Below are 42424 nucleotides of genomic sequence, written 5' to 3' on the forward strand. Positions count from 1 at the left end.
AGCTCGGTATGAACAGGCGGGCGGAATATTACACTGAGCTTTCATAGCTAATACCAAACTGCACCGGAGTGAAAATGCCATCTCAGTCAACGACATCAATCATTTCAGCTCTGACTGCTCACCCCAAACTCATCCTCACATGCCACCAGTAGCTCAAATCCTCCCTGTTCACCCCAGTGGCTAAGACGTTGATAAACGGTATCAACGGCGTCTTTGACTGGCTGCATCATTGGCGCGTAGAACGCGACAATCGCGGGTTGAATGCCCACGAAGGTGATGTCAGGAACATCTTCGCGTAGCTGCTCGATCAAATAGCTCAGCGGTAGGTTATGCGTGGTGACGATAAAGAGTTCTGCGATGTCTTTCTCATCAATGATACGGATTTCACCCGGCTCTAAGCCCATTTCGGTGGCGTCAACGATAATCAGACGCTCGGGTTTCATCTCACGAATGGCATGAGAATAGCTTTCTGGAGACGTGCCACCGTCGATAACTGCCCAGCCTTCTACTGGGTGAGCGGTCACTTTCTCAGCCAGTAGGGGACCGGCACCGTCGTCCCCCATCATGCTATTGCCCACGCATAGCAGCAGGTTTTTTACGGGTTGGATGTTCTCTTGCAAGGAATTAGCCATCGCGTCTTTTCACCATCAGATAGATTGCGGGTTCATTTTCGATCATCTGCAATGCAGCGATCAGTGCATCCGTCCATGCCTGTTCTTGCTCATTCATCTGCGGGCGTGCTTTGTCTAAGGCGCAGGCCAGCATATGCGTGTGGGTACTATCAATGCAGATTTCACCATAGCGAGGCAGCCCTTCCAGTTTGCGGCGCGCAGTACTCTCTTCCGGCAGCTTGGCAACCCACGCCCGATAACCGCTCAGTGGGCACTCCAAACAGGTTTTTAAGCAGTCGATCACACCAAGGTGATGACCAATCGCGAGACTGTAATAAATCACTTCCTTCGCTTCCTGGGGAGTTCTGTCCTCATCTTCCTTTTTCTGCACGAATTTCCGGCTAAGGGAATAGAACACAACCATTGGATCTTGCTCATGATAAGGCTGGTTACGGGCGTGGTCGCTCATTAGACGTTGCCCCCTCGTGCTGCGTCATGACACACCGCTTGTAAGCGGGAGATAATCTCGGTTAAGCGAGGATCGTTTTCATGTGCTAAGAATTGCGCCACGCGCGCTTCCACAGTCAGATCGTTTTGTTGAGCGAGCAGATCCATGAATTTATCCGCGATCTGACGACCGTAACGATAGCCAGACATACGACGAGCTTCGCGGTCGATCATCACACGCAGCTGTTGTGGGATCGCTGGATGTAAAATAGTCGCCTGTTCATCTTCACTCTGCTGGTGGTGTTCGCCCTTCAGCTTTTGATCCAACAAACCTAACGCCATCGCAAAACCGTAGATAGTCGCGGCTGGTGTTGGCGGGCATCCAGGGATATAGACGTCAACCGGAACAATTTTGTCGGTGCCGCCCCAAACGCAGTATAGATCGTGGAAGATACCGCCGCTGCAGCCGCAGGCTCCATAAGAGATCACGATCTTTGGATCGGGCGCAGATTCATAGGCGCGGATCGCAGGAATGCGCATGGAACGGGTAACCGCACCCGTAAACAGCAAGATATCTGCATGGCGTGGTGATGGAACGACCTTAATCCCGAAGCGTTCAGTGTCAAACAGCGGAGTGAGCGCCGAGAAAATCTCGATTTCACAGCCGTTACAGCCACCGCAGTCAACGCGGTAAACATACGCTGAACGACGAATGTCTTTTAATAACGTGCTTTTGAGCTTGGCAATCTGCTCATCTACGGTAATCGGAACGGGCAAACCGTTGGCGTCGCGTGGGCCAATAATGGGTGAATTATTGACGGGCTGTTGCGTGATAATCTGGCTCATTGTGCCGCCTCCTGAGTCAGGTGACGTCCCAGCGTAATGCGTGCTGAGTGGGTAATATTGTGTTTACGTTTGCAGTTCGGACAGGTTTCAAACTGTGGGCGGCGCTCTTCGGCCTGCTCCTCGGTCAGATTTCCTGCCTGCACCAGCAGGGCCATGGCGTAATCGATCTCTTTCTGTGCTGCGTACGGTGCACCGCATTCAACACAGTTGCACACCTTGAATTCAGCGGTTTGGAGCAGATCGTTTTTGTTCCATACGGCTAGCTCAAACTCAGGTGTCAGCTTGATTGCGGCGGTTGGGCAGACCTCTTCACAGCGCGCACAGAAAATGCAGCGGCCCAGATGAAGTGACCAAGTGCGCGTCCCTTCACGTGCGTTGGTTTCCATCGTTAACGCGTTGGCAGGGCAGGCGGCGGTGCAGGCACCACAAGCGATGCACTGCTCTGGATTATATTCAGGCTTGCCGCGAAAGTTCGGATCAACCTGCATGGGTTTGGCCGGATAAGCCACCGTGGCATCACGATGCTTAAAGGCCGTTTTTAATAATTTCAGCATGACGTTTCTCCTGACCTTACTTCAGCGGTGAGTCTTTACGTTCCAGACCATAACGCTCGATTTCTTTGTACGGTACGGTAACGGACTTGCGCTTACGCACGTCTACCAGCGTTACGCGGTCAGTACAGGAGTAGCAAGGATCGAGGCTACCAATGATCAGCGGCGCATCGGATACGGTGTTACCACGCAGCATGTAACGCAGCGTTGGCCAGTTAGAGTAAGTGGCCGCACGGCAGCGCCAGCGATACAGTTTCTGGTTGTCACCGGTCATTGACCAATGGATATCGTCACCGCGCGGTGCTTCGGAGAAGCCCAACGCAAAGCGGTTAGGGATATAGGTGAAACCTTCTACCGACAGCGGGCCGCCCGGCAGGTTATCCAGACCAAAGTCGATCATGTTCAACGCGGTGAAGACTTCGTTTACGCGAACTTTCACACGGGAGATGACGTCGCAGCCGGTTTCGGTGTGAATTTCCATTGGCAGCAGGTCGTAGCCTGCAAATGGGTGATCGACTCGGGTATCACGGGCGTGTCCGCTTGCACGAATCATGGGGCCGACGTTACTGAAATCGCGAGCAATCTGTGGATCCAGACGACCCACGCCAACGGTACGCTGTTCCATATTTGGCGTGCTAAATAGGATATCGACTAGCGTTTTCACTTCAGCGCGCATTTCGGCAGCAAGAATGCGGGTTTTGATCATGTCGTCTTTCAACAGATCGCGACGAATTCCGCCGATCAGATTCAGACCGTAGGTTTTACGCGCACCGGTCAGGATTTCCGCCATCTTCATCGATTTTTCACGTACGCGGAAGAACTGCATGAAACCGGAATCAAAGCCGACAAAGTGGCACGATAAGCCGAGGTTTAGCAGATGACTGTGTAGACGTTCTACTTCGAGCAGAATTGAGCGAATAGCCTGCGCACGTTCTGGCACCTGAATGCCCATCGCATTTTCTACCGAGGTGGTATACGCAGTGCTGTGTGCAAACCCACAGATGCCACACACACGGTCAGACAAGAAGGTCACTTCGTTGTAGCCCATGCGCGTTTCGGCCAGTTTTTCCATACCACGATGCACATAGAACAGACGATAATCGGCATCAACGATATCTTCACCATCAACGAACAGGCGGAAGTGCCCTGGTTCATCAGAGGTGATATGTAGCGGGCCAATAGGAACAATTTTTCCGCTTTTGCTTTCATTGATAAATGGATAGGTTTCAACGTCAGTGGTTGGTGCTGGGCGCTGGCGATAATCCATTGAATCTTTACGCAGCGGATAAAGTTCATCCGGCCAATCATCTGGCAGAACCAGACGGCGTTCGTCGGGTAAACCCACGGGAATGAGGCCATACATATCACGAACTTCGCGCTCGCCCCAGACCGCAGCGGGCACGCGTGGAGTGACGGATGGGAACTCAAGCGTTCTCTCATCGACCAGTGCTTTTACCGTGATCCAGCATTTGGTGCCGGTTTCCATGGATAGAACGTAGTAAACCGCATAGCTACCGCACAGCGGGCGCTCGTCGTTGCCGAACAGAACGGATAACCAGCCACCCTGCTTGTAATACAGAAACTCGACAACTTCCGGCAACATATTGGTTTTAATGGTGATGGTTGCCTGAGTATCGGTCTGCCAGCTTTCGTCCAGAATCGCTGTGGGAAACTGCTGACGCAGTTCCTGAATGTAATGTTGACCTGTTTTTTGCTGATTCATGAGCCGCGATGCCCCGTAAGCTGAGAGGATGAAACTAAAAATAAGTGAGTCAGAAATGCTGTCATGCCCGGCCTCACGCAATTAACCAAGATAAGAATGCCGCCGCAGCCAAGCCAAAACCGGCCCATGTGGTGTACGACGTTTTTAGGAAACGTAAACGGGCAACGCTGTTTTCGAACAGCGCAATCAGAGCGATACCGACCAGCAGCTTGATAATTGCTGCGACAATGGCTAGAACCAGAGCGCCTGCGCTGAAGGTGGTCATTTGCCCCCAAGGAACAAATACGCCGATAAACAGTTGTAAAACCACCAGCTGTTTCAGGCTGATACCTAGTTTTAATACTGCAAACGCCGAGCCGGAGTATTCCGTTAGTGGGCCTTCCTGAAGTTCCTGTTCTGCTTCTGCCATATCAAACGGGAGTTTGCCCATTTCGATAAAGGTGGCGAATGCGCAGGCCAGCAGCGCTAGCACCAAGGCCAGAGAAGAATTCACATCCCACTCCAGTACGTGAAAACTCATCACACCAAGGTTGGTTGACCCCGCCAGCAGAGCCGTGACCCACAGACCAAGCATTAGGATTGGTTCTACCAGAATACCTAGCATGGATTCACGACTCGCGCCGATTCCAGTAAAAGTGCTGCCGGTGTCTAAACCTGCAATCGCAAAGAAGAAACGTGCAACGGCAAACAGATATACAACGGTGATTAAATCGCCGATAGGGGCTAGCGGGCTGATAACTGTCACCACCGGTAGCGCGGTGGCGATAGTTAACATCGTGCCGACCATGACATACGGCATCATCTGGAAAAATACGCCAGAGGCTGCCGGTGAAATATTCTGGCGTTTGAACAGTTTAAAAATGTCGCGATAGTCCTGAAAAATATCAGGCCCTTTACGGCTGTGTATTTTGGCTCGCAGCACGCGGGAAATACCGCTAAACAGCGGAGCCAGTGCTAACAGGACTAATGCCTGAATCAGGGCTAGCACAAGGATGGAAAGCGAACTCATATCATTCTCCTCAGGCGAAAATCGCCACTAACAGCAGGGCGAGCTCAATCACCGCTAACGCGGGATAAATGCGCATAGCGCCTTCGCGTAGCAGGCCACCTAACAGCGGTGCCGGATTGAAAACCTGACGTAGACGATAAACAGGGGCGAACATCACACGCAGTGGCTGAGCAAAGCCCGTGGCGGTGACGACCATTCCTGCTTCATGTCCATAACCACAGGCCCATGCATCTCCATGACGACGACGTGGCAGGCGTGCATTTTTGTACATACCCACCAGCAGCATAGGAATAATGGGGAAGGCCAGAAGTAGAATGGCAATCATCGGAGTGGACAGCAGGGTGGTGTTAGCCGTGCCAGAAATCATTACGGCACCCTGAGTCATCTGATGTGGATCGAGCATTAAACCGAGCGATCCCGCCGCGATTTTCAGCATGTAAGGCAGCACCCACGGAGCTCCAATACCGAAGGCCAAACAGCCAATGGCTAACAACACCGGAGAGAACAGCATAGATGCCGGAGCGCAGCCTGCGTTAGCTGCACCTTCGCTGCGAGGGGCTCCGAGGAACGTCACACCGAAGATTTTCGCCACGCACATCACGGCCAGTGCGCCGGTAATCGCCAGAACGACCATCACCAAAGGAGCAATGATACGCATGCTCAAGATTGAGGAGTGGCTGAGAGAGAACAGAGTTTGGTAGGTAAACCACTCACTGACAAAGCCGTTAAGCGGTGGCAACGCCGCCATCGACATCAGGCCAATCAGCATGGCGGTTGCTGTTAGCGGCATACGGCGTGCAACGCCACCCAATTTTTCAATATCTTTCGCACCGGTACTGCGGATCACTGCACCTGCGCCAAGGAATAACACGCCTTTAAATAAGGTGTGGTTAACCAAATGGAACAGTCCAGCCATTAAACCGAGCACGGCAAGCGTAGGTTTACCCAGCGCCAGCCCAAGCACACAGGCAGAAAGTCCCAGCAGAATGATGCCGATATTTTCCACGGTGTGATAAGCCAGAAGGCGCTTGATATCGTGCTCCATCAGGGCATATAAACCACCGATAAAGGCCGTGAGTGCACCGATAATCATCAGCGCTGCGCCCCACCACAGCTGTGGCATTCCTAGCCAGTCAATGCTGAGTTTCAGCAACCCAAACAGACCCACTTTTAACATTACTGAAGAGACGAGCGTGGCGGCATGGCTTGGTGCGCTGGAGTGAACCTGTGGGATCCAGCCGTGTAATGGAACCAAACCGGAAACAATACCGAAGCCGAGTAAACCGAGCACAAATACCAATGAGGCTAAGCCACGGCTGAGCGTGGCAAGGTGAAATTCGCTCAGCGCCAACGTGCCGCTATGGCGATACAGGATCCAGAACGCGGCGATGATAAATACGGTGCCCAAGCGTGACATCAGCCAATAAAGGCTGGCAGCCTTACGTGCTTTTGCATCTTGTGCTTGCCATACTAGCAGCGCGGTGAACAGGGTCATCAACTCCAGAAGCGCTACAAACATCACGGCGTTATCGGTGAGGACTAACAGGCTGATGGCAGCGCTGAGCATGTTCATCAAACAGCCAATCAGCGCCGCTTTCTTCGGTGCATAACTTTTCAGATAGCTAAAAGCATAAATAGCACACAGCAGGCTGATAACGGAGGTCAGTAACAGCATTAGGCTGTTCAGCGTGTTAAATAGCACTTGTGTGTGATTAAACAGATTTGCGCTAACGATCTCAGGAGTAAAAGTAAGGCCTTGGCACGCGCTCCATGTGCCCGCTGCGCCAGCAACGAATGCGCCTAACGCGGCAACGCGAGCGCCGAGCCAGCCGGAACCGGTTGACCCTAATACCAGCGATAGCAGGGCGGAGATCAAATAAATACTGAGAGCGAAGCTCAATAATTCAACGGTATTCATTGTGCGTCGGACCCCTCTGCGAATGAACTAAACATCATCAAATCGGCATCCATGGCGTCCATTGCATTTTGACGTTTGGCGGCGCTGGCCAGAGCCAACTGGTTATCATCAACCAACATGATGGCGTGAGTTGGGCAGGCACGGACGCATGCGGGTCCTTGTTCGCTGAACTGACATAAATCGCATTTCACGGCGATGCTGCGGATACCGGGATACCAATCTAGGAATGGGCTAATGCCACGTTTGTTGGGCGGTGCAGGTAGTGCCATCGGCGTGTTGCTGTTGGCAGGAATATGCAGGGGCTTACTGCCGTTCATGGTGATAGCACCAAATGGGCAGGCAATGCCGCACAGTTTGCAGCTCACGCACAGGCTTTCGTTAAGCTGAATGGAATCGTTGGTATGGGTAATCGCATTGACCGGGCAAACCTGTGCGCACGGCGCGTCTTCACACTGGTGACACATAACAGGCACGGAATCTCGGCTGTTTTTGACCACCACCAGACGCGGCTCAGTTTGCAGGCCGTACATCTTGTGCTCTTCAGAGCAAGCGGCCATACAGGTGTTGCACCCGATACATAATCGGGGATCCGCAATAACAAAGCGGTTCATGTTCAGTCCTCTGGTTCAGACTACAAAAGTTAAATTCCCCTCTGTTAAGCACAAAACGTGCCAGTAGGTGTAAAATGGTAAATAATTGTTTATTTACAGTGGGTTGTTTGTCTTTTTGAATGGCATTTTTGGGTGTCGGAAGTGTGTTGTTGTCGACACTTGAGGGCGGGTTCGACATTAGTGTCGAAGGACTCTTCCCATGACGAAATGTCATGGAACTCGATGAGAAAGATATTCAGTCGAGAGAAATGATGATAATTCAAGGAAATGCCATGAGGATTATCATCATTAATGTGTATGGTTGAATTGTATTTCTGTCAGATATGGTACTGTTATTCTTTAAATACTAATGCGATCGGTAATGGATGGCGTAGGCGTCTTTTTAATTTGGCGAAGAAGCCTTGTGAGTCTTGCTTGCTGTAAAATGGTTTTGCTTCATGAATAAGGCTAGCTAATTTATTAAAGTGAGGGCTGTTATCTGCGGTGAAGAAAATAAGTTCTATATTCAAGGGCAGCAAGGACATGTAATTCTTTTTAATTTCAGCAAAGTGTTTGCGAGTGCGTTCTTTATCACCGCAATCCAATAGCATCAGTAATGTGAAGTTATCAAGACCTGATGTAGACTCCGTGACATTTGCAAGCGCTAAACGACAGGTATATATCTCTTTTTGACCACTACAATATAGATAAAGCTGGCGGCAAAAGGCTAGTGGCATATCAAGCACTGTTATGGCTTTTTGTGGCTGATTTGATTCGATTTTTTCGTTTTTTGCTTCAGCCGCGATAATCAGGCTCATTATTTGTCCATGCTCAAGGATTGCGTAGTTATCACTATTTTCCGTAACGACCAGTGCAAAACGCTCCATCGTTGCAAGCTTTAGAATAACGAAACCATTAATAGCTATCCACTGTGTTGTATCACTACTTTCTTGTATGGCGGGAAGACATTCGGGTTGTGTATTTTCATCTACAGATAAATAACTGTATATTATGTTATCGCCCGTTTCTGGCAATGTGTGATAGACGGCTGAAAATTCAGACTTACCGTCACTCCTCGGTTTATGCTCGCCAAGTATCCAGAATGTTTGGTCGCAAAATGATTGGAAAATATTATAACAATGCTCACTTAAATCTTCATTTTCATTAAGTTGAGCGATAGCATTAATTTGGGTGATTATCGGGAAACCCATAGTGAATTTTTCATCCTTGATATTAAATTCTGTTGTTAACATTTTAAATAATACAGCAGATAATATTAAGGTGAACAGTATTATTATTTATCTCCTGATTACAGATTCCCTCACTTTCAACTCTCCGACAAACGGCTCTACGGGTTCTACAATTTCGCCACTGCTTAACCGCAGCGCTTGGGTAATTGCCGTAGAGATCATCTTATCGATAGGCAAGTAAACCGTGGAAAGTGATGGTTGTAGATATTCGGCGCTAGGTTCATCGTCGAAGCCAAATAGTGATACATCCTCGGGTACGCGTTTTCCGGCCTGATGCAGGGCGCGAAGTGCGCCAATCGCCATATCGTCGTTGCAGGCAAAAAGGGCAGTGAAAGGGTGCTGACGAGCAAGTAGTTCGCAGCAGGCACGGTATCCACCTGCAACGGTGCTATCACCGAGTGTAACTAGCGTATCGTGATAGGTTATCTGATTTTGTTCCAGAGCATCTTTATAACCCGCTAAGCGAGACTGCGCGGTTGGCGTATTAATAGGCGCCGTAATGCAGGCTATTTGGCGATGGCCGTTTGCAATGAGGTAATTAACCACTTCGCTTGCGGCTTGCTGCTGCTCGAAGAAGACGCAGCGATCGCGAGCCTGAGGTAAATCTCGATTAATCACCATGAGAGCGTGATGTTGGCTGATCAACTGCATCAGCGCGGGTTCTTCCATAAAGCGCGTATAGAGGATGATCGCGTCACAGCGGCGGTCAATAAGCAGGTGTACGGCTTCAAGTTCGCCTTCAGGTGTATCGTGACCATCAGTCACAATCATATGTTTCCCGCTTGCTTCTATCAGCTGCGCGGCTTGTCGAAGCAAACGGCCAAAATATGGACCATCAAAATTTGATACAACTAAACCAATGGTATTGGAGGTTTGATTCGCCAATGCCTGCGCTAACAGGTTGGGGCGATAGCCTAACTCCTCTACGGCTTTATATACCGCTATGCGCGTGCTTTCTTTGACCTGACCCGTGCCGTTTAATACTCGAGAAACGGTGGCCTTGGACACGCCAGCACGCAGCGATACATCCAGCATGGTTATCATCAATATCTTCCCTACTTTATGCGTAAAAATGCGAGATTATCACACCAACCGTGGCGTAGAGACCGAATGTCGACAGACGAGCGTCGGGCTGAACATATTGGTTGTTTCAGGTAGAGGCAACTGTTTGGATAAGGCCAGTGCCAACTCTGCGGCCTGAGTCGCCATTGCCACGACGGGGTAACGAATGGTGGTTAAACGAGGTCGCAGATAACGCGAAATTAAAACGTCATCGAATCCGATCAGTGAAATTTTTCCAGGGACATCAATGCTGTTATCGCTTAGTACCGACAGCGCGCCTGCGGCCATGGGATCGTTATAACAGGTGACCGCAGTGAGCGTTTTACCGTGGCCGAGCAGTTCGGTCATCGCCTGCTCACCGCCGATTTCATCAGGCGAACCATAGGCAATCAGCTTGTCGTCCACGGGAATACCGTGTTCGTGCAGTGCGTCTAAATAGCCTTGCAGACGATCGTGCGCATCCGAAATGGGGTGGTTAGAACAGATACAGGCAATGTGTTTATGTCCTTGTTGAATCAGATGGCGGGTGGCCAACCACGCGCCGTAGCGGTCATCAAGCGCTACGCACCGAGTTTCAAATCCCGGCAGTGTGCGGTTAATCAGTACCATGCCCGGTATTTGTTTCATCAGATGTGCCAGTTCTTCATCTGGGATCATTTTGGAGTGAACCACCAGCGCCGCGCAACGATGGCGAATTAATTGTTCGATAGCCTGACGTTCTTTATCGATGTTGTGATAGCCATTGCCGATCAGTAGAAAATTTTCGGTTGCATAAGCAACCTGTTCAACGGCCTTAACCATGGCACCAAAAAATGGATCGGAAACGTCTGACACAATTAAGCCAATTGTTTCAGTCGATTGCTGGGCTAATGCCCGCGCATTGGCGTTTGGGTGATACTGTAACTGCTCCATGGCAGACATCACGGCGGCGCGTGAGCTGTCGCTTGCTTTTGGCGAGTTATTGATAACGCGAGAAACCGTGGCGACGGAGACTCCCGCGAGCCTAGCAACATCCTTTATGGTAGCCATGGGATTATCCAAAAATACAGTGAAGGGAAAGCGTTTACACGCCAGTGTTGCGGAAAAGCCCCGATGCTGCAAGCCCCGCCGCGTATCGGTTTTTAGCGATATGTCGCAGAACCGTAGAAATCACACCGCTAGTTACATTTTGCGCACGAATGTTGCGATTAGCCGCTGGCGACAGATGGAACAGCGTTTTAATCTAAACATCCCAGAGGTATTGATTGGTGAGATTTCAGTACATTTGTTACTGAAGCCAATAAATTACACCGACCTACGCGGATGCGTAGGTTTTTTTTTGTTTCCCCTTCGTCATTGAAACTGCGGCTGTGCTAGCTCATCGGGATTCACTCATTTGCTGCCTTGCCTGCTTCCCATTCGCCTGATTTATTTCTTAGCGGTGATTTTCCTTAAGGTGTTTCGCGTTTGAAAGCTAATTTACATATCGTTTCATTTGGAATGGTTATCTTGCGATTAATGCGTAGTGCAGGGCCTGAATGTCTTCTACATTAACCGTCCCAGAGGTATTGATTGGTGAATTTTTCAGTACATTTGTGACTGAACCAAGAAATTACACCGACCTACGCGGATGCGTAGGTTTTTTTTTGCCTCAAATTCTGCTGCAGTTTAAGTATCGCTTAAATCTTAAAAGTCGATTAATTCCCACCGACGACCTGAAAAAACATCAGCACTCTAGTATGCTCTGTCGAATTGTATTTGACGCTAGCGTATAGCCTTTTGAACATAGGGAGATGTGCATGATTTTTCGCTTTTTCAGCGCTCTATTCCGCTTTTTATTCCGTATAAAAGTCACTGGACTGGAGCATTCTTTCAAACACGACAAGCTGCTGATCACCCCAAATCACGTGTCTTTTTTAGATGGCGTGTTGATGGCGCTTTATTTGCCGGTGCGTCCCGTGTTTGCCGTCTATAGTTCTATTGCTGATAGCCGCTATATGCGCTTTATCAGTAAATATGTCGATATTGTTGCACTTGATCCGACAAAGCCGATGGCGATTAAACATCTGATTCGTATGGTCGAGCAGGGGCGTCCAGTGGTGATTTTCCCTGAGGGGCGTATTACCGTGACCGGCTCAATGATGAAAATCTATGACGGTGCCGCGTTTGTTGCTGCACGTTCTGGTGCAGCGATTATTCCTGTTCGTATTGAAGGGGCTGAGTTTACGCCTTTTGGACGTTTGCGCGGACTGTTTAAGGTGCGCTGGTTCCCACAGATCAGCATCAATATTTTACCGCCAACACATTTAGCCATGCCTGAGGCGCCGCGCGCGCGCGAACGTCGGGTTTTAGCTGGTGAGCGCTTACACGACATCATGATGAGTGCGCGTATGGATTCTCAGCCGCGTCACACGCTTTATCAGGCGTACCTCGCTGCAATGACGCGCTACGGTGCCTCAAAACCTATTATTGAAGACATCGCCTTTAAGGAAGATAGCTATCGTACGTTGCTGAAAAAGTCATTGGGTGTCAGTCGTATTCTGGAGCGTTTTACGAGGCCAGGCGAACACGTTGGGATGTTGTTGCCCAATGCCACGATAACCGCTGCGGCGATTATTGGCGCAACGCTCCGTAATCGCGTTCCAGCGTTGCTGAATTATACGGCGGGCGTTAACGGTGTGAAAAACGCCATGTTGGCCGCCAATATCAAAACCATCGTGACTTCACGTCAGTTCTTGGAGAAGGGCAAATTGACCCATTTGCCAGAGCAGGTCGTCGAGGCTAACTGGGTTTATTTGGAAGACCTGAAAGACACGGTAACGCGTGATGATAAAATTTGGATTATCAAACACCTGATGTGTCCAGCAAAAGCGATGTTACCGCAAAAGCCTGATGATGCCGCGCTGATTCTGTTTACCTCTGGTTCAGAGGGGTATCCTAAAGGTGTCGTGCATTCTCACGCCAGCTTGCTGGCAAACGTGGAACAAATCCGTACGGTGGCGGATTTTACTCCGGCTGACCGGTTTATGTCTGCTTTGCCGCTGTTCCATGCCTTTGGCTTGACCGTTGGCCTATTAACGCCATTGATGACGGGCAGCCGTGTATTCTTGTATCCAAGCCCACTGCATTATCGTGTAGTACCAGAACTGGTCTACGATCGTAATTGTACCGTGTTGTTTGGCACTTCAACCTTTTTGGGAAACTACGCACGTTTTGCTCACCCATATGATTTTGCTCGTTTGCGCTATGTGGTGGCCGGTGCAGAAAAGCTATCCCCAAATACGGCTCAGATTTGGCAGGATAAATTTGGCATCCGAATTCTTGAAGGATATGGCGTGACCGAGTGCGCCCCCGTGGTGGCGATTAACGTGCCTATGTCAACCAAGGTCGGCAGTGTTGGCCGGATTTTACCGTCGATGGAAGCACGTTTGATTAAGGTGACCGGGATTGAGCAGGGTGGTCGTTTACAGCTGCGCGGGCCGAATATTATGAAAGGTTATCTGCGGGTTGAGAATCCAGGGGTACTGGAAATGCCTCAGGCTGAAAATGCCGACGGTGTGATGGAAGCGGGATGGTATGACACGGGTGATATCGTGACGCTAGATGATAATGGCTATTGCGTTATTCGGGGTCGCGTTAAGCGTTTTGCTAAACTGGCTGGAGAAATGGTGTCTCTTGAAAGTGTGGAACAACTGGCGCTGAAGATTTCTCCGGATCATGAACACGCGGCGTCTTCGCGTAGCGACAGCAGTAAAGGGGAAGCGTTGGTACTGTTTACTACCGATCCTGAGCTAAGTCGTGATCGCCTGCTAAAACAGGCGCGTGAAAGCGGAGTACCGGAGCTTGCCGTACCTCGCGATATTCGTTTCTTGAAGTCACTGCCGTTGCTGGGTAGCGGAAAGATCGATTTTGTCACTCTGCGCCAACTGGCTGAAAACAAAGAAACTGCCGACGGAGAAACCGTATGACAGATGCAGTGCATTCAAATGGGCCGTTATTAAACCGCAGCATGAAGGCGGTGATTCTGGCTCAGTTTTTTTCCGCATTTGGCGATAACGCGTTGTTGTTTGCCACCCTCGCGGTGATTAAACAACAACTCTATCCTGACTGGAGCCAACCGGTTTTGCAGATGGCGTTTGTGGCAACTTATATTGTGCTCGCGCCGTTTGTCGGACAGTTTGCCGATAGTTTTTCAAAGGGCCGAGTGATGATGGTCGCCAACTCGCTGAAACTGTTGGGGGCGCTGGCAATCTGTTTTGGTTTTAATCCTTTCTTGGGGTATGCCTTGGTGGGGATCGGTGCGGCGGCTTACTCGCCGGCTAAGTACGGGATCCTCGGTGAGATCACCAGTGGCGATCAGCTAGTAAAAGCTAATGGCTTGATGGAGGCCTCCACGATCGTGGCGATCCTCATTGGGTCTGTGGCGGGTGGCATGATGGCTGACTTGAACGTGATTGCGGCATTAGCCCTCTGTGTGCTGGTGTATGGGGCAGCGGTTGTGGCTAACGGGTTCATTCCGAAATTGAATCCTGCACATCCTACTCGCTCATGGAACCCGGTTCGCATGGTGTCTATTTTTGGCGATGCATGTCGTGTGCTTTGGAGCAATCAGGAAGCGCGTTTCTCGCTGATCGGTACGAGTCTGTTTTGGGGCGCAGGTGTTACGTTGCGTTTCCTGCTGGTGCTGTGGGTGCCTGTGGTTCTGAACATTACGGATAACACCACGCCAACTCTGCTGAATGCGATGGTGGCCGTGGGGATTGTTATCGGCGCGGGTGCGGCGGCAAAACTGGTGACGTTAACGACGGTTAAACGTTGTTTACCGGCGGGCGTCTTAATCGGCGTTGTCGTAGCTTGGTTTGCTATGCAAAGTAGCCCATCGCTTTCCTATGTGCTTTTAGTGCTGGTAGGCGTTTGCGGCGGATTTTTTGTGGTGCCGCTTAATGCGTTACTGCAAGAAAGGGGTAAACACACCGTTGGTGCAGGTAATGCTATTGCCGTGCAGAATCTCGGTGAAAATACCGCGATGCTGTTGATGCTAGGACTCTATTCGTTGGTAGTCAAAATCGGCGTGCCTGTAGTGGGTATTGGCGTGGGGTTTGGCGTAGTATTTGCTTTGGCCATTGTCGGTGTGTGGGGATGGGATGTTGTGCGCAGGAAGCGCAGCGCTTAAACCTTATTCGTTTCCCCTCCCAATATCGGGAGGGGACTTATCTTAGCTTTTACGGCGCAGGATAAGTGAAGCGGCTATGGATCTCTTCAATCGCCTTCAGCACTTCTTCATCTAGCACCAGACTTCTGCTTTCGATATTACTTTTCAACTGTTCAAGCGTTGTTGCACCAAGCAACGTGCTGGATACAAACGGCTGTTGGCGCACGAAAGCTAGCGCCATTTGTGCCGGATCTAAAGCGTGTTTTTTCGCTAACTGAACATACTCCGCGACCGCCGCTTCGGTTTGTTTGCTGGTATAGCGCGTAAAGCGGCTAAACAGGGTGTTGCGCGCGGTTGCGGGCTTTGCTCCGTTCAGATATTTACCGCTCAAAGTGCCAAAGCCTAAACAGGAATAGGCCAGCAGTTCCACCCCTTCATACTGGCTAATTTCAGCCAGACCTACTTCAAAGCTGCGGTTGAGCAAACTGTAGGGATTCTGAATCGAAACAATGCGCGGTAAATCGTGTTTCTCTGCCAGTTGGAGATAGCGCATCACGCCCCAAGGCGTTTCGTTGGAAACGCCGATGTAACGAATTTTTCCTGCACGAACCTGTTCTGATAGCGCTTCCAGCGTTTCTAAAATAGTGACCACTGGTTTTTGCTCGGTATAACGATAGCCCAACTGACCAAAACAGTTAGTCGGCCGCTGTGGCCAGTGAAGCTGATAGAGATCGATATAGTCGGTATTAAGCCGTTTTAAGCTGTCGTCCAATGCGGCTCGGATATTTTTGCGATCGAGAGCCTGATCGGGACGGATCCCGCTGTCATTGTTGCGGACTGGCCCGGTGATTTTTGTGGCGAGAACGATTTTCTCGCGATTGCCGCGTTTGGCTAACCAACTGCCAATGTAAGACTCGGTAAGCCCTTGAGTTTCAGGACGTGGTGGCACAGGATACATTTCGGCGGTATCAATCAGATTAATCCCGCTGGTGATGGCTAAATCGAGTTGCGCGTGGGCATCAGCTTCGCTGTTTTGTTCCCCGAACGTCATGGTTCCTAAACCCAGTTCGCTAACTTCCAGCGAGCTGTGCGGAATGCGGTGATATTGCATAGCTGAGTATCCTTTAATTAGAACGTATAATTAGAACGTATTCTTGTACTCTTCATCCTTCATGCTGTCTCTGCGTTGGCTGTACTCGCTCATCCCAGTCATGCACTCATGTACGCTTCTGGGGATTTGCTCGCTTGCCGTCTTGATGCAACTTGAATGATTTTGCATATAGAGGATGGAACGTCACCCTCATTTTATTTCTGCTACGACTTTACCAAGATTACGCTGATTTTTGCTTGCGCTGAACTGTCATATTTCTAGAACAACTTTGTCACAAAATCGTCACTAAGGCTTCTTATACTTCCTGCAAGTTTGAAGTGAATTTTTATCCCCTAAATAGCTGAAGTTACGTTAAGTCTGCAGCGAGCAGAGCGAAAGCTGGCGCACCTTCAACGATGGCGGGAATAAATAGAGTATTTATTTACAAGGAGATAGTGAAGTGGCCTCTAAGAAAATTTTCCCGTTGTCTTTGGTTAGTCTAATGATGTTGATTCCTCCGTCCCATGCGGCGAATCCTCCGATTGCTGATTTATCGGCGCGTGCCGCTCAGGGAGATATCACCCAGTTTGGTGGCGCTCGCCGTATGACTCAGGATCAAACCACCGCGCTGATCGCTTCGCTTAGTAATAAAACGGCCAAGAATGTGATTTTGCTTATCGGCGACGGTATGGGGGATTCTGAAATTACCTCTGCGCGTAACTATGCCGAAGGCGCTGGTGGACAATTCAAGGGCATAGATGCTTTGCCGCTGACGGGGCAATATACGCATTATTCTCTGGATAAGAAGACGCATAAACCGGACTATGTCACGGATTCTGCCGCGTCAGCCACCGCGTGGAGCACTGGCGTGAAGACCTATAACGGTGCGTTAGCCGTAGATGTTAATGGCAAATCCCATCGCACTTTGTTGGAAATTGCCAAAGCGGCGGGTAAAGCAACAGGTAACGTTTCTACGGCTGAATTGCAGGATGCAACACCGGCTGCGCAGGCATCACATGTGACTTTGCGTAAGTGTTATGGACCCAGTAAAACGTTGGAACTGTGCCCAGGCAATGCGCTTGAGAACGGCGGCGAGGGCTCTATCACCGAGCAGTTATTAAAGACACGTGCTGATGTTACGCTGGGCGGCGGTGCTAAAACGTTCTCTGAAACGGCAAATGCGGGTGATTGGAAAGGTAAAACCCTGATGCAGCAGGCCGAAGGGTCCGGTTATCAAGTGGTGACGGATTTGGACGGCCTGAATAAAATCAGTGTCGCAAACCAACAAAAACCGGTGTTAGGGCTGTTTGCTGAGGGGAATATGCCGGTGCGTTGGCAGGGGCCTAAAGCCACTTATCACGGTAATCTGGACAATCCACCGGTGAGCTGTACCGTCAATCCAGAGCGTAGCGCGTCGACTCCCACGCTGGCACAGATGACAGAAAAAGCGATCTCACTATTGGAGAAGAATAAAAACGGTTTCTTCTTGCAGGTAGAAGGCGCATCCATTGATAAACAGGATCATGCTGCCAACCCCTGTGGCCAATTTGGCGAAACGGTCGATTTAGATGAGGCGGTGCAAAAGGCGTTGGATTTTGCACGTAAAGACGGCAATACGTTAGTGATCGTTACCGCTGACCATGCGCATTCCAGCCAAATTATTGCACCGGAGAGCAAAGCGCCGGGATTGACTCAGGTACTCACCACTAAAGATGGTGCCGTCATGGCAATTAGCTATGGCAACTCCGAAGAAGAATCACAAGAGCACACCGGGTCACAGCTTCGCATTGCAGCCTATGGCCCTCATGCGGGCAATGTCGTCGGGCTAACGGATCAAACCGATTTGTTCTTCACCATGCGTGATGCGATGGCGCTGAAGTGATGGTGTTACCGCTGATAGAGCTAATGTGATAAGTGTTTGTCCATATGAGACAAAAAACCAGATGCTATATGCATCTGGTTTTTTTATGTATAGACCCTACCTAAAATAGATAGGCGTTTTTATAAAGTAACGCTGAGGTATTTATTCATTGCATGATATGTTTTAGCTCTTAGTATTTCCTAAATAGTGTTTGTATTCAGAATTATCACATGAAAGAAAATAGCCCAGTAGATGGAAAAGCCTATATTGAGGGTGACGTAGAAGAACATCTCCGGTTTTATCGGCTATGTGGAATTATGGCTGCAGCAACCGCCGTATTTATTACCTTGCTAATGGTGTTGCTTTTCCCAGAAAGCATGTATGAAAAATCCTATCGTATTGCCTGCATTGTGTTTGGCCCCGTCACGTTAGTTTTAATCCTTGGAATGTTTAAATATCCAGTGGCCTGTAGCTGGATATTATTTGTCACTTTTCATTCTATGTTGTTGTACGCCTTTTTTGATGGAACAACCTTTAACCTCGTTATTGCTACGTTGTTTTCCTTATTCTTTTTATTAGGCGCGGTCGCGATGACGCAATTTTCTTTCGGGGCAGCACGACCGTTTTGGTTGGCGCAAAGAGGTTGGAAACCGATAACGTCACTCTGTCTGCTGTCGGTATTGGTGACGCTTATCAGCAGCGGCTATGCCCTGCGCTGGATAGAGTTGAAAAAAGAAGATCCTTTGCAGTGGATTGAGTATCGGCGCGAAATGTTAAATCGTTATGTGAATGCAACGCCGCAAGACGATCTTCAAGACAGCACGTTTAAATTACGCCGCGTTAGACTCGAAGGAAAAACGCTGGTGTTTGTTTTTCGCGTATTGCCTCAACAAGACCAGATCGTTGAAGTGGCGTTAGCTGAACATACGAAAGAACATTTTGCATCTCATTGTCGTGAGAAAGGGATACGTGAGTACAACATGAAGGTCATGTACGTTTATCACGTGGGGCAGTTAGAGCATATCTTTGTGATGGATAAAAAAGATTGCGATAAGACCTGAATCGTCGATAGCAAAAAGGAGAACCGAGGTTCTCCTTTTCAATTTTAGATAATGACTGAGATATTATTCGTTGGTTTTCTCTTTCTTGCTACGCAGTAGGTTCAGGGCTTCTACCGTCATAGAGAAGAACATCGCAAAGTAGATATAACCTTTCGGCACATGTATGCCAAAACTTTCTAAGATCAGCGTAAAGCCAACTAGGATGAGGAACGACAGCGCCAGCATTTTGACCGATGGATGACGTGCGACAAACTCACCAATCGGGCGCGCCGCAAACATCATGACCCCAACCGCAATCACCACGGCCGCCATCATAATAAACAGATGGTCAGATAGACCAACGGCGGTGATGACCGAATCCAGACTGAAGATAATATCCAGCAGCATAATTTGGACAATGGCGCCCAAAAATGAGTGTACGTTGCTGGTCATATCTTCACCACCGCCTTCGATGGTTTCGTGGATCTCTTTTATTGCCTTGTAAATAAGGAACAGCCCACCGAGCAATAAGATGAGATCGCGGGTAGAAACTGGGTGATCAAGCAGGGTAAATAACGGATGAGTCAGACGAATTACCCAAGCAATAGAAGCCAATAGGCATAAACGCATTCCCATCGCTGCTAACAAACCGATTCGACGGGCTTTATTCTGTTGAGCTTTAGGAAGTTTAGCGACAACCAGAGACAAGAAAATGATGTTATCAATGCCGAGAACAATTTCTAGAATAGTCAGCGTTCCTAGGGCTAACCAGGCATTGGGATCCACAATCCATTCAAACATGACGAAATACTACCTAAATAAACGTTAAACAAGGATTATACGCCTTCTTGAGACTTCAGGGAGCCTTAGGACGTACTGAAATTCATTGCGAGCGGTCAGAATCAGAGTAAAAAGTGCCGTGCGAGAAGGGCTGCGGTGAAGTTTTTCTTCAGGTAAAAACCACGGGGTAAGGTGTGAATCGGTTCACCATGCTCGCCAGTGGCTTCGGTTAGCGCGCGGCTATTTGCCGCCTTTGGACGAATTTGCAGCACTTCGCCGTGGCGAGCGGTAATACGCTCAACTTTCCCCAGTACGATCATATCCATCAATTCTTCCCAATCGCGTTTAAGTTGCTCGTCTTCTTCTGCACTGGGTGTCCAGAGTAGGGGGCTACCGACTCGGCGCTGCTCTAATGGGATTTGGCGCTCGCCTTCAACGGGTATCCACAACACACGTTGGAGTTTATGGCGTACGTGGCTGGACTCCCAAGTAATGCCGCTATTTCCCGTCAAGGGGGCGACACACACGAAAGTGGTTTCTAGCGGCTTTCCGCTTCTATCAATAGGGATGGTTTTTAACTCTACGCCGATTTCAGGGAAATCCTGCTCAGGTTTGCTGCCTGCGCTGGCGCCAAGGTAAAGCTCCAGCAACATGCCGACCCAACCTTTGTCGCGTTTGAGATCCCGTGGAATAGCCACGGCGGCCTTAGACGCCAATTCACCCAGAGTATAACCGGCCAATGACTGGGCTCGATTTAACAGTTGTTGCACATTTTCGGGAGCGGCGGTTGGTAGTTGAGGCGTTGTCATCATTGAAGTTTCATGCGTTTTGTACAGAACTCACTGTGTGGTTAAAAAACACACAGCTCGCTGTGGGTAAATATCGACGCGGAGTGAATAACGTCGAGCCAGAAATAATACCATGATTCATAAAAGAAAATATCTCAAAAATAGTTTTTACGGCAATTTCTAAAATTTGTTGTGCAAGACTAGACACCGACAATGAACAGGATGTTACACCTATTTATCCACAGATTTTTGGGATAACCCATTTATTTACCGATCACTGGTTTGATTTACAGGCTTGACGTAGGGGTTTTTTTGGGAAATTGACGCCTCAGTGTGCAAGTTTTGAGAATAAGCTGTGGATAAAATCGCCATTGGACGATCTTTAAACAAGCTAAGATCCAAAGCGTGCATAGATCACATTTCTACGCATCAGTGATAGGATTATCTATGTCTATTTGACTGATATATAAGATTAATGTCAGGATGTGTAAAGTCGGTGTTTTAGAGCTATCCAAAGGTTTACACCCTTTCCCCTGAAGTTCTACACAAATATATCCACAGAAAAAGTGAATAAAAACGACTTTGGGCACCGGGTAATGTTTATAACTATGGTTGAATCTGTGAGTTATCCCAATGTTATCCGTTTTTTACCCGATTTCATGCGGTGGTTTACCGCCACTGGGGAGTGTGAAACAATCACTCTATCTTGCGAATTTGCTATTGAGGTAGTCCAGTGATCGATGATGATGGCTACCGCCCAAACGTGGGTATCGTAATCTGTAATCGGCAGGGGCAAGTTCTTTGGGCCCGTCGCTTTGGTCAGAATTCTTGGCAGTTTCCTCAAGGGGGAATCAATCCCGGAGAAACCGCCGAGCAGGCGATGTACCGCGAACTGTTTGAGGAAGTGGGGTTGGGGCGAAAAGATGTCAAAATTCTTGCATCAACCCGCAACTGGTTACGCTATAAATTACCTAAACGTTTGGTGCGTTGGGATACGAAGCCGGTATGTATCGGCCAGAAGCAGCGTTGGTTTTTGTTACAGCTCATGTGCAATGAGTCTGAAATCAACATGCAACGGAGTAGTACGCCTGAATTTGACGGCTGGCGCTGGGTCAGTTTTTGGTATCCGGTGCGTCAGGTTGTCTCATTTAAACGCGATGTATATCGTCGGGTGATGAAAGAATTCTCACCTGTGGTCATGCCATTGCAGGAAGTGACCCCGCCAACGGCGCGGACTTCTCCTGCTTATCGCCGTAAAAGAGGTTAAGTGGCTTTAATCATGCTCACGCGTTTGCGGGAAATAGTAGAGAAGGTGGCTGCGGCCGCAAGCTTAACTGACGCACTGGAAGTGCTCGTTAACGAAACCTGTCAGGCAATGGACACTGAAGTGTGTTCCATTTATTTGGCTGACAACGATCGTCAATGCTATTACCTGATGGCGACACGCGGTTTGAAAAAACCGCGTGGGCGTGTGGTTACGCTGGCTTTCGACGAAGGAATTGTCGGGCTAGTTGGGCGTTTGGCTGAGCCGATTAACTTGGCTGATGCGCCGAGCCATCCAAGTTTCAAATATGTGCCAAAGGTAAAAGAAGAGCGCTACCGTGCTTTTCTTGGTGTACCTATTATTTATCGCCGCCAACTGTTGGGCGTTCTTGCCGTGCAGCAGCGTGAATCTCGTCAGTTCAATGAAACTGAAGAGTCATTCTTAGTGACGCTCGCAACGCAGTTAGCAGGGATCCTCTCGCAGGCACAGCTTAACGGCCTGTTTGGGCGCCTACGGCAAAATAGGATCCGAGCGATCGCCGCATCGCCGGGGATCGCCGTCGGTGAAGGGTGGATGGATGTTAGTCAGCCGTCACTCGAGCAGGTTTTTCAAGCCTCTACGCTAGATAGCGCAAGTGAACGTGAGCGTATGACGCAGGCGTTGGAAGATGCCGCCGCCGAGTTTCGCCGCTTCAGCAAACGTTTTACGGCAAATTCCCAGAAAGATAGCGCAGCGATTTTCGATCTTTACTCTCACCTGATCAACGACGCTAGACTGAAACGTGAGTTGATGAATGAGATCGATGCCGGATCCGTTGCCGAGTGGGCCGTGAAGCAGGTCATCGAGCGTTTTGCTGAACAGTTCGCCAATCTACAAGATCCTTATATGCGCGAGCGAGCGAGCGATCTGCGTGCGCTGGGGCAACGTCTGCTCTTCCATCTCGATGATAATGCTACGGGCATCAACCAATGGCCTGAGCGCTTCATCTTGGTTGCTGATGAACTCACGGCCACTATTTTGGCCGAGGTTCCTCAAGAACGTATGCTGGGCGTCGTAGTGCGTGACGGTGCGGCCAACTCGCATGCGGCAATTTTAGTGCGCGCGATGGGCGTACCTACGGTAATGGGGGCCGATATTCAGCCGACGTTGCTGCATGAGCGTCAGCTGATTGTCGATGGTTACCGCGGCGAAGTGTTAGTCGCTCCCGATCCTGTGTTGGTACATGAATATCAGCGCTTGGTGAATGAAGAGATTGTGCTAAGCAAGATGGCGGAAGACGACGCCGAAAAACCAGCCCAATTGAAAAGTGGTGAACGTGTACAGGTGATGCTTAATGCGGGCCTCAGCGCCGAGCATGAACAGCGGCAAGATAGCCGAGTGGATGGCGTTGGGCTGTACCGCACTGAAATTCCGTTTATGTTGCAAAGCGGTTTCCCTTCTGAAGAAGAGCAGGTGGCTCAGTATCAGGGAATGCTGCAGATCAATCCAAATAAGCCAGTCACGCTGCGAACGTTGGATATTGGTGCCGATAAGCAATTACCTTATATGCCGATTAGCGAAGAGAACCCAAGTCTTGGCTGGCGTGGTATTCGGATCACGCTCGATCAACCTGAGATCTTCTTGGTTCAGGTTCGAGCCATGTTGCGAGCCAATGCGGCAAGCGGCAACTTAAATATTCTTCTGCCGATGGTGACCAGCCTGAGCGAAGTGGATGAGGCGAAACGACTGATTGAACGCGCAGGGCGGGAAGTTGAAGAGATGATTGGCTATGCACTGCCCAAGCCGCGCATTGGCGTAATGCTGGAAGTGCCGTCGCTGATTTTTCTACTGCCATTTTTGGCTGAGCGCGTGGATTTCATTTCCGTTGGGACGAACGATTTAACGCAGTACCTGTTAGCGGTCGATCGGAATAACACCCGCGTCGCTTCACTCTATGACAGCTTACATCCCGCAATGTTGCGCGTATTGCAGCAGGTGGTTCAGGAGTGTGATCGCTTGAATCTACCGATTAGCGTATGTGGGGAAATGGCGGGAGATCCGATGGGAGCGCTATTGCTGGTGGGGATGGGATATCGCAATCTCAGCATGAACGGCCATAGCGTTCCACGTATTAAATACCTGCTGCGAACTATTGAGCTCGAAGATGCAAGCTTCCTAGCTCAGCGTGTATTGGAAAGCCAAATGTCGACGGAAGTTCGTCATCTCACCGCCGCCTTTATGGAGCGCCGTGGGCTTGGCGGCTTAATTCGTGGTGGTTTGTAATTTTTTTGTTTTGTTTTCCATCTCTTGATAATGATTAATCCTAAACTATTCACAATAAAGAGGTCTTGTTATCCGCATTTACTAAAGAGAAACCTGTATTACGCAGTAATTTTCCCTCTAGTGTGGAGTCTCGCTAAAAGTTGTGGGATGATTGTGCGGTTTTTCAGGGGGCGTGAATGGGTAAATTAACGCTATTATTATTGATACTGTTAGGCTGGTTGCAATATTCATTGTGGATTGGCAAAAACGGTATCCATGATTATGTGCGCGTAAAAGAAGATGTTGCGGCTCAGCAAGCTAATAATGGCAAGCTGAAATCTCGCAACGATCAGCTATTTGCTGAAATTGATGATCTAAATGGTGGGCAAGAAGCCATTGAGGAACGCGCACGTAACGAACTTGGTATGATAAAACCTGGCGAAACATTCTATCGTCTGGTGCCTGATCAGTCGAAACGCAATGGTGGTACGACTCAGTCTTCGCCAATGCCTTCGTCCTCATCGTCTACAGCACGAAATTAGCCCCCGTCAGTAGTATCTGCCAATGGTGCCTGTCAGCGATAACGTTGAGCCTGATTTAATGCATATGCGTTTCATGACACTGGCTTAAACAGTTCGAATCCTAATATTAATAACTACAAGCCAAAATGTATGAGTGCTCCTGACGAATCACCACTCTTTCCTGTCGTCGCCGTTGTGCCAGCCGCGGGTGTTGGCAGCCGGATGCGCTCGACCTGCCCAAAGCAATATTTGTCTATCGATAGTAAAACGATCCTCGAACATTCGGTGGCGGCGTTATTACGTCATGCCGATGTTGAGCGGGTGGTTGTATCCATAAGTCCTGATGACGGCTATTTCTACAATTTACCGCTGGCAAAAGATCCGCGTGTGCAGGTGGTATACGGCGGTGCGCAGCGTGCAGATTCGGTTTTTGCTGGTCTAAAAGCGGCGACAGATGCGCATTGGGTGTTAGTGCATGACGCCGCCCGCCCCTGTTTGCATCAAGACGATCTCAGCAATTTGCTGGCCCTGCGCCACACATCTAAAGTTGGTGGGATCCTCGCAGCCCCCGTTCGCGATACCATGAAACGAGCGGAAGCGGGGATCAACAGTATTGCGCATACGGTCGATCGCGAAGCGCTATGGCATGCGTTGACTCCCCAGTTCTTTCCTCGTGAGTTGCTGATGATGTGTCTGGAACGTGCGCTTAATGAAGGCGCTAACGTGACGGATGAGGCATCAGCGTTGGAGTATTGCGGCTATCATCCCCTGTTGGTGTCTGGCCGTTCTGATAATATCAAGGTCACAAGGCCTGAAGATTTTGCGTTAGCTCAGTTTTATCTGTCGCAGCGCACGTAGTCTTTTCTGCGTTGATATGTACCTCTTTGTTTTACTCTTTTTCGTTTTAACACAGCCTCCAAAGGAGAATGCTTGATGAGAATTGGCCACGGTTTTGATGTTCATAAATTTGGTGGCGAAGGCCCTCTGATCATTGGCGGCGTGCGTATTCCTTACGAGTTTGGTTTGCTTGCGCATTCAGACGGTGACGTGGCGCTCCATGCCGCAACCGATGCGTTGTTAGGAGCCGCTGCGCTGGGCGATATTGGCAAACTGTTCCCCGATACCGATCCCGCGTTTAAAGGTGCTGACAGTCGTGCGTTGCTACGCGAAGCTTATCGTCTCATCCGCGCCAAGGGATACCGCTTAGGTAACCTCGATATCACTATTATCGCTCAGGCACCGAAGATGGCTCCGCATATTCCTCAAATGCGCGTTAACTTAGCCGAAGATCTCGAGTGTCATATGGATGATGTTAACGTCAAAGCGACGACAACAGAGAAATTAGGCTTCACCGGTCGTGGCGAAGGTATTGCCTGCGAAGCGGTTGCATTGTTGATTAAGGAGTAACGCGTGGATTTTGATGCACTCCATTATCTGCATGGGCGTCCTCAGGGCACCGGTGTTCTTAAGGCTTTCCCTGAGGATTTCTTCGTCTCTGAAGATTTGGGGTTTGAACCGGATGGCGAAGGCGAACATCTCCTAGTGCGTATTCGCAAGGAAGGCTGCAATACACAGTTCGTTGCCGATAACCTCGCACGTTTCGCAAAAATTCCCCAACGTTCGGTCAGCTACGCGGGATTAAAAGACCGTCATGCGGTAACCGAACAGTGGTTTTGTCTGCATCTGCCAGGGAAAGAGTCACCCGATCTCAGCCAGTTTATTTTGGAAGGTTGCCAAGTGGTTCGCAGCGCGCGCCATTTGCGTAAACTGCGAATTGGTACGTTGAAAGGCAACACTTTCCGCTTGGTACTACGCCATATCACTGACCGTGACGACGTTGAGCAGCGCTTACAGGCGATTGCGACAGAAGGCGCGCCAAACTATTTCGGTGCTCAACGTTTTGGCCGTGGCGGAAATAACCTGATTCAGGCGGCCAAGTGGTCGCGTGGCGAAATTCAGGTCAGAGAGCGAGCCAAACGCAGTTTCTATCTTTCTGCTGCACGTAGCGCTATGTTCAATCAAATAACGAATATGCGTTTGGCGCAGGGCTTGCAGCGTCAGGTGATGCTGGGTGATGCCATGCAGCTAACCGGTCGCGGCAGTTGGTTTGTCGCCAATGCCGAAGAGTTAGAAAGCCTACAGCAGCGAACTGACGGCGGTGAGCTACAGATTACGGCAGCGTTGCCGGGAGATAACGATCTCGGTACGCGCGATTTAGCCGCCGAATTTGAGCAGCAAGCCATTGCTGACTATGCCGATTTACTGGCATTGGTTAAGCGTGAACGAGTGGAATCTGCGCGCCGGGCAATGCTGGTGAAACCACAGGAGATGAGCTGGTCTTGGTGGGACGATGCGACGGTAGAAGTTGAGTTCGCACTTCCAGCAGGCAGTTTTGCGACCAGTATTGTGCGTGAGTTATTCAATCAGGAAAACCCAAATGCGGATCTTGCTGAGTAACGATGACGGCGTAATGGCTCCGGGCATTCAAACGTTGGCTGCAGCGCTACGTGAGTTTGCTCAGGTACAGGTTGTGGCGCCCAATCGTAATCGCAGCGCCTCATCAAACGCGCTGACGCTTGAATCGCCATTGCGTATTGAGACGCTGGCGAATGGGGATATCAGCGTGATTGACGGTACGCCAACCGACTGTGTTTACCTTGGTGTTAATGCACTGATGCGGCCGCACCCCGAGATTGTCGTTTCTGGCATTAATGCGGGACCCAATTTGGGCGACGATGTGATTTACTCCGGTACCGTCGCGGCGGCAATGGAAGGTCGTCACTTAGGTTTTCCTGCGCTGGCGGTTTCACTTGATGGTTTCCAGCACTATGATACTGCTGCACAGGTGACGTGCCGCTTGCTGAAAGCATTGGCACAATACCCGTTGCGTACGGGACGAATTTTGAATGTTAACGTTCCAGATTTACCACTGGAACAGGTTAAAGGCATTAAAGTGACGCGTTGTGGTAGTCGACACCCTGCTGATAAGGTGATTCATCAGCAGGATCCACGCGGGCGGGATCTGTACTGGATTGGGCCTCCGGGGGAAAAACAGGATGCTGGGCCAGATACTGATTTTGCCGCCGTGGAGCAAGGCTATGTCTCGATAACACCTTTGCAGGTGGATTTAACGGCATATCACGCGCAGGATTTGCTTTCTTCGTGGCTTGAACAGACTAAGGTCGGTGAGGAATGGTAGATAGACGTGTGCTGACCTTATTGCAGCAGTTGATGCAGCAAGGGATCGGTGATGAGCGAGTGCTAAAGGCGTTAGCCGAAGTACCGCGTGAAAAATTCATTGATGAGGCCATGTCTCACAAGGCCTACGATAATACGGCCTTACCTATAGGTTTGGGGCAGACTATTTCGCAGCCTTATATGGTGGCGCGAATGACCGAGCTATTACGTGTGGGGCCAGAGGCTAAAGTGCTAGAGATTGGCACCGGGTCGGGGTATCAAACCGCGGTGTTAGCACACCTTGTTCAACATGTTTTCTCGGTTGAGCGGATTAAAAGCCTGCAATGGCAGGCGAAAAGACGCCTCAAACAGTTGGATTTACACAATGTTTCAACGCGTCACGGTGACGGCTGGCAGGGTTGGGCGTCGCGTGGGCCGTTTGATGCGATTATTGTGACCGCGGCACCGCCTGAAATTCCAGAAGCATTGTTAGCGCAGTTGGCTGACGGTGGGCGTTTAGTTCTGCCCGTCGGCGAGTTTGATAAAACCCAGCATCTGCGCTGTGTGCAGCGTCGTGGTAATGATTTCTTGGTGGAGTCTATCGAACCGGTAAGATTTGTTCCTTTAGTTCAGGGAGAATTAGCCTGATTTTTCAGCTAACTGCTAAGCTATATCCAAAATGATTGGCGTTGTGTGACTGAAGGTTCTGACCTTTGAATAACGCTCGTGCTGGCTCTTCAGGGAATGTCCTTTAAATAGAGATAGCCCCGAGAGATAGGGCGAATAGTGAGCGTAACCAGCGACGATATAGCTTTAAGTATGAAGGGTATAATTCTGTAAAAGGATTATTCTTACTGATTCGTATTTGACCCGCACTCTGCTTTTAGTGTCCAATTCATTACTTCTTGTCGTATATGGCTGGAAACTAAATGCAGCAGGCGAGACTCTATAGAGGAGTCTTACCTGATTTTTATCTTATTTGATGTTTTTCGCTAACCCTATGGTTGGGTTAGTCGGTTCAGAGCACGTGATGCTCTTATTACTTGTGGCGGTTGCTCCTCGTAATGTAGACGTATAAGAGACTGAATATGTTGGATATCGCTGATTTTGCTGTCGTGGGGGAAGCATAAGCATGGGAAGCACGATGATAAAGTGGCGCCAAGTCGCGGCGTGTACTTTGATAACTTTGTGGTTAGCGGGTTGTACGTCAGACAATAGCTCTGCACCAATAAGCTCCGTAAATGGAGGTGGTAATGACCGCATGCTGTCGAACGCCGGAAATAATAATGGCGGGGCACAAACAGGCGACGGTGGTCGTATCATATACAATCGCAGTTATCAGAATATTCCGAAGGGAAGCTATAACGGCGGCACTTATACCGTAAAACGTGGTGATACATTATTTTATATCGCGTGGATTTCGGGGAACGATTTCCGCGATCTTGCAGAGAAAAACAACATTCCAGCCCCGTACAGCCTCAATGTTGGCCAAACTATTAAATTAGATGCCAATAGCAATAGTGGCGGAATGCTTGCAGCTAACGACGGAACGAGTGGCGTGCCAACTCAGCCGTCAAGTGGTCAAATTAAGAGCACAGGTGTTGATTCTCAATCAACCACAGCGTATTCTGATAATTCGGGTAAACAGAATGTTGGCAAAATGTTGCCGGCATCGACAGCGACGGCAACGACGACTGCCGCAGCAACAGTTCCGAACTCGTCAGCCAGTAGCGTAAGCAGTAGTGCTCCAGTTGGAACCTGGCGCTGGCCTACTGACGGTAAAATTATCGACAACTTCTCTTCTGCCGAAGGTGGAAACAAGGGGGTTGATATCGCGGGTTCACGCGGCCAGTCGGTGGTCGCCACGGCTGATGGCCGTGTGGTATACGCCGGCAACGCCCTGCGTGGTTACGGAAATCTGATCATCATTAAACACAATGATGACTACCTGAGCGCCTACGCCCATAACGACACGATGCTGGTCCGGGAACAACAAGAGGTTAAGGCGGGTCAAAAAATTGCAACCATGGGGAGCACCGGAACCAGCTCAGTAAGATTGCACTTTGAAATTCGTTACAAGGGGAAATCCGTAAACCCGCTGCGCTACTTGCCGCAGCGATAGTCGGGGCAGAATCGCCGTATTCTGCCCGCAATATCACGGGTAGGGTACAGCTATGAGCCAGAATACGCTGAAAGTTAACGAGTTAAATGAAGAAGTAGACTTCGATGAGAACGGGGAAGAAGCGTTTGACGAGAAGGTACTCGTTGAAGAACCCACCGAGGTTGACTCATCCGATGAATTGATGGCACAGGCCGTTTCGCAACGTGTTCTTGATGCTACTCAGCTTTATCTGGGTGAAATCGGTTATTCTCCGCTGCTAACTGCAGAAGAAGAAGTCTTTTTTGCACGACGGGCGCTGCGTGGTGACGACGCGTCTCGTCGTAGAATGATCGAAAGTAACCTGCGTCTGGTGGTGAAAATCGCCCGTCGTTACAGCAATCGTGGTCTTGCATTATTAGATCTGATTGAAGAAGGCAATTTAGGTTTAATTCGGGCGGTTGAAAAGTTCGATCCTGAACGCGGCTTCCGTTTTTCAACCTACGCCACATGGTGGATCCGCCAAACTATTGAGCGGGCTATCATGAATCAGACGCGAACCATTCGTTTGCCGATTCATATTGTCAAAGAGTTGAACGTTTATCTGCGTACCGCACGTGAACTTTCACACAAACTGGATCATGAACCGAGCGCGGAAGAGATTGCTGAACAGCTGGATCGTCCGGTCACAGACGTTAGCCGTATGCTACGTTTGAATGAACGAATCACTTCAGTGGATACCCCGCTGGGAGGTGATTCGGAAAAAGCCTTGCTGGACATTCTCACCGATGAGAATGAAAGCGGCCCGGAAGACACCACGCAAAGCGATGACATGAAGCAGAGTATTGTTAAGTGGTTATTTGAGCTTAACGCCAAGCAGCGCGAAGTATTAGCGCGTCGTTTTGGTCTGCTGGGTTATGAAGCCGCTACGCTGGAAGACGTTGGGCGTGAAATAGGGTTAACCCGTGAGCGCGTGCGTCAAATTCAGGTTGAAGGCTTACGCCGCCTACGCGAAATACTGCAAGGTCAAGGTCTTAGCATTGAGGCGCTGTTCAGGGAATAAAGGTTTTCATCATTGTTCTTTGAATGAGTCAGGTTTTCGAAACCGCGTAAAATAAAAAGGTGAAGCTTAGCGGCTTCACCTTTTTTACATTTAAGGGCGAATGATTACATCATCCCTTTCAAACGATATAGCCAGTCTAATGCCTGACGAGGTGTCAGCGCATCAGGGTCGAGCGCTTCTAATGCATCTACGGCTGGTGAAGATTCTGGCTCTGCCAATAGTTGAAGCTGCGAACCATCAATTTGGCTATTGCCGGTTTGCGCCGACAGTGTTTCTAACTCTTTGAGCTTTTGGCGTGCTCGTTTAATCACGTCGCGCGGCACACCGGCCAGTGCGGCAACGGCTAAGCCGTAACTTTTGCTGGCTGCGCCATCTTGTACGCTGTGCATAAAGGCGATGGTATCACCGTGCTCTAATGCATCCAGATGCACGTTGTATACGCCTTCAAGTTTTTCTGGCAGCGTAGTTAATTCGAAATAATGGGTGGCAAATAGCGTCATGGCTTTGATGCGGCTAGCCAGATTTTCAGCGCAGGCCCACGCGAGCGATAATCCATCATAGGTCGATGTACCACGACCAATCTCATCCATTAGCACCAGACTATTTTCGGTAGCGTTGTGCAGAATATTGGCTGTTTCGGTCATTTCAACCATGAATGTAGAGCGGCCTGAAGCCAAGTCATCCGCCGCACCAACGCGGGTGAAGATGCGATCGACGGGGCCTATAACCGCTTTTTCGGCAGGGACAAAGCTACCAATATGCGCCATTAGCACGATTAACGCAGCTTGGCGCATATAGGTGCTTTTACCGCCCATGTTCGGACCGGTGATGACCAACATGCGACGCTGTGGGGAGAGCGACAGCGGGTTTGCGATGAAAGGCTCTTTCAGCACCTGTTCAACGACCGGATGGCGGCCACCCACGATTTTGATTCCCGCTTTATCGCTCAGCTCTGGGCGTACATAGTTGAGTGTGTCTGCACGCTCAGCCAAGTTGCTCAGCACATCCAGCTCCGCCAGCGCAGTGGCACTCTGTTGTAGGTCAGCCAGATGCGGCAACAGCAAATCGAACAGTTCTTCATACAAACGTTTTTCTAACGCCAGCGCTTTGCCTTTAGAGGTCAGAACTTTATCTTCATACTCTTTTAGCTCGGGAATAATATAGCGCTCGGCATTTTTTAGCGTTTGACGGCGCACGTAGTGAATAGGCACTAAATGGCTCTGGCCGCGACTGACCTGAATGTAATAACCATGCACGCCGTTGAAGCCAACTTTCAGCGTGTCTAATCCCAGCTTCTCGCGCTCGCGAATTTCAAGTCGATCCAGATAGTCGGTAGCGCCGTCGGCGAGAGCGCGCCACTCGTCTAGTTCATCATTATAGCCTGGCGCAATAACGCCACCGTCACGCACCAGTACCGGAGGTGTTTCAACCACGGCTCGCTCTAATAGTTCGCGTAGTTCTTCAAACTGACCAGCATGTTCGGCCAGTTTTGCGATATGCGGTGTAGCATGGCCGCCGATAAGCGCCTGAATTTCAGGCAGCTGCTGGAACGCGTAACGCATGCGTGCAAGATCGCGTGGGCGGGCGGTTCGTAGAGCCAAGCGTGCGAGAATACGCTCAAGATCGCCGACCTGCCGAAGAAGCGGTTGTAGATCATCCACTAATGGCTGAAGTGCTTCAATTGCCTGCTGGCGATTATTCAGCGCTTTGTGGTCGCGACTGGGCATATGTACCCAGCGTTTTAGCATACGGCTGCCCATCGGTGTTACGGTGCAGTCCAGAATGGCGGCTAGCGTGTTTTCTACCCCGCCGGACAGATTCTGTGTGAGCTCTAAATTACGACGTGTGGCGGCATCCATGATGATACCGTCCTGCTGGCGCTCGATAGTAATCCCGCGGATATGGGGTAGCGTCGTACGCTGCGTGTCTTTGACATATTGCAGCAGACAACCGGCGGCACGCAGCGCCTGAGTCGCTTGTTCTACGCCAAAGCCGTTAAGGTCGCGGGTACCGAATTGCAGGTTAAGCTGCTGGCGAGCGGTATCGAGTTCAAACTCCCATAATGGCCGACGGCGCAAACCACGACGATTTTCAATGAGCGCCATGGAGGCGAAATCTTCCGGGTACAGCAGCTCAGCAGGGTTAGTTCGTTGCAGTTCGGCCGCCATTGTTTCAAGATCGGCGGGTTCCGCAACGCGAAAACGCCCAGAGCTGATATCGAGCGTCGCAAACCCAAAGCCACGAGCGTCCTGCCAAATGGCAGCCAGTAGGTTGTCTTGACGTTCTTTGAGTAACGCTTCATCACTGATGGTGCCTGGTGTGACGATGCGGACAACCTTACGCTCTACGGGACCCTTGGTAGTGGCTGGATCGCCAATCTGTTCACAGATCGCGACAGATTCGCCAAGCTGCACCAGCTTAGCGAGATAGTTCTCCACTGCGTGATGTGGAATACCCGCCATCGGAATGGGCTCACCGGCGGAAGCACCACGTTTGGTGAGAGAGATATCCATGAGCTGGGATGCACGTTTGGCATCATCGTAAAAGAGCTCGTAGAAGTCGCCCATGCGGTAAAATAACAGGATATCTGGATGCTGAGCTTTCAGCTTAAGATATTGCTGCATCATGGGGGTATGTGAGTCTAGGTTTTTCATGTCGCTCATAGAATTTCTATATCTAATATGTTGAATTCAAAGATAGTCGTGGTTTTTTGGGTTCTGATTAAGCACCACGAAACCGTTCGGTTAACTGCTGTGTTTGGAACGGGTTTTTATGCCGCTATACTAACGTAGCGACTAGCAAACTGACATAGCTAATATCTGGAAGTGCTTCGCAAATACTGCATGTATATATGCCGCGCTATACACGTATACGGCGAAAAGACGGGGACGTTTAATATTGAGACACCTGAGATTCCAGTTTGCACCCTCCAGACAACGCGCTAACATATTGATCACTTTTTCTTGCATTGCTATGGATATTCGATGCGTTATTTAACCGCGCTGCTGCCTATTGTTGTTTTGCTATCTGCTTGTAGTAGCAAACCGAAACCGTCTAACGACGTGACTGAAACTACTCCTCCGGTTGCGAAGGGCGGCTTTTTGCTTGAGCCTTCTCATTCAGGCCAAGTACAGCTGGGTGATTTTGCCTACGATCCAGCAATGAATCGTTTCGTCGACAAAATGGTCAGCGAGCATGGTTTTGATCGTCAGCAATTGCATGACGTATTGGCTCAGACCAAGCGTCTGGATTATGTATTGAATCTCATGGATCGTCAGGCACCGACCACACGCCCACCTTCGGGGCCAAACGGCGCGTGGCTGCGTTATCGCGGTAAATTCATCACGCCTGATAACGTGCAAAATGGCGTAGTATTCTGGAATCAATACCAAAATGCGTTACAGCGTGCACAACAAGTTTATGGCGTACCACCAGAAATCATTGTGGGTATCATTGGCGTCGAAACTCGCTGGGGCCGCGTTATGGGAAAAACCCGTATTATTGACGCCTTGGCGACACTGTCGTTTGCCTATCCACGCCGTGCTGAATACTTCTCTGGTGAGCTGGAAACCTTCTTATTAATGGCACGAGAAGAAGGCGATGATCCTCTCAGCCTAAAAGGATCGTTTGCGGGCGCTATGGGATACGGGCAGTTTATGCCGTCATCCTTTAAAAGCTATGCGGTCGATTTCAACGGTGACGGACACATTAATCTGTGGGATCCGGAAGACGCTATTGGCAGCGTCGCAAATTACTTCAAAGCGCATGGCTGGCAGTCGGGTAAAAAAGTTGCCGTCCCGGCAAACGGACAAGCTCCATCGTTAGAGAACGGTTTCAAAACCAACTATACGATTTCTGCCTTGGCGGAAGCGGGGCTGAGTCCACAGAGCTCATTAGATGGCTATCAGCAGGCTAGTCTGTTGCGGCTTGATATGGGGACGGGCTACCAATATTGGTACGGTTTACCGAATTTCTATACGATCACTCGTTATAACCACAGCACCCATTATGCAATGGCTGTGTGGCAGCTAGGTGAGGCTGCACGTCAAGGCAGCGTATTCCAGAACTGACCTTTTATCGTCTCTCCCTATTGGGAGAGACGTCTTTCTTTGTTTGTACTTCTTAATAATAGACTTATTTCTATTATCATTATTTTAAATAACGATTAGGATTTTTCTTTGCTCGGCGGTGAGGTGTTGATTTTAGCTATTTAAATATAAATAATAGCGCCCCCAAAATGACAACCATTACTAGCATCGCAATTGATAGTAAAACGATTTGAGTTTATATGTCTGTTTATTATCAGCATAAACAATATCCATTTAATGGAGCTTATTTATGAAATTACGCTGCCAAGAATGCTGCGCAGTTGTGCTGACAACACAAAATACCGAAATCTGTATTAATAACGAAAAGATCACTGACGTTAAGGCAAATAGTCTTATTTTACTTCCTTGTGAAAATAATCCGATCGAAATTAATCACTTTGATAACCAATGTGTGACATACATTGGTCGAGAGACGATAAATAATTATCTCACCTTCCTGAAAAGAGATATTAGTAAAGTTTGCCATGAGGCTAGGCGCTCACCTGATTATTTCGTTGAGCCATGCCGTGCGCCTAAGATTTTTGCAGAAGCGGCGCGTCTGTCCCAGCAAGAAGACTTAGATGATATTAGCCGAGTACGTAAAAACTCGCTGATCTTCACTGTACTCTCCGTTTTTCTCGCTCATCGTCGCTTCCTGCCTTTCCTGATTAAAGTGAGCCAAAATGAGGTGAGAACGCAGGTGTATACCATGATTCAGAGCAATATCTCTAAAGAATGGTCGCTTGGTTCGATTGCTAGTTCTTTATGTATGAGCGCTAGCGTTTTAAAAAAACGTTTGCGTGAGGAAAATACAAGCTATACCCAAATTATTACCGACTGCCGGATGCGTTTTGCTGCTGAACAATTGACTATTTATCATCAGAGTATCACTCAGGTATCGGCACTGTGTGGTTATAGCAGTACATCTTATTTTATTTCTGTGTTCAAAAAATACTACGGCACTACACCGTTAAGCTACATAAGAAAATATTCCTCTAAAATGCAAGGCTAGTCATTTAAGCTAATTTTTGACGATACTTATTCATCCCTTCGATTGTAAGTCTATGTTTATTTATCGAAGGGACTCTCCATTTTTATATTGACTGTAAATAACACGCCGGATGTTTTTCAAGAGTGTCTGATATCTCAATATTAAGATCTATTACCTGCATTGTTTATCATGATTAAATTATAATAACTTTCACATTACTTCTTAATTTATCCAATGAGGCGAGTGGCTGAGGTAAGGCCGCAGGTAGGCGGCATTATTCTTAAACGCCATTTTGTTGCAGAAAGCAATATCATCGCAGAGGCGTTGCTGTATCAGATCGATCCTGTGTCTTATCACGCTAACTATGGAATCCCCTACGCATTTTCAGTTTTTCCCACCGCACATCTGAGCACATTTTTCGAAGGAAAGTGCTAATATCAAAAACCGATTCTCACCGTACAAAGGAATAATACATGACGGACGATGTGTTACTTGAATTGAGCGTGACGCTGGGGGAGCGCCTAAAGGGAATCGGTGCTACGTTGACCTGCGCCGAGTCTTGTACCGGCGGATTAATCGCTAAAGCGATTACGGATATCAGCGGCAGTTCTTCCTATTTTGAGCGCGGTTACGTCACCTACAGCAATGAGGCTAAGCACGAGATGCTGGGCGTCACTCATGAATCATTACAGCTTTATGGTGCGGTCAGTGAAGCCGTGGTGAATGAGATGGCGCAGGGGGCATTGAAAGTGGCTCATGCCGACTTTGCTATTTCTGTCAGCGGAATTGCGGGGCCAGACGGTGGTTCGGCGGCTAAGCCTGTGGGAACCGTTTGGTTCGGTTTTGCGGCGAAAGACGGGCGTGCTTACGCTATTCGCCAATATTTCCCCGGTGGACGTTTACAGGTGCGTCAGCTGGCGGCAGAGTTTGCTCTTCGTGTGTTAATTGAAAAATTTCTTTAATCACACTTGATACTGTATGACTATACAGTATAATCAACACCAATTTCAGGTTCGCTATGCATGGAGTAACAGATGGACGAGAACAAACAAAGGGCTCTAGCCGCTGCGTTAGGCCAGATTGAAAAGCAGTTTGGTAAAGGTTCTATTATGCGTCTTGGTGATACCCAGACGTTGGATATTGATTCTGTATCTACAGGTTCTCTGAGTCTGGACGTTGCTCTGGGCATTGGCGGTTTGCCGATGGGGCGTGTGGTTGAAATCTTTGGCCCAGAATCCTCCGGTAAAACGACGCTGACTCTGTCTGTGATCGCCAGCGCTCAGGCCGCCGGTAAAACCTGTGCGTTTATCGATGCCGAGCATGCGTTAGACCCAATCTACGCAGGTAAATTAGGGGTTCAAGTAGACGATCTTCTAATCTCTCAGCCAGATACCGGTGAGCAAGCGTTAGAAATCTGTGACGCTCTGGTTCGTTCCGGCGCGGTTGATGTCATCGTCGTTGACTCCGTAGCGGCGCTGACGCCTAAAGCAGAAATCGAAGGCGAGATGGGCGACTCCCATGTGGGTTTGCAGGCGCGTTTGATGTCTCAAGCGCTGCGTAAACTGACCGCTAACATCAAAAATGCAAACTGCTTGGTGATTTTCATCAACCAGATCCGTATGAAGATCGGTGTGATGTTCGGTAACCCAGAAACGACTACCGGTGGTAATGCTCTGAAGTTTTACTCTTCTGTTCGTTTGGATATCCGTCGTATCGGCGCGATTAAAGACGGCGATGAAGTTGTGGGTAATGAAACCCGTGTGAAAGTGGTAAAAAACAAGGTAGCACCTCCATTCCGTCAGGCTGAGTTCCAGATCCTTTACGGTGCTGGTATCTCTAAAGAAAGCGAGCTGATCGATCTAGGTGTTAAACACAAGCTGGTAGATAAATCCGGTGCTTGGTATGCCTACAACGGTGACAAGATTGGTCAGGGTAAATCAAACTCCATGAAGTACCTGCAGGAAAACCCTGCAATTCGTGCCGAGTTAGATACTAAACTGCGTGAACTGTTGTTGAGCCATGCAGCGGCAGAGAATGCTAACCACAAGCCTTCTGCTGACGAAGAGCTGCTGGAAGACGACGCATAATCACGTGTTGTTTGAGAAAATATGCCGTACTCAACGGCATAAAGAACCGCCTCGAGGAACGAATTAGTGACTGAAACACTGAATCGGGCGATGCGGTTACTTGCTCAACGTGACCATAGCGAAACTGAATTGCGCCGCAAACTTGCGGCGCAAGACGTTTCTGAAGAAGACGTTGAACAAGCTATCGCCTATTGCCACGAACATCATTGGCTGGACGATCGCCGTTTTGCTGAACGTTATCTCGTGATGCGTAGCCAAAAAGGGTACGGCGTACAAAGAATTCAGCAAGAATTAGGAATGAAAGGCATTGCTCGCGATCTTATCCATGATGCTTTTGCGTCGTCAGATATCGATTGGTGTGCATTGGCGAAACAAACTGCGCATCGTAAGTTTGGTCAAACTCTCCCCGAAGAATGGAAAGAAAAAGCAAAGGTGCAGCGATTTTTATTGTACCGAGGCTTCTTTCAGGAAGAAATTTACGCTGTTTTCTCCAATTTGTCGGATTGAATGCACGCGGGATTTTACTTCGCAGTGAAGAAAATTTATCTTATTCCCACTTTATGTTTGTGTGCGACCGACTTGCAGTCAATTGCGAGAGGGTCTGTTCACTACAGTTCTTTTAGCCTGACTCCGGGACAATTATGAGCAAGAGTACCGCTGAGATCCGTCAAGCGTTTCTCGATTTCTACCATAGTAAAGGGCACCAGATAGTAGAGAGTAGCTCTCTGGTTCCGAACAACGATCCAACGTTGTTGTTCACTAACGCAGGTATGAATCAATTCAAGGATGTATTCCTCGGCATCGATAAACGCAGCTACAGCCGCGCGACAACGTCTCAACGTTGTGTTCGTGCGGGTGGTAAACATAACGATTTGGAAAACGTCGGGTATACCGCGCGTCACCATACTTTCTTCGAAATGCTGGGTAACTTCAGCTTCGGCGACTATTTCAAGCATGATGCAATTCAGTTTGCATGGGAATTGCTGACCGGTGAAAACTGGTTCAATTTGCCGAAAGAAAAGCTGTGGGTGACCGTTTACGAAACCGACGACGAAGCCTTCAATATCTGGGCTGACGAAGTGGGTGTTCCACGTGAGCGTATTATTCGTATCGGCGATAACAAAGGTGCACCGTTTGCTTCAGATAACTTCTGGCAAATGGGGGATACCGGTCCTTGTGGTCCATGCACCGAGATTTTCTACGATCACGGTGACCATATCTGGGGTGGACCTCCAGGAAGCGCTGAAGAAGATGGCGATCGCTACATTGAGATCTGGAACATCGTCTTCATGCAGTTCAATCGCCAGTCAGATGGCACAATGTTGCCACTGCCTAAGCCGTCAGTTGATACCGGCATGGGATTGGAGCGTATTGCTGCTGTGCTGCAACACGTTAATTCTAACTATGATATCGACTTGTTCCGCACGCTGATTGCCGCTACGGCAAAAGTGACCGGTGCTACCGATCTGTCTAGCAAATCGTTGCGCGTCATTGCCGACCATATTCGCTCCTGTGCGTTCTTGGTTTCTGACGGCGTACTGCCATCTAACGAAGGTCGTGGTTATGTGCTACGTCGTATCATCCGTCGCGCTGTGCGCCACGGTAATATGGTGGGCGCAAAAGAGACCTTCTTCTACAAGCTGGTTGCACCGTTAATCGAAGTGATGGGCCCAGCCGCCGATGAATTGAAGCGCCAGCAGTCAATGGTTGAACAGGTTCTGAAAACTGAGGAAGAGCAGTTTGCTCGTACTCTGGAGCGTGGTTTGGCGCTGTTGGACGATGAACTGTCCAAACTGAGCGGCGATATGCTGGATGGAGAAACGGCTTTCCGTCTGTATGACACCTATGGTTTCCCTCTGGATTTGACCGCTGACGTATGCCGTGAGCGTAATCTGAAAGTGGATGAAATCGGCTTTGAGCGTGCAATGGAAGAGCAGCGTCGTCGTGCGCGTGAGTCTAGCGGTTTTGGCGCTGACTATAACAGCATGATCCGCGTCGATGGTGCCTCTAAGTTCTCTGGCTACGACCATAACCAGCAGCGTTCCAGCGTTACCGCGCTGTTCCGAGATGGTCAGGCCGTTGACGTTCTGAATGCGGGCGAAGAAGGCGTAGTTGTTCTGAACGAAACGCCGTTCTATGCAGAATCAGGCGGTCAGGTTGGCGATAAAGGCGAATTGACCGCACAGGGCGTAAGTTTTGTTGTGACCGACACCCAAAAATATGGTCAAGCAATTGGTCATCAGGGCAAAGTTGCACAGGGCTCTGTGAAGGTGGGAGATAGCGTTGAGGCCACTATCGACGAAGCTCGTCGCAGTCGCATCCGTTTGAACCATTCTGCGACTCATTTGCTGCACGCTGCGCTGCGTCAGGTGCTGGGCGATCATGTCTCGCAAAAAGGCTCTCTGGTGAGCGATCGCAACCTGCGTTTCGACTTCTCTCATTTTGAAGCGATGAAACCTGAGCAAATTCGTCAGGTAGAAGATATCGTCAACGCGCAAGTTCGTCGTAATTTGCCAATCGAAACTAACATCATGGATCTCGAAGACGCGAAAGCGAAGGGTGCAATGGCGTTGTTCGGTGAGAAATACGATGAAAGCGTTCGCGTGCTGAGTATGGGTGATTTCTCAACTGAGCTTTGTGGCGGTACTCATGCGCGTCAGACCGGCGATATCGGCTTGTTCCGTATCACGTCTGAAGCGGGTACTGCGGCTGGCGTGCGTCGTATCGAAGCCGTAACCGGTGAAGGCGCAATTGCGGTTATGCATCAGGATGCCGATGCTCTACGTGAAGCGGCATCGTTAGTGAAGAGCGATGCTCACAGCGTCGCGGAAAAAATCCGCGCGGTGATGGATAAAACACGTCAGTTGGAAAAAGAGCTACAGCAGCTTAAAGATCAGCAGGCTGCACAGGAGAGTGCTTCACTTTCTAGCAAAGCCGTTGATGTGAAGGGCGTGAAGCTGTTAGTGAGTCAACTGGACAACGTTGAAGCCAAAATGCTGCGTACCATGGTTGATGATCTGAAGAACCAGCTTGGCTCAGGCGTAGTGGTTCTGGCGACGACTGCGGAAGGCAAGGTGAGCTTGGTTGCTGGCGTGACCAAAGATCTGACCGATAAGGTGAAAGCTGGCGAGCTGATCGGTATGGTTGCCCAGCAGGTCGGTGGTAAGGGCGGTGGTCGTCCTGATATGGCGATGGCTGGCGGTAGTGACGCAGCAGCATTACCTCAGGCTCTGGCTGGCGTCGAAGCTTGGGTTGCCGATAAGCTGTAATTTAGGATCGCTTGATAAACAAACGCCATATCTTATTGTCAGGTATGGCGTTTTTTGTTTTTTAGTTAACACGCTTGTTATAAAAATTACTACGGTGTATACCATTTGGACTAAACTTGTACATACAGTGTGGTTCAGCCTAATCTGCTTACACATTATGAACTTGTTATAGGTTACGTTTTCACAATAGATGATGGATAATGGCGGGGAAACTGAGAGACCCGACTCTAATTAATCTTTCAAGGAGCAAAGAATGCTAATTTTGACTCGTCGAGTGGGTGAAACCCTCATGATTGGTGATGAGGTAACGGTCACTGTATTAGGTGTTAAAGGAAACCAGGTTCGCATCGGGGTTAATGCTCCGAAAGAGGTTTCTGTCCATCGTGAAGAGATTTACCAACGTATTCAGGCTGAAAAGTCTCAACAGACGACTTACTAATCCTAGTGTAGCGTCCCGTGTTTATGCGGGGCGCTAACGCTACCCCGACTATCTTCGCAGTAAATTCTGTCTCTCTTCGTATTTTTTCTCCCACTTTCTGTTTTGCCACTGCCAGATCCGCTCACGTTTACTTTTTTCTGCCGATACCATGACTGGGTTTTGTGGTTTTATATCCCCATTTCGTGATTATTAAATCAACAGCTTGCCTTAAAATCGTGCTTTTTGACTGTGTTTTACACAAACGAATCAGAGTCTCGAAAAAATGTTTGACTTATAAACCCCAGAAAGTAATATGTGCGCCACGCAGTGCCGATGAGCTTAAACAAAGTTAGTCAGCACGGATCGAAAGATATGCGTAAGGTGAGGTGGCCGAGAGGCTGAAGGCGCTCCCCTGCTAAGGGAGTATGCGGTCAAAAGCTGCATCCGGGGTTCGAATCCCCGCCTCACCGCCATTTTGCACCCATAGCTCAGCTGGATAGAGTACTCGGC

The 42424-nt window shown here is 49.3% G+C and carries 36 protein-coding genes, 1 tRNA gene and 1 pseudogene; 23 read left to right on the forward strand and 15 right to left on the reverse strand.

Going from position 1 to position 42424, the window contains the following annotated elements; all coding sequences use genetic code 11:
• Nucleotides 1–104: 104 nt before the first annotated feature.
• The 11 genes from hycI to galR form a co-directional block, all read right to left on the reverse strand.
• The gene (gene hycI / locus HMPREF3091_RS05445; RefSeq protein WP_004091675.1) at nucleotides 105–632 is read right to left on the reverse strand and encodes a hydrogenase maturation peptidase HycI; all 528 of its coding nucleotides are present in this window, start codon (nucleotides 630–632) and stop codon (nucleotides 105–107) included.
• A complete protein-coding gene (locus HMPREF3091_RS05450) occupies nucleotides 625–1080 on the reverse strand; it encodes a formate hydrogenlyase maturation HycH family protein (protein ID WP_070714659.1) in 456 nt (151 codons plus the stop codon). Before HMPREF3091_RS05450 ends, hycI begins: the two co-directional genes overlap by 8 nt.
• Nucleotides 1080–1904 carry an NADH-quinone oxidoreductase subunit B family protein gene (locus tag HMPREF3091_RS05455; RefSeq protein ID WP_004091671.1) on the reverse strand — a complete coding sequence of 275 codons (825 nt, stop codon included), beginning with the start codon at nucleotides 1902–1904 and terminating at the stop codon, nucleotides 1080–1082. Before HMPREF3091_RS05455 ends, HMPREF3091_RS05450 begins: the two co-directional genes overlap by 1 nt.
• Nucleotides 1901–2458 carry a formate hydrogenlyase complex iron-sulfur subunit gene (locus tag HMPREF3091_RS05460; RefSeq protein WP_004091669.1) on the reverse strand — a complete coding sequence of 186 codons (558 nt, stop codon included), beginning with the start codon at nucleotides 2456–2458 and terminating at the stop codon, nucleotides 1901–1903. The genes HMPREF3091_RS05455 and HMPREF3091_RS05460 overlap by 4 nt, the downstream gene beginning before the upstream one ends.
• Nucleotides 2459–2474: 16 nt before the next feature.
• Nucleotides 2475–4178, reverse strand: coding sequence for a hydrogenase large subunit (locus tag HMPREF3091_RS05465; protein ID WP_035503012.1), 1704 nt, complete (start codon nucleotides 4176–4178; stop codon nucleotides 2475–2477).
• 73 nt (nucleotides 4179–4251) lie between these two features.
• Nucleotides 4252–5187 carry a respiratory chain complex I subunit 1 family protein gene (locus tag HMPREF3091_RS05470; RefSeq protein ID WP_004091665.1) on the reverse strand — a complete coding sequence of 312 codons (936 nt, stop codon included), beginning with the start codon at nucleotides 5185–5187 and terminating at the stop codon, nucleotides 4252–4254.
• A 10-nt stretch (nucleotides 5188–5197) separates the two neighbouring features.
• On the reverse strand, nucleotides 5198–7105 hold the full coding sequence (locus HMPREF3091_RS05475; RefSeq protein ID WP_070714660.1) for a proton-conducting transporter transmembrane domain-containing protein: 1908 nt from the start codon (nucleotides 7103–7105) through the stop codon (nucleotides 5198–5200).
• A complete protein-coding gene (locus HMPREF3091_RS05480; RefSeq protein WP_008815129.1) occupies nucleotides 7102–7716 on the reverse strand; it encodes a 4Fe-4S dicluster domain-containing protein in 615 nt (204 codons plus the stop codon). Before HMPREF3091_RS05480 ends, HMPREF3091_RS05475 begins: the two co-directional genes overlap by 4 nt.
• Before the next feature lie 332 nt (nucleotides 7717–8048).
• On the reverse strand, nucleotides 8049–8948 hold the full coding sequence (locus HMPREF3091_RS05485) for an enhanced serine sensitivity protein SseB C-terminal domain-containing protein (RefSeq protein ID WP_139146198.1): 900 nt from the start codon (nucleotides 8946–8948) through the stop codon (nucleotides 8049–8051).
• A 45-nt stretch (nucleotides 8949–8993) separates the two neighbouring features.
• Nucleotides 8994–9989 carry a LacI family DNA-binding transcriptional regulator gene (locus HMPREF3091_RS05490; RefSeq protein ID WP_070714667.1) on the reverse strand — a complete coding sequence of 332 codons (996 nt, stop codon included), beginning with the start codon at nucleotides 9987–9989 and terminating at the stop codon, nucleotides 8994–8996.
• Between the two features lie 39 nt (nucleotides 9990–10028).
• On the reverse strand, nucleotides 10029–11036 hold the full coding sequence (gene galR, locus HMPREF3091_RS05495) for an HTH-type transcriptional regulator GalR (protein WP_070714669.1): 1008 nt from the start codon (nucleotides 11034–11036) through the stop codon (nucleotides 10029–10031).
• A gap of 749 nt (nucleotides 11037–11785) precedes the next feature.
• Here galR and aas point away from each other — a divergent pair.
• A complete protein-coding gene (aas, locus tag HMPREF3091_RS05500) occupies nucleotides 11786–13954 on the forward strand; it encodes a bifunctional acyl-ACP--phospholipid O-acyltransferase/long-chain-fatty-acid--ACP ligase (RefSeq protein WP_070714671.1) in 2169 nt (722 codons plus the stop codon).
• Complete coding sequence (lplT, locus tag HMPREF3091_RS05505) at nucleotides 13951–15159, forward strand: lysophospholipid transporter LplT (protein WP_070714673.1); 1209 nt, start codon at nucleotides 13951–13953, stop codon at nucleotides 15157–15159. The genes aas and lplT overlap by 4 nt, the downstream gene beginning before the upstream one ends.
• A 49-nt stretch (nucleotides 15160–15208) precedes the next feature.
• Here lplT and HMPREF3091_RS05510 read toward each other — a convergent pair whose 3' ends face one another.
• Nucleotides 15209–16249, reverse strand: coding sequence for an NADP(H)-dependent aldo-keto reductase (locus HMPREF3091_RS05510; RefSeq protein ID WP_070714675.1), 1041 nt, complete (start codon nucleotides 16247–16249; stop codon nucleotides 15209–15211).
• A gap of 481 nt (nucleotides 16250–16730) precedes the next feature.
• On the opposite strand from HMPREF3091_RS05510, the gene phoA reads away from it, so the two are divergent.
• Together phoA and HMPREF3091_RS05520 are read left to right on the forward strand one after the other, a co-directional pair.
• Complete coding sequence (gene phoA / locus HMPREF3091_RS05515; protein WP_070714701.1) at nucleotides 16731–18110, forward strand: alkaline phosphatase; 1380 nt, start codon at nucleotides 16731–16733, stop codon at nucleotides 18108–18110.
• 209 nt (nucleotides 18111–18319) lie between these two features.
• On the forward strand, nucleotides 18320–19150 hold the full coding sequence (locus tag HMPREF3091_RS05520) for a hypothetical protein (RefSeq protein ID WP_004091649.1): 831 nt from the start codon (nucleotides 18320–18322) through the stop codon (nucleotides 19148–19150).
• A gap of 63 nt (nucleotides 19151–19213) precedes the next feature.
• On the opposite strand, the gene HMPREF3091_RS05525 is transcribed toward HMPREF3091_RS05520, so the two are convergent.
• Together HMPREF3091_RS05525 and mutH are read right to left on the reverse strand one after the other, a co-directional pair.
• Complete coding sequence (locus HMPREF3091_RS05525; RefSeq protein ID WP_004091648.1) at nucleotides 19214–19930, reverse strand: TerC family protein; 717 nt, start codon at nucleotides 19928–19930, stop codon at nucleotides 19214–19216.
• A 101-nt stretch (nucleotides 19931–20031) separates the two neighbouring features.
• Nucleotides 20032–20718 (reverse strand): DNA mismatch repair endonuclease MutH, encoded by a 687-nt coding sequence (mutH, locus tag HMPREF3091_RS05530; protein WP_096081187.1) that lies wholly within the window; start codon nucleotides 20716–20718, stop codon nucleotides 20032–20034.
• Between the two features lie 712 nt (nucleotides 20719–21430).
• On the opposite strand from mutH, the gene rppH reads away from it, so the two are divergent.
• From rppH to rpoS, 10 genes are all read left to right on the forward strand, one after another.
• A complete protein-coding gene (gene rppH, locus HMPREF3091_RS05535) occupies nucleotides 21431–21964 on the forward strand; it encodes an RNA pyrophosphohydrolase (protein WP_004091644.1) in 534 nt (177 codons plus the stop codon).
• Between the two features lie 12 nt (nucleotides 21965–21976).
• Entirely contained in the window at nucleotides 21977–24223 is a 2247-nt protein-coding gene (ptsP, locus tag HMPREF3091_RS05540) for a phosphoenolpyruvate--protein phosphotransferase (RefSeq protein WP_035503014.1), read from the forward strand.
• Nucleotides 24224–24399: 176 nt separating this feature from the next.
• Nucleotides 24400–24744 carry a cell division protein FtsB gene (ftsB, locus tag HMPREF3091_RS05545; protein ID WP_004091640.1) on the forward strand — a complete coding sequence of 115 codons (345 nt, stop codon included), beginning with the start codon at nucleotides 24400–24402 and terminating at the stop codon, nucleotides 24742–24744.
• A gap of 129 nt (nucleotides 24745–24873) precedes the next feature.
• Nucleotides 24874–25581, forward strand: coding sequence for a 2-C-methyl-D-erythritol 4-phosphate cytidylyltransferase (gene ispD, locus HMPREF3091_RS05550; RefSeq protein WP_070714677.1), 708 nt, complete (start codon nucleotides 24874–24876; stop codon nucleotides 25579–25581).
• A 75-nt stretch (nucleotides 25582–25656) separates the two neighbouring features.
• Nucleotides 25657–26130: a 2-C-methyl-D-erythritol 2,4-cyclodiphosphate synthase gene (ispF, locus tag HMPREF3091_RS05555; RefSeq protein ID WP_004091628.1), complete on the forward strand. Its 474-nt coding sequence runs from the start codon at nucleotides 25657–25659 to the stop codon at nucleotides 26128–26130.
• A gap of 3 nt (nucleotides 26131–26133) precedes the next feature.
• Nucleotides 26134–27180, forward strand: a complete 1047-nt coding sequence (truD, locus tag HMPREF3091_RS05560; RefSeq protein WP_070714679.1) for a tRNA pseudouridine(13) synthase TruD — start codon at nucleotides 26134–26136, stop codon at nucleotides 27178–27180.
• Nucleotides 27161–27922 (forward strand): 5'/3'-nucleotidase SurE, encoded by a 762-nt coding sequence (surE, locus tag HMPREF3091_RS05565; protein ID WP_070714683.1) that lies wholly within the window; start codon nucleotides 27161–27163, stop codon nucleotides 27920–27922. Before truD ends, surE begins: the two co-directional genes overlap by 20 nt.
• Nucleotides 27916–28548, forward strand: coding sequence for a protein-L-isoaspartate(D-aspartate) O-methyltransferase (locus HMPREF3091_RS05570; protein ID WP_004091619.1), 633 nt, complete (start codon nucleotides 27916–27918; stop codon nucleotides 28546–28548). The genes surE and HMPREF3091_RS05570 overlap by 7 nt, the downstream gene beginning before the upstream one ends.
• A gap of 496 nt (nucleotides 28549–29044) precedes the next feature.
• Nucleotides 29045–30022 (forward strand): murein hydrolase activator NlpD, encoded by a 978-nt coding sequence (gene nlpD / locus HMPREF3091_RS05575; RefSeq protein ID WP_083321369.1) that lies wholly within the window; start codon nucleotides 29045–29047, stop codon nucleotides 30020–30022.
• 52 nt (nucleotides 30023–30074) lie between these two features.
• A complete protein-coding gene (rpoS, locus tag HMPREF3091_RS05580) occupies nucleotides 30075–31061 on the forward strand; it encodes an RNA polymerase sigma factor RpoS (protein ID WP_004091615.1) in 987 nt (328 codons plus the stop codon).
• Nucleotides 31062–31165: 104 nt separating this feature from the next.
• Here rpoS and mutS read toward each other — a convergent pair whose 3' ends face one another.
• On the reverse strand, nucleotides 31166–33724 hold the full coding sequence (gene mutS, locus HMPREF3091_RS05585; RefSeq protein ID WP_070714686.1) for a DNA mismatch repair protein MutS: 2559 nt from the start codon (nucleotides 33722–33724) through the stop codon (nucleotides 31166–31168).
• A 321-nt stretch (nucleotides 33725–34045) separates the two neighbouring features.
• Between mutS and mltB the strand changes: the two genes are divergently transcribed.
• From mltB to HMPREF3091_RS05630, 9 genes and pseudogenes are all read left to right on the forward strand, one after another.
• Complete coding sequence (mltB, locus tag HMPREF3091_RS05590; protein WP_070714687.1) at nucleotides 34046–35131, forward strand: lytic murein transglycosylase B; 1086 nt, start codon at nucleotides 34046–34048, stop codon at nucleotides 35129–35131.
• A 268-nt stretch (nucleotides 35132–35399) separates the two neighbouring features.
• Nucleotides 35400–36161 (forward strand): AraC family transcriptional regulator, encoded by a 762-nt coding sequence (locus tag HMPREF3091_RS05595; protein ID WP_070714690.1) that lies wholly within the window; start codon nucleotides 35400–35402, stop codon nucleotides 36159–36161.
• 219 nt (nucleotides 36162–36380) lie between these two features.
• Nucleotides 36381–36506: pseudogene (locus HMPREF3091_RS22840) on the forward strand (efflux transporter periplasmic adaptor subunit); the annotation flags it as partial.
• Nucleotides 36507–36613: 107 nt separating this feature from the next.
• Nucleotides 36614–37102 carry a nicotinamide-nucleotide amidase gene (gene pncC / locus HMPREF3091_RS05605; protein WP_070714694.1) on the forward strand — a complete coding sequence of 163 codons (489 nt, stop codon included), beginning with the start codon at nucleotides 36614–36616 and terminating at the stop codon, nucleotides 37100–37102.
• A 72-nt stretch (nucleotides 37103–37174) separates the two neighbouring features.
• Entirely contained in the window at nucleotides 37175–38227 is a 1053-nt protein-coding gene (gene recA / locus HMPREF3091_RS05610; protein ID WP_004091607.1) for a recombinase RecA, read from the forward strand.
• A 66-nt stretch (nucleotides 38228–38293) separates the two neighbouring features.
• The gene (gene recX / locus HMPREF3091_RS05615) at nucleotides 38294–38734 is read left to right on the forward strand and encodes a recombination regulator RecX (protein ID WP_070714696.1); all 441 of its coding nucleotides are present in this window, start codon (nucleotides 38294–38296) and stop codon (nucleotides 38732–38734) included.
• A 134-nt stretch (nucleotides 38735–38868) separates the two neighbouring features.
• On the forward strand, nucleotides 38869–41496 hold the full coding sequence (gene alaS / locus HMPREF3091_RS05620) for an alanine--tRNA ligase (RefSeq protein WP_070714700.1): 2628 nt from the start codon (nucleotides 38869–38871) through the stop codon (nucleotides 41494–41496).
• Between the two features lie 253 nt (nucleotides 41497–41749).
• Nucleotides 41750–41935 (forward strand): carbon storage regulator CsrA, encoded by a 186-nt coding sequence (gene csrA, locus HMPREF3091_RS05625; RefSeq protein ID WP_004091602.1) that lies wholly within the window; start codon nucleotides 41750–41752, stop codon nucleotides 41933–41935.
• 359 nt (nucleotides 41936–42294) lie between these two features.
• Nucleotides 42295–42387: transfer RNA gene (locus HMPREF3091_RS05630), tRNA-Ser, on the forward strand.
• Nucleotides 42388–42424 lie beyond the last annotated feature (37 nt).

The sequence above is a fragment of the Hafnia sp. HMSC23F03 genome (assembly GCF_001816025.1).
Classification (GTDB): Bacteria; Pseudomonadota; Gammaproteobacteria; order Enterobacterales; family Enterobacteriaceae; genus Hafnia; species Hafnia paralvei.

Bases quoted from the DNA above. Each gene is read 5' to 3' on its own strand.
- hycI (WP_004091675.1), bottom strand. From the start codon at position 632: ATGGCTAATTCCTTGCAAGAGAACATCCAACCCGTAAAAAACCTGCTG.
- HMPREF3091_RS05450 (WP_070714659.1), bottom strand. From the start codon at position 1,080: ATGAGCGACCACGCCCGTAACCAGCCTTATCATGAGCAAGATCCAATG.
- HMPREF3091_RS05455 (WP_004091671.1), bottom strand. From the start codon at position 1,904: ATGAGCCAGATTATCACGCAACAGCCCGTCAATAATTCACCCATTATT.
- HMPREF3091_RS05460 (WP_004091669.1), bottom strand. From the start codon at position 2,458: ATGCTGAAATTATTAAAAACGGCCTTTAAGCATCGTGATGCCACGGTG.
- HMPREF3091_RS05465 (WP_035503012.1), bottom strand. From the start codon at position 4,178: ATGAATCAGCAAAAAACAGGTCAACATTACATTCAGGAACTGCGTCAG.
- HMPREF3091_RS05470 (WP_004091665.1), bottom strand. From the start codon at position 5,187: ATGAGTTCGCTTTCCATCCTTGTGCTAGCCCTGATTCAGGCATTAGTC.
- HMPREF3091_RS05475 (WP_070714660.1), bottom strand. From the start codon at position 7,105: ATGAATACCGTTGAATTATTGAGCTTCGCTCTCAGTATTTATTTGATC.
- HMPREF3091_RS05480 (WP_008815129.1), bottom strand. From the start codon at position 7,716: ATGAACCGCTTTGTTATTGCGGATCCCCGATTATGTATCGGGTGCAAC.
- HMPREF3091_RS05485 (WP_139146198.1), bottom strand. From the start codon at position 8,948: ATGTTAACAACAGAATTTAATATCAAGGATGAAAAATTCACTATGGGT.
- HMPREF3091_RS05490 (WP_070714667.1), bottom strand. From the start codon at position 9,989: ATGATAACCATGCTGGATGTATCGCTGCGTGCTGGCGTGTCCAAGGCC.
- galR (WP_070714669.1), bottom strand. From the start codon at position 11,036: ATGGCTACCATAAAGGATGTTGCTAGGCTCGCGGGAGTCTCCGTCGCC.
- aas (WP_070714671.1), top strand. From the start codon at position 11,786: ATGATTTTTCGCTTTTTCAGCGCTCTATTCCGCTTTTTATTCCGTATA.
- lplT (WP_070714673.1), top strand. From the start codon at position 13,951: ATGACAGATGCAGTGCATTCAAATGGGCCGTTATTAAACCGCAGCATG.
- HMPREF3091_RS05510 (WP_070714675.1), bottom strand. From the start codon at position 16,249: ATGCAATATCACCGCATTCCGCACAGCTCGCTGGAAGTTAGCGAACTG.
- phoA (WP_070714701.1), top strand. From the start codon at position 16,731: ATGATGTTGATTCCTCCGTCCCATGCGGCGAATCCTCCGATTGCTGAT.
- HMPREF3091_RS05520 (WP_004091649.1), top strand. From the start codon at position 18,320: ATGAAAGAAAATAGCCCAGTAGATGGAAAAGCCTATATTGAGGGTGAC.
- HMPREF3091_RS05525 (WP_004091648.1), bottom strand. From the start codon at position 19,930: ATGTTTGAATGGATTGTGGATCCCAATGCCTGGTTAGCCCTAGGAACG.
- mutH (WP_096081187.1), bottom strand. From the start codon at position 20,718: ATGACAACGCCTCAACTACCAACCGCCGCTCCCGAAAATGTGCAACAA.
- ptsP (WP_035503014.1), top strand. From the start codon at position 21,977: ATGCTCACGCGTTTGCGGGAAATAGTAGAGAAGGTGGCTGCGGCCGCA.
- ftsB (WP_004091640.1), top strand. From the start codon at position 24,400: ATGGGTAAATTAACGCTATTATTATTGATACTGTTAGGCTGGTTGCAA.
- ispD (WP_070714677.1), top strand. From the start codon at position 24,874: ATGAGTGCTCCTGACGAATCACCACTCTTTCCTGTCGTCGCCGTTGTG.
- ispF (WP_004091628.1), top strand. From the start codon at position 25,657: ATGAGAATTGGCCACGGTTTTGATGTTCATAAATTTGGTGGCGAAGGC.
- surE (WP_070714683.1), top strand. From the start codon at position 27,161: ATGCGGATCTTGCTGAGTAACGATGACGGCGTAATGGCTCCGGGCATT.
- HMPREF3091_RS05570 (WP_004091619.1), top strand. From the start codon at position 27,916: ATGGTAGATAGACGTGTGCTGACCTTATTGCAGCAGTTGATGCAGCAA.
- nlpD (WP_083321369.1), top strand. From the start codon at position 29,045: ATGATAAAGTGGCGCCAAGTCGCGGCGTGTACTTTGATAACTTTGTGG.
- rpoS (WP_004091615.1), top strand. From the start codon at position 30,075: ATGAGCCAGAATACGCTGAAAGTTAACGAGTTAAATGAAGAAGTAGAC.
- mutS (WP_070714686.1), bottom strand. From the start codon at position 33,724: ATGAGCGACATGAAAAACCTAGACTCACATACCCCCATGATGCAGCAA.
- mltB (WP_070714687.1), top strand. From the start codon at position 34,046: ATGCGTTATTTAACCGCGCTGCTGCCTATTGTTGTTTTGCTATCTGCT.
- HMPREF3091_RS05595 (WP_070714690.1), top strand. From the start codon at position 35,400: ATGAAATTACGCTGCCAAGAATGCTGCGCAGTTGTGCTGACAACACAA.
- pncC (WP_070714694.1), top strand. From the start codon at position 36,614: ATGACGGACGATGTGTTACTTGAATTGAGCGTGACGCTGGGGGAGCGC.
- recA (WP_004091607.1), top strand. From the start codon at position 37,175: ATGGACGAGAACAAACAAAGGGCTCTAGCCGCTGCGTTAGGCCAGATT.
- alaS (WP_070714700.1), top strand. From the start codon at position 38,869: ATGAGCAAGAGTACCGCTGAGATCCGTCAAGCGTTTCTCGATTTCTAC.
- csrA (WP_004091602.1), top strand. From the start codon at position 41,750: ATGCTAATTTTGACTCGTCGAGTGGGTGAAACCCTCATGATTGGTGAT.